This window comes from Sulfitobacter delicatus, assembly GCF_900102535.1.
In the GTDB taxonomy this organism is placed as follows: Bacteria; Pseudomonadota; Alphaproteobacteria; order Rhodobacterales; family Rhodobacteraceae; genus Sulfitobacter; species Sulfitobacter delicatus.
Genome location: NZ_FNBP01000008.1, coordinates 108,455 through 162,646, shown reverse-complemented (window position 1 = coordinate 162,646; position 54,192 = coordinate 108,455). Strand labels below are relative to the sequence as shown.

61 protein-coding genes, 1 pseudogene and 1 riboswitch (2 of these 63 only partly in view) are annotated in these 54,192 nt (G+C 58.6%); of the genes and pseudogenes, 34 read left to right on the top strand and 28 right to left on the bottom strand.

Translation table 11 applies throughout. The annotated features are described in order from the left end of the window. The 7 genes from phnG to phnN form a co-directional block, all read left to right on the top strand. A protein-coding gene (gene phnG, locus BLS57_RS14235; RefSeq protein WP_093743385.1) for a phosphonate C-P lyase system protein PhnG crosses the window boundary here: on the top strand, positions 1–248 show its 3' portion. 211 nt of this gene lie to the left of the window's left edge; only the last 248 of its 459 coding nucleotides appear in the window; the start codon falls outside the window, past its left edge; the stop codon is at positions 246–248. Then, on the top strand, positions 248–808 hold the full coding sequence (gene phnH / locus BLS57_RS14230; protein WP_093743384.1) for a phosphonate C-P lyase system protein PhnH: 561 nt from the start codon (positions 248–250) through the stop codon (positions 806–808). The genes phnG and phnH overlap by 1 nt, the downstream gene beginning before the upstream one ends. After that, positions 808–1,908 carry a carbon-phosphorus lyase complex subunit gene (locus BLS57_RS14225; RefSeq protein ID WP_093743383.1) on the top strand — a complete coding sequence of 367 codons (1,101 nt, stop codon included), beginning with the start codon at positions 808–810 and terminating at the stop codon, positions 1,906–1,908. The genes phnH and BLS57_RS14225 overlap by 1 nt, the downstream gene beginning before the upstream one ends. A gap of 49 nt (positions 1,909–1,957) precedes the next feature. Beyond that, a complete protein-coding gene (locus BLS57_RS14220; RefSeq protein WP_093743396.1) occupies positions 1,958–2,827 on the top strand; it encodes an alpha-D-ribose 1-methylphosphonate 5-phosphate C-P-lyase PhnJ in 870 nt (289 codons plus the stop codon). Further along, on the top strand, positions 2,824–3,594 hold the full coding sequence (gene phnK, locus BLS57_RS14215; RefSeq protein WP_093743382.1) for a phosphonate C-P lyase system protein PhnK: 771 nt from the start codon (positions 2,824–2,826) through the stop codon (positions 3,592–3,594). The genes BLS57_RS14220 and phnK overlap by 4 nt, the downstream gene beginning before the upstream one ends. Positions 3,595–3,665: 71 nt before the next feature. Then, positions 3,666–4,349, top strand: a complete 684-nt coding sequence (gene phnL / locus BLS57_RS14210) for a phosphonate C-P lyase system protein PhnL (protein ID WP_093743381.1) — start codon at positions 3,666–3,668, stop codon at positions 4,347–4,349. Beyond that, positions 4,346–4,894 (top strand): phosphonate metabolism protein/1,5-bisphosphokinase (PRPP-forming) PhnN, encoded by a 549-nt coding sequence (phnN, locus tag BLS57_RS14205; RefSeq protein WP_093743380.1) that lies wholly within the window; start codon positions 4,346–4,348, stop codon positions 4,892–4,894. Before phnL ends, phnN begins: the two co-directional genes overlap by 4 nt. Here the strand turns inward: phnN and BLS57_RS14200 are convergent. Further along, positions 4,870–5,547: a DUF1045 domain-containing protein gene (locus BLS57_RS14200; protein WP_093743379.1), complete on the bottom strand. Its 678-nt coding sequence runs from the start codon at positions 5,545–5,547 to the stop codon at positions 4,870–4,872. The genes phnN and BLS57_RS14200 overlap by 25 nt on opposite strands. Before the next feature lie 46 nt (positions 5,548–5,593). Here BLS57_RS14200 and BLS57_RS14195 point away from each other — a divergent pair, with 46 nt between their 5' ends. Next, on the top strand, positions 5,594–6,742 hold the full coding sequence (locus BLS57_RS14195) for an alpha-D-ribose 1-methylphosphonate 5-triphosphate diphosphatase (RefSeq protein WP_093743378.1): 1,149 nt from the start codon (positions 5,594–5,596) through the stop codon (positions 6,740–6,742). Between the two features lie 160 nt (positions 6,743–6,902). Here the strand turns inward: BLS57_RS14195 and arsJ are convergent, their stop codons facing one another. Genes arsJ through BLS57_RS14180 form a run of 3 tightly spaced genes read right to left on the bottom strand, consistent with a single transcriptional unit; the run spans position 6,903 to position 10,014 of the window. Next, positions 6,903–8,177 carry an organoarsenical effux MFS transporter ArsJ gene (gene arsJ / locus BLS57_RS14190; RefSeq protein ID WP_093743377.1) on the bottom strand — a complete coding sequence of 425 codons (1,275 nt, stop codon included), beginning with the start codon at positions 8,175–8,177 and terminating at the stop codon, positions 6,903–6,905. After that, entirely contained in the window at positions 8,174–9,172 is a 999-nt protein-coding gene (locus BLS57_RS14185; protein WP_093743376.1) for an ArsJ-associated glyceraldehyde-3-phosphate dehydrogenase, read from the bottom strand. The genes arsJ and BLS57_RS14185 overlap by 4 nt, the downstream gene beginning before the upstream one ends. Next, the gene (locus tag BLS57_RS14180) at positions 9,169–10,014 is read right to left on the bottom strand and encodes an arsenate reductase/protein-tyrosine-phosphatase family protein (protein WP_093743375.1); all 846 of its coding nucleotides are present in this window, start codon (positions 10,012–10,014) and stop codon (positions 9,169–9,171) included. Before BLS57_RS14180 ends, BLS57_RS14185 begins: the two co-directional genes overlap by 4 nt. 491 nt (positions 10,015–10,505) lie before the next feature. Continuing rightward, positions 10,506–10,697: riboswitch (cobalamin riboswitch) on the top strand. Positions 10,698–10,803: 106 nt separating this feature from the next. Here BLS57_RS14180 and nrdH point away from each other — a divergent pair. The 4 genes from nrdH to nrdF are packed head-to-tail and all read left to right on the top strand — an operon-like array spanning position 10,804 to position 14,564. After that, complete coding sequence (nrdH, locus tag BLS57_RS14175; protein ID WP_093743374.1) at positions 10,804–11,025, top strand: glutaredoxin-like protein NrdH; 222 nt, start codon at positions 10,804–10,806, stop codon at positions 11,023–11,025. A gap of 13 nt (positions 11,026–11,038) precedes the next feature. Continuing rightward, positions 11,039–11,464 (top strand): class Ib ribonucleoside-diphosphate reductase assembly flavoprotein NrdI, encoded by a 426-nt coding sequence (gene nrdI, locus BLS57_RS14170; RefSeq protein ID WP_093743373.1) that lies wholly within the window; start codon positions 11,039–11,041, stop codon positions 11,462–11,464. After that, positions 11,446–13,578, top strand: coding sequence for a class 1b ribonucleoside-diphosphate reductase subunit alpha (gene nrdE / locus BLS57_RS14165; RefSeq protein WP_093743372.1), 2,133 nt, complete (start codon positions 11,446–11,448; stop codon positions 13,576–13,578). Before nrdI ends, nrdE begins: the two co-directional genes overlap by 19 nt. A gap of 8 nt (positions 13,579–13,586) precedes the next feature. Next, positions 13,587–14,564 carry a class 1b ribonucleoside-diphosphate reductase subunit beta gene (nrdF, locus tag BLS57_RS14160; RefSeq protein WP_093743371.1) on the top strand — a complete coding sequence of 326 codons (978 nt, stop codon included), beginning with the start codon at positions 13,587–13,589 and terminating at the stop codon, positions 14,562–14,564. 166 nt (positions 14,565–14,730) lie between these two features. Here nrdF and BLS57_RS14155 read toward each other — a convergent pair. Further along, a pseudogene (locus BLS57_RS14155) lies at positions 14,731–15,267 on the bottom strand (MetQ/NlpA family ABC transporter substrate-binding protein); the annotation flags it as partial. 305 nt (positions 15,268–15,572) lie between these two features. Here BLS57_RS14155 and BLS57_RS14150 point away from each other — a divergent pair. Both BLS57_RS14150 and BLS57_RS14145 read left to right on the top strand, forming a co-directional pair. Next, a complete protein-coding gene (locus BLS57_RS14150; RefSeq protein WP_093743370.1) occupies positions 15,573–15,926 on the top strand; it encodes a VOC family protein in 354 nt (117 codons plus the stop codon). Between the two features lie 328 nt (positions 15,927–16,254). Beyond that, a complete protein-coding gene (locus tag BLS57_RS14145) occupies positions 16,255–17,889 on the top strand; it encodes a tetratricopeptide repeat protein (RefSeq protein WP_093743369.1) in 1,635 nt (544 codons plus the stop codon). Positions 17,890–18,107: 218 nt separating this feature from the next. Here the strand turns inward: BLS57_RS14145 and BLS57_RS14140 are convergent, their stop codons facing one another. Beyond that, the gene (locus BLS57_RS14140) at positions 18,108–18,941 is read right to left on the bottom strand and encodes a methyltransferase domain-containing protein (protein ID WP_244153695.1); all 834 of its coding nucleotides are present in this window, start codon (positions 18,939–18,941) and stop codon (positions 18,108–18,110) included. Between the two features lie 14 nt (positions 18,942–18,955). Beyond that, positions 18,956–19,762, bottom strand: a complete 807-nt coding sequence (locus BLS57_RS14135; RefSeq protein WP_093743367.1) for a class I SAM-dependent methyltransferase — start codon at positions 19,760–19,762, stop codon at positions 18,956–18,958. Positions 19,763–19,830: 68 nt separating this feature from the next. On the opposite strand from BLS57_RS14135, the gene BLS57_RS14130 reads away from it, so the two are divergent. Beyond that, entirely contained in the window at positions 19,831–20,226 is a 396-nt protein-coding gene (locus BLS57_RS14130; protein WP_093743366.1) for a RidA family protein, read from the top strand. A 70-nt stretch (positions 20,227–20,296) separates the two neighbouring features. Here the strand turns inward: BLS57_RS14130 and BLS57_RS14125 are convergent, their stop codons facing one another. Continuing rightward, positions 20,297–20,845, bottom strand: a complete 549-nt coding sequence (locus BLS57_RS14125) for a hypothetical protein (protein WP_093743365.1) — start codon at positions 20,843–20,845, stop codon at positions 20,297–20,299. Positions 20,846–20,923: 78 nt separating this feature from the next. On the opposite strand from BLS57_RS14125, the gene BLS57_RS14120 reads away from it, so the two are divergent. Beyond that, on the top strand, positions 20,924–21,517 hold the full coding sequence (locus BLS57_RS14120) for a Crp/Fnr family transcriptional regulator (RefSeq protein WP_093743364.1): 594 nt from the start codon (positions 20,924–20,926) through the stop codon (positions 21,515–21,517). A 305-nt stretch (positions 21,518–21,822) separates the two neighbouring features. On the opposite strand, the gene BLS57_RS14115 is transcribed toward BLS57_RS14120, so the two are convergent. From BLS57_RS14115 to BLS57_RS14105, 3 genes are read right to left on the bottom strand one after another with little or no spacing between them, the layout of a single operon-like run. Further along, positions 21,823–22,698, bottom strand: coding sequence for an alpha/beta hydrolase (locus BLS57_RS14115; protein WP_167356438.1), 876 nt, complete (start codon positions 22,696–22,698; stop codon positions 21,823–21,825). Positions 22,699–22,736: 38 nt separating this feature from the next. Next, positions 22,737–23,180 (bottom strand): VOC family protein, encoded by a 444-nt coding sequence (locus tag BLS57_RS14110; RefSeq protein ID WP_244153694.1) that lies wholly within the window; start codon positions 23,178–23,180, stop codon positions 22,737–22,739. Positions 23,181–23,228: 48 nt separating this feature from the next. Beyond that, the gene (locus tag BLS57_RS14105; RefSeq protein ID WP_093743362.1) at positions 23,229–24,209 is read right to left on the bottom strand and encodes an NAD(P)-dependent alcohol dehydrogenase; all 981 of its coding nucleotides are present in this window, start codon (positions 24,207–24,209) and stop codon (positions 23,229–23,231) included. A 105-nt stretch (positions 24,210–24,314) separates the two neighbouring features. Here BLS57_RS14105 and BLS57_RS14100 point away from each other — a divergent pair, with 105 nt between their 5' ends. Beyond that, positions 24,315–25,196, top strand: a complete 882-nt coding sequence (locus BLS57_RS14100) for a LysR family transcriptional regulator (protein ID WP_093743361.1) — start codon at positions 24,315–24,317, stop codon at positions 25,194–25,196. Positions 25,197–26,360: 1,164 nt separating this feature from the next. Here BLS57_RS14100 and BLS57_RS14090 read toward each other — a convergent pair. From BLS57_RS14090 to BLS57_RS19620, 4 genes are all read right to left on the bottom strand, one after another. Then, complete coding sequence (locus BLS57_RS14090) at positions 26,361–26,774, bottom strand: hypothetical protein (protein ID WP_139186649.1); 414 nt, start codon at positions 26,772–26,774, stop codon at positions 26,361–26,363. Positions 26,775–26,997: 223 nt separating this feature from the next. After that, entirely contained in the window at positions 26,998–28,092 is a 1,095-nt protein-coding gene (locus BLS57_RS14085) for a tyrosine-type recombinase/integrase (RefSeq protein WP_139186648.1), read from the bottom strand. Positions 28,093–28,312: 220 nt separating this feature from the next. Continuing rightward, a complete protein-coding gene (locus BLS57_RS14080; RefSeq protein ID WP_093743358.1) occupies positions 28,313–28,639 on the bottom strand; it encodes a hypothetical protein in 327 nt (108 codons plus the stop codon). 72 nt (positions 28,640–28,711) lie between these two features. Further along, positions 28,712–29,278, bottom strand: coding sequence for a hypothetical protein (locus tag BLS57_RS19620; protein WP_139186647.1), 567 nt, complete (start codon positions 29,276–29,278; stop codon positions 28,712–28,714). A gap of 375 nt (positions 29,279–29,653) precedes the next feature. Here BLS57_RS19620 and BLS57_RS14070 point away from each other — a divergent pair, with 375 nt between their 5' ends. Then, positions 29,654–31,672: an ATP-dependent nuclease gene (locus BLS57_RS14070; protein WP_093743356.1), complete on the top strand. Its 2,019-nt coding sequence runs from the start codon at positions 29,654–29,656 to the stop codon at positions 31,670–31,672. Between the two features lie 279 nt (positions 31,673–31,951). Here the strand turns inward: BLS57_RS14070 and BLS57_RS14065 are convergent, their stop codons facing one another. Both BLS57_RS14065 and BLS57_RS14060 read right to left on the bottom strand, forming a co-directional pair. Beyond that, complete coding sequence (locus BLS57_RS14065) at positions 31,952–32,257, bottom strand: hypothetical protein (RefSeq protein ID WP_093743355.1); 306 nt, start codon at positions 32,255–32,257, stop codon at positions 31,952–31,954. Positions 32,258–32,324: 67 nt separating this feature from the next. Beyond that, positions 32,325–32,657 carry a helix-turn-helix domain-containing protein gene (locus tag BLS57_RS14060; RefSeq protein WP_208597574.1) on the bottom strand — a complete coding sequence of 111 codons (333 nt, stop codon included), beginning with the start codon at positions 32,655–32,657 and terminating at the stop codon, positions 32,325–32,327. Positions 32,658–33,173: 516 nt separating this feature from the next. Here BLS57_RS14060 and BLS57_RS14055 point away from each other — a divergent pair. Both BLS57_RS14055 and BLS57_RS14050 read left to right on the top strand, forming a co-directional pair. Further along, complete coding sequence (locus BLS57_RS14055) at positions 33,174–34,274, top strand: tyrosine-type recombinase/integrase (protein ID WP_093743353.1); 1,101 nt, start codon at positions 33,174–33,176, stop codon at positions 34,272–34,274. 530 nt (positions 34,275–34,804) lie between these two features. After that, entirely contained in the window at positions 34,805–35,101 is a 297-nt protein-coding gene (locus tag BLS57_RS14050) for a hypothetical protein (RefSeq protein WP_093743352.1), read from the top strand. 86 nt (positions 35,102–35,187) lie between these two features. On the opposite strand, the gene ychF is transcribed toward BLS57_RS14050, so the two are convergent. Both ychF and BLS57_RS14040 read right to left on the bottom strand, forming a co-directional pair. Beyond that, on the bottom strand, positions 35,188–36,285 hold the full coding sequence (gene ychF / locus BLS57_RS14045; RefSeq protein WP_093743351.1) for a redox-regulated ATPase YchF: 1,098 nt from the start codon (positions 36,283–36,285) through the stop codon (positions 35,188–35,190). A 59-nt stretch (positions 36,286–36,344) separates the two neighbouring features. Beyond that, complete coding sequence (locus BLS57_RS14040; RefSeq protein WP_093743350.1) at positions 36,345–36,560, bottom strand: hypothetical protein; 216 nt, start codon at positions 36,558–36,560, stop codon at positions 36,345–36,347. Between the two features lie 47 nt (positions 36,561–36,607). Here BLS57_RS14040 and trpA point away from each other — a divergent pair, with 47 nt between their 5' ends. From trpA to BLS57_RS14000, 8 genes are all read left to right on the top strand, one after another. Continuing rightward, positions 36,608–37,399, top strand: coding sequence for a tryptophan synthase subunit alpha (trpA, locus tag BLS57_RS14035; protein WP_093743349.1), 792 nt, complete (start codon positions 36,608–36,610; stop codon positions 37,397–37,399). Between the two features lie 159 nt (positions 37,400–37,558). Further along, positions 37,559–38,749, top strand: a complete 1,191-nt coding sequence (locus BLS57_RS14030; protein WP_093743348.1) for an alpha-hydroxy acid oxidase — start codon at positions 37,559–37,561, stop codon at positions 38,747–38,749. Beyond that, positions 38,743–39,363 (top strand): hypothetical protein, encoded by a 621-nt coding sequence (locus BLS57_RS14025; RefSeq protein ID WP_093743347.1) that lies wholly within the window; start codon positions 38,743–38,745, stop codon positions 39,361–39,363. Before BLS57_RS14030 ends, BLS57_RS14025 begins: the two co-directional genes overlap by 7 nt. 112 nt (positions 39,364–39,475) lie before the next feature. Then, positions 39,476–40,132 (top strand): 50S ribosomal protein L25/general stress protein Ctc, encoded by a 657-nt coding sequence (locus BLS57_RS14020; protein WP_093743346.1) that lies wholly within the window; start codon positions 39,476–39,478, stop codon positions 40,130–40,132. Between the two features lie 182 nt (positions 40,133–40,314). Next, complete coding sequence (gene pth, locus BLS57_RS14015; protein ID WP_093743345.1) at positions 40,315–41,025, top strand: aminoacyl-tRNA hydrolase; 711 nt, start codon at positions 40,315–40,317, stop codon at positions 41,023–41,025. 72 nt (positions 41,026–41,097) lie between these two features. Beyond that, entirely contained in the window at positions 41,098–42,273 is a 1,176-nt protein-coding gene (locus tag BLS57_RS14010) for a serine hydrolase domain-containing protein (RefSeq protein WP_093743344.1), read from the top strand. Between the two features lie 14 nt (positions 42,274–42,287). Continuing rightward, positions 42,288–42,671: a DUF2237 family protein gene (locus BLS57_RS14005; protein ID WP_093743343.1), complete on the top strand. Its 384-nt coding sequence runs from the start codon at positions 42,288–42,290 to the stop codon at positions 42,669–42,671. Between the two features lie 3 nt (positions 42,672–42,674). Further along, positions 42,675–43,244 carry a DUF4893 domain-containing protein gene (locus BLS57_RS14000; protein WP_093743342.1) on the top strand — a complete coding sequence of 190 codons (570 nt, stop codon included), beginning with the start codon at positions 42,675–42,677 and terminating at the stop codon, positions 43,242–43,244. A 4-nt stretch (positions 43,245–43,248) separates the two neighbouring features. Here BLS57_RS14000 and BLS57_RS13995 read toward each other — a convergent pair whose 3' ends face one another. The 6 genes from BLS57_RS13995 to BLS57_RS13970 form a co-directional block, all read right to left on the bottom strand. Then, positions 43,249–43,776, bottom strand: a complete 528-nt coding sequence (locus BLS57_RS13995; protein WP_093743341.1) for a helix-turn-helix transcriptional regulator — start codon at positions 43,774–43,776, stop codon at positions 43,249–43,251. Between the two features lie 140 nt (positions 43,777–43,916). After that, positions 43,917–44,189, bottom strand: a complete 273-nt coding sequence (locus BLS57_RS13990; RefSeq protein ID WP_093743340.1) for a tryptophan synthase subunit beta — start codon at positions 44,187–44,189, stop codon at positions 43,917–43,919. A 46-nt stretch (positions 44,190–44,235) separates the two neighbouring features. Next, complete coding sequence (locus BLS57_RS13985; RefSeq protein WP_093743339.1) at positions 44,236–44,487, bottom strand: hypothetical protein; 252 nt, start codon at positions 44,485–44,487, stop codon at positions 44,236–44,238. Between the two features lie 43 nt (positions 44,488–44,530). Next, on the bottom strand, positions 44,531–44,797 hold the full coding sequence (locus tag BLS57_RS13980; protein ID WP_093743338.1) for a tryptophan synthase subunit beta: 267 nt from the start codon (positions 44,795–44,797) through the stop codon (positions 44,531–44,533). Between the two features lie 457 nt (positions 44,798–45,254). Continuing rightward, positions 45,255–46,487, bottom strand: a complete 1,233-nt coding sequence (gene trpB, locus BLS57_RS13975) for a tryptophan synthase subunit beta (protein ID WP_093743337.1) — start codon at positions 46,485–46,487, stop codon at positions 45,255–45,257. 96 nt (positions 46,488–46,583) lie between these two features. Next, positions 46,584–48,515, bottom strand: a complete 1,932-nt coding sequence (locus BLS57_RS13970) for an AsmA family protein (protein WP_093743336.1) — start codon at positions 48,513–48,515, stop codon at positions 46,584–46,586. Between the two features lie 61 nt (positions 48,516–48,576). Here BLS57_RS13970 and rimO point away from each other — a divergent pair, with 61 nt between their 5' ends. Continuing rightward, positions 48,577–49,950 carry a 30S ribosomal protein S12 methylthiotransferase RimO gene (gene rimO, locus BLS57_RS13965; protein WP_093743335.1) on the top strand — a complete coding sequence of 458 codons (1,374 nt, stop codon included), beginning with the start codon at positions 48,577–48,579 and terminating at the stop codon, positions 49,948–49,950. A gap of 66 nt (positions 49,951–50,016) precedes the next feature. On the opposite strand, the gene BLS57_RS13960 is transcribed toward rimO, so the two are convergent. Next, positions 50,017–50,511 (bottom strand): lactoylglutathione lyase family protein, encoded by a 495-nt coding sequence (locus BLS57_RS13960; RefSeq protein ID WP_093743334.1) that lies wholly within the window; start codon positions 50,509–50,511, stop codon positions 50,017–50,019. A 94-nt stretch (positions 50,512–50,605) separates the two neighbouring features. Here BLS57_RS13960 and BLS57_RS13955 point away from each other — a divergent pair, with 94 nt between their 5' ends. From BLS57_RS13955 to trhA, 3 genes are all read left to right on the top strand, one after another. After that, the gene (locus BLS57_RS13955; protein ID WP_093743333.1) at positions 50,606–51,502 is read left to right on the top strand and encodes a LysR family transcriptional regulator; all 897 of its coding nucleotides are present in this window, start codon (positions 50,606–50,608) and stop codon (positions 51,500–51,502) included. A 133-nt stretch (positions 51,503–51,635) separates the two neighbouring features. Further along, positions 51,636–52,016, top strand: coding sequence for a hypothetical protein (locus tag BLS57_RS13950; RefSeq protein ID WP_093743332.1), 381 nt, complete (start codon positions 51,636–51,638; stop codon positions 52,014–52,016). A gap of 61 nt (positions 52,017–52,077) precedes the next feature. Then, entirely contained in the window at positions 52,078–52,698 is a 621-nt protein-coding gene (trhA, locus tag BLS57_RS13945) for a PAQR family membrane homeostasis protein TrhA (protein ID WP_093743331.1), read from the top strand. On the opposite strand, the gene BLS57_RS13940 is transcribed toward trhA, so the two are convergent. Together BLS57_RS13940 and BLS57_RS13935 are read right to left on the bottom strand one after the other, a co-directional pair. Then, on the bottom strand, positions 52,695–53,051 hold the full coding sequence (locus BLS57_RS13940; protein WP_093743330.1) for a YigZ family protein: 357 nt from the start codon (positions 53,049–53,051) through the stop codon (positions 52,695–52,697). The two genes, trhA and BLS57_RS13940, sit on opposite strands and share 4 nt — an antisense overlap. 4 nt (positions 53,052–53,055) lie before the next feature. Beyond that, positions 53,056–53,766, bottom strand: a complete 711-nt coding sequence (locus BLS57_RS13935) for a M48 family metallopeptidase (protein WP_425274351.1) — start codon at positions 53,764–53,766, stop codon at positions 53,056–53,058. A 122-nt stretch (positions 53,767–53,888) separates the two neighbouring features. Between BLS57_RS13935 and BLS57_RS13930 the strand changes: the two genes are divergently transcribed. Next, a complete protein-coding gene (locus tag BLS57_RS13930) occupies positions 53,889–54,119 on the top strand; it encodes a hypothetical protein (RefSeq protein ID WP_093743328.1) in 231 nt (76 codons plus the stop codon). An 11-nt stretch (positions 54,120–54,130) separates the two neighbouring features. Continuing rightward, positions 54,131–54,192 carry the beginning of a branched-chain amino acid aminotransferase gene (locus BLS57_RS13925; protein ID WP_093743327.1) on the top strand. 817 nt of this gene lie beyond the right edge of the window, so only the first 62 of its 879 coding nucleotides appear in the window; it begins with the start codon at positions 54,131–54,133; its stop codon lies off the right edge, out of view.

The window sequence follows — 54,192 nt, the reverse complement described above, 5'->3', positions numbered from 1 at the left end:
TCACGCGCTGTTCGGTTCGGCTCGCGAATGGCCCTGATGGCCACGCCTATGTGCAGGGACGCAGCCGCACAAAGGCGCTGCAGGCCGCCTTGGTTGATGCCCTAATGCAGAGCGGTGCTGCAGATGCGGTTCGCGCCAAACTTCTTAGCCCTCTTGCGGAGATCGAGGCCAAACGCCGCGCCAGCCGCGCTGCCAAGGCCGCCGCCACAAAGGTCGACTTCTTCACCATGGTCCGGGGAGAAGACTGATGCAGAGACCATCGCTTACCGGCGGGTTTCGCGACGCGCCCAAAGACGCCGCATTTGCCTTTCGGGCAGTGATGAACACTATGGCCAAACCAGGTGAGATCAACAGTGTCACCGGCGCCGAACCGCCCGCGGGCCTTTCCATCGCCGCAGGGGTTGTTCTGCTGACGCTCTGCGACCCCGAGACGCCGGTCTACCTTGCGCCGCGCTTTGACCTGCCCGAGGTGCGCGACTGGATTACCTTCCACACCGGCGCGCCTTTCGTTGCGGCCAGCGCGGCGCACTTCGCCTTGGGAACATGGGGGGAACTGCCGCTTGGCGACTTCCCCGTCGGCAGCGCGGCCTATCCGGACCGCTCTGCCACGCTGATCGTCGAGGTGGATGATCTACGAAGCGAAGGTGCAACCCTCTCCGGCCCCGGCATCAAGGACAGCGCGGCGCTGTCGCTGCCCGACCGCGCGGCCATCCAACAGAACGCGGCGCTCTTCCCGCGCGGTTTGGATTTCATTTTTACCTGCGGCGACCGTTTGGCAGCGCTGCCCCGAAGCACAAAGGTGTCCTGATGTATGTAGCGGTGAAAGGCGGAGAGAGGGCGATTGACAACGCCCATGCGTGGCTCGCCGAAGAGCGGCGCGGCGACGCGCGCGTGCCGGAACTGAGCGTCGCGCAAATTCGCGAGCAGATGACATTAGCGGTGAACCGGGTGATGGCCGAAGGCTCGCTTTATGATCCGGACCTCGCCGCACTTGCGATCAAACAGGCACGTGGCGATCTGATTGAAGCCGTGTTCCTGATCCGCGCCTATCGCACCACCCTGCCGCGGTTCGGAGCCTCTCGCCCAATGGATACCGCGGCAATGGCCTGCGACCGTCGCGTCTCGGCCACCTTCAAGGACGCCCCGGGCGGCCAGGTGCTGGGGCCGACATTCGACTACACCCACCGCTTGCTGGACTTCAAGCTCGCCGCCGATGGCGAGGTCCCCTTCGCCCCCGAATTGGCCGATGCGGAGCCATCCAAAGACACGCCGCACATCATGGAGTTCCTCGACCGCGAAGGGCTGATGCAGCGCGACACGGACGGCCGAACCCCGCCGCGCGATCTGACCCGCGAGCCGCTGGAACTGCCCGCCACCCGCGATCTGCGCTTGCAAGCGCTGACCCGAGGCGACGAGGGCTTCGTGCTTGGCATGGCTTATTCCACGCAACGTGGCTATGCGCGCAACCATGCCTTCGTCGCGGAACTGCGCATCGGCAAAGTGGCGGTCGAGATGGACATTCCCGAACTGGGCTTCGCCGTTGAGATTGGCGAGGTCGAGCTAACCGAATGCGAAACAGTGAACCAGTTCGCGGGCTCCAAGACCGAGCCCCCGCAGTTTACCCGGGGCTATGGGTTGGTCTTCGGCATGTCAGAGCGCAAAGCGATTTCCATGGCTCTGGTCGATCGGGCCCTCCGCTGGGAGGAATTGGGCGAAGACAACCTCGGCGCGCCTGCACAGGATGCGGAATTCGTTCTGTATCATGCGGATAACATTCAGGCGACAGGATTCTTAGAACATATCAAGCTCCCCCACTACGTCGACTTTCAATCGGAACTCGAACTGATCCGCAAGCTACGCCGTGAAGCGACGGCGGACCGTGGCGCGCACCGCGCGGCGGCGGAATGAGGCTGCCATGACTCAGATCGAACAGGACAAGAATGCACCGGATACCGTCATGAGCGACTACAACTTTGCCTATCTGGACGAACAGACCAAGCGAATGATCCGCCGTGCCATCCTCAAGAGCTTGGCAATCCCGGGTTACCAGGTGCCCTTTGCCAGCCGCGAAATGCCAATGCCCTATGGCTGGGGCACCGGCGGAGTGCAGGTCTCTGCCGCCGTGCTGACGCCGGATGATACACTCAAGGTGATTGATCAGGGGGCGGACGACACGACCAACGCCGTCTCGATCCGTCGCTTCTTTGAAAAGACCGCCGGTGTCGCTGTGACCGAAGCCACTGCAGAGGCCAGCATTATCCAGACCCGGCACCGCATTCCCGAAGCGGAGCTGCGCGAAGATCAGGTGCTGGTCTATCAGGTGCCGATCCCCGAACCACTACGGTTTCTCGAGCCTTCCGAAGTCGAGACCCGAAAGATGCACGAGCTGGAGGAGTACGGGCTAATGCATGTGAAACTCTACGAAGACATCGCCCAGCACGGTGCGATCGCCACGGCCTACGCCTATCCGGTCAAGGTCGAGGGCCGCTATGTCATGGACCCCTCGCCGATCCCCAAATTCGACAATCCAAAACTGGAAATGGCCGCGATCCAACTTTTCGGCGCGGGCCGCGAGCAGCGCATCTATGCGCTGCCGCCCTATACGCAGGTCGTCTCTTTGGATTTCGAGGATTACCCCTTTGAAGCCAGCAAAGCGGATCACCTCTGCGGCCTTTGCGGGGCCGAGGACAGCTATCTTGACGAGTTGATCGTCGATGATGAAGGCGGGCGTTTGTTCATGTGTTCGGACACGGACTATTGCGTTGCGCGCCAAGCCGCCGGGCATCGCGGCTCGGATGCGGCTCCAACTTTGGAGGGCGTGGCATGACTCCCCTGCTACAGGTCGAAGACATCGCGAAGTACTACGGCACCCGGATCGGCTGCACCGGCGTTAGCTTTGACCTCTACCCAGGCGAGGTCATGGGGATCGTGGGGGAGAGCGGGTCGGGCAAATCTACGCTACTTAACACGCTGGCGGGACACCTGACGCCGGATCGCGGGGCGGTGCGGTTCGACACGCGCGCCGATGGGCTGCGCGACACGGTCACGATGAGCGAGCCGGAACGCCGAATGCTATCGCGGACAGATTGGGCCTTCGTCCACCAGCATGCCCGCGACGGGCTGCGCATGAATGTGAGCGCGGGCGGCAATGTGGGGGAGCGGCTGATGGCCGTGGGGGCGCGGCATTACGGCAAGATCCGCGCCACCGCCAGCGATTGGTTGGGACGTGTCGAGATCAATGAAGACCGGATCGATGACCGTCCGGCGTCCTTCTCTGGCGGGATGCAGCAGCGCTTGCAAATTGCCCGTAACCTCGTGACGGGTCCGCGGCTGGTCTTCATGGACGAACCCACCGGCGGGCTCGACGTGAGCGTGCAGGCGCGGCTCTTGGATCTGCTGCGCAATCTGGTGCGCGAGATGGGGCTGAGCGCCATCATCGTGACCCATGATCTGGCCGTGGTGCGGCTATTGGCGGATCGGCTGATGGTGATGAAGGACGGCCATGTGGTGGAATCGGGCCTGACGGATCAAGTGCTGGACGATCCCCAACATGGCTACACGCAGCTTCTCGTCTCAAGCGTGCTTCAGGTCTAACTGCGGAGCTCTCAGCTCAGCAGCCCGAGAAAACAACCAGATTCAATAACAGGTTTAACAAGGCTGAACCCATGATACGCGTGGAAAATGTGAGCAAATCCTTCACCCTGCACAATCAGGGTGCGGTGGTGATCCCAGTCATGAGCGGCGGAGAGTTGAGCGTCGCGAAGGGCGAATGCGTGGCCCTGACCGGGGCCTCCGGAGCGGGGAAGTCCACCTTGATGCGGATGATCTATGGCAATTATCTGACCGCCGCGGGCCGGATCATGGTGGGCGATCTGGACGTCGCTCGCGCTTCCCCCCGCGAGATATTGATGCTGCGCCGCCATGTGCTGGGCTATGTCAGTCAATTTCTGCGCGTCGTACCCCGTGTGGCGACACTGGATGTCGTTGCCGAACCGTTGCGTGCGGTGGGCCGCAGCGAGGCAGAAGCCCGCGACCGGGCCCGCGAATTGTTGGCGCAACTCAATATCCCCGAACGCCTTTGGCAGCTAAGCCCGACAACTTTTTCCGGCGGCGAACAGCAGCGGGTCAATATCGCCCGCGGCTTCGCACATCCCTACCCTGTTCTGTTGCTGGATGAGCCGACGGCAAGCCTCGATGCCACAAACCGCGCAACCGTGCTGGCGCTGATCGAAGAAGCTAAAGCGCGCGGGACGGCAATTGTGGGGATTTTCCACGACGAAGCTGCCCGCGAGCAGATTTGCGATCGCGAAGTGGACGTGACCCGCTTCACCCCCGGAATGGCCGCATGAGCGGGCGCTTCATCGCAGTCGTTGGTCCATCGGGCGTCGGGAAGGATAGTCTAATGGAAAAGCTCGCCAAGGCGCGGCCCGAGCTGTTCCTTGTCAGACGCGCTATCACCCGGCCCGGGGACTCGGGTGGTGAAGAATTCGACGGCGTCAGCGAAAGCGCGTTTCTGCGATTGGAAGCAGAGGGTGCCTTTGCGTTGAGTTGGGCCGCGCATGGGTTGCGCTATGGCATCCCGATCGCGGTGGAGATGGCCCTCTCGGAGGGGCGCGACGTGCTGGCGAACCTCTCCCGCGGCGTGCTGCCACAAGCGAAACGGCGGTTCGAACGGTTCGAGGTGCTGGCGCTCACCGCCGCCCCAGAGGTGCTCGCCGCACGATTGCGACAGCGTGGACGAGAGACCGAAGAGGAAATCTCCGCGCGCCTGAGCCGGGCCGACCAGGCCCTCCCCGGTCAGATCCTGGCAACTGAAATCGACAATTCCGGCCCGCTTACGCAGACCGTGGCGCTGGCGCTGGCGGCACTCTATCCCGAAAGTGTGGCGCGGTGAACCTCGTGAAACATACCGTCCTCGGCCTGCCCCACCAGCGTCAGGCTGTCCAACACGAAGGGTTGCGGCAGATACGGATTGAAATAGGTCACGAGCGCCGCGTTGACTCGCGCCTGTTCGGACTTGGGCAATTTGCCGGTCAGGGTGATGTGAAAGCGAAACGCATCCATCACATAAGGATAGCCCCATCGTTCAAGGTTCGCTTCCTGCGCCGGGGTCAGATTGGCCCGGCGGCGGCGTGCCAGATCGGCGTCCGACGGAGGCGCGCGAAAGGCATCGAGGTTTGCCACCACTTTGGCCGCCATTGTATCGAGCGCATTGCTGTCTCCCTCTGCGGTCAATGCGAGAAACCTGCCCAGCCGGGAGAGTGTCAGTCCCTTCAACGTGACCGGGGCAATCTGCGCGCAGAGCGCCGTGAACGCGAAGACAAGATCTTCGGCAGAGGTACCGTCAGCCAAGCTGAAGGGCGGCTTGATCGTCGCGTGAAGACCATATTTTCGCGGCGTTTCGGTGACGCCGCCGACGTCCAGCCCGGCCACCTGCGGATGCGCTACGCGCTGTCCGCGTGCCACATCCCAGCCGAGCCAAGCGGCTCCGACCTCGGCCAGACTTCCCTGCGGGGTAAAGTAGATCGCGTAGCGGTCGAACTTCATTCACTTCTCCTTGCATCCCTGGATGCGCAACAAGCGTGACGTTCTCATGACAAAAGAAACCATTCTGGCCAATGCGAAACTGATCCTTTCCGATGGCGTTATCACAGGCAGCCTGCTGCTACGTGACGGGGTAATCGCCGATATCGCGGAAGGTGCGACAGTCCCGAAAGGGGAGATCGATTGCGCGGGCAATTACCTTGCCCCAGGCTTGGTTGAACTGCACACCGACAACCTTGAGCGCCACATGAAACCCCGGCCCATGGTCGACTGGCCCCACCGCGCGGCGATCATCGCGCATGATCGGGAATTGGCTGGCACCGGGATCACAACGGTTTTTGACGCGATCCGGGTGGGTTCGATCGTTTCGGACGACGGGCGCAAGCGCTATGGCAAATACGCCCGCAACATGGCCGACGAAATCCTTATGATGCGCGACAGCGGCGCCTTGGCGATCAGTCACCATATCCATTTGCGTGCCGAGATCTGCTCCGAGACGCTGGAGGAAGAGATGGCCGAGTTCGGTCCCGACGACAAAGTCGGCATCGTCAGCCTGATGGATCACACTCCGGGCCAACGACAGTTCCGTGACATGCAGAAGTTTGAGGAATACGTCTGCGGCAAGAACGGTCTGCCGCGGGAAGGTTTCGGAGAATACGTAACGTTCCTGCATGGCTTGCAGCAGCGACTTGGAGCAAGACATGAAGCCTCAGCGGTGGCTGCAGCCGCGCGCTATGGCGCCGTTCTGGCCAGTCATGACGACACCACGGCCACGCAAGTTGCCACCAGCCATGGCCATGGCGTGCGTCTTGCCGAATTCCCCACGACCCGCGAGGCCGCTGAGGCGTGTCACAACCAAGATATCGCCACGATCATGGGTGCGCCCAACCTCGTGCGTGGCGGGTCGCATTCTGGCAACGTAGCGGCCAAAGAGCTTGCAGAGCTTGATTTGCTGGACATCCTGTCATCGGATTATGTGCCAGCCTCTCTGCTTCTGGGTGCAGTGCGGTTGGGTAACCTATGGGGCAGCATGGCACGGGGTCTGGCCACCGTTACCCGTACGCCAGCCCATCATGTCGGCCTGACCGACCGCGGTGAAATCGCGATTGGGTCGCGTGCCGACCTGATTGAATTTCAGGTAATGAATGACGCTCCGATCTTGCGGTCAGTCTTCGCCATGGGCAATCGCGTCGCGTAAGCGTGTTTGCCATTTCCCTACCTTGCAACCGCCGTTTTTCAGCTGGCACGAGCCGCGGCCAAATTGCACAGTCGACCCCGTCGCGCGGACATTGACCGAATGGCAGAACAGAGTTTCGCTTCAGCCATCCTCAAGATCCGCTTCGGAACTCAAAAATTGCTTAGGCTGTAGAACCCCGAAGATCAGCGCGCAGGAACCCGGCCGCAAAAGCCGAGCAGGCGACCATGAACGTCGCCGCTCCAAGCATCAGCGACAGCCCCCCGAGCTGATAGGTCAGGCCAGACAGCACTGTCCCCAGAAGCCGCCCTCCCGCGTTTGCCATGTAGTAAAACCCGACATCCATGGTGACCCGCTCCGCTTCCGTGAAGGCGAGGATAAGGTAGGAATGGAGCGCCGAATTGATCGCGAAGATTGCGCCAAAGACGAGCAAGCCTCCTACCAACACGGCGGTAAGCCAGGTTTGAGGGCCATCAGATGCCAAGGCCGCGGTCGTCAGGATCGCCGGAACTGCCGCAAGGGCCCAGGCCCAACCCTTCGCGGCAAGCACCAAGTCACTCTCTGGCCGGGAGGACGCGTTCAGAATGCGCGGGGCGGCGGCCTGTACAAGACCGTAGAGGATCACCCAGACCGCCATGAACGTCCCGATCATGAAAAAGGCCGCTCGGTTCCCGGACACGGTTCCGTCAGACAACACCGCGTAGAAATAGATCGGAATACCAACCACGAACCAGACGTCGCGTGCCCCGAACAGAAACACCCGCGCCGCCGACAGCCAGTTCACGTTCGAAGACTTGGAGAAGACTTCCGAGAATTTCGCCCCCTTGCGGCCCTTCGGCAGACCCGCGGGCATTGCGAACAACACGGCCATCAGGATGACAGCCAGGATCGCTGCCATTCCAAGAACGGCCCAGACAAATCCGAGCGTTGCCAGCAGCGCAGCCCCCAGCAGGAAGCCAAGGCCTTTCACCGCGTTCTTCGAACCGGTGAGCACCGCAACCCAGCGAAACAACCCGCCATTTTCGGAGGGAGCCAATATTTTTACCGCCGACTTCGAAGACATTTTCGCCAGATCCTTGGCCACGCCGCTGGCACCTTGAACCACCATAACATAGGCCACGGAAGCGCCAATGACCCACGTCGGATCGAGCTGTGCCAAGGCAAGCAGTGCCAAAACCTGAAGCCCGAGACCGGCATAGAGCGTTGAGGTCAACCCGAAGCGAGCCGCGATCCACCCGGCGCAGAGGTTGGTCACCATGCCTGCAACTTCATAGAGCACGAAGAGATAGGCGAGCTGCACCGGGCTGAACCCCAGTGTGTGAAAGTGCAGCAAGACCAACATTCTAAGCGCGCCGTCCGTCAGCATGAAGGCCCAATAGGCCGCTGTGACAGCTATATAGGCCGACAGCCCCTCAGGCCGCGTGGGGGTATCGGTCACAGGGATGCTCCGACCATCAGCGCCACATCGACAAGACGATGCGCGTAGCCCATCTCGTTGTCGTACCAGGCATAGATTTTCACCTGTGTGTCGTTGATGACCATTGTCGACGGTGCATCCACGATGCTGGAGCGTTCATCATTGGTATAGTCGGTCGAGACGAGCGGTCGTTCTTCGTAGCCCAAGATACCCTTCAATTCGCCCTCAGCCGCTGACTTGAAGAGGGCGTTGACCTCTTCGGCTGTGGTTCCGCGCGCCACCTCGAAGACGCAATCGGTCAGAGAGGCATTCAACAGCGGGACCCGGACTGCGTGCCCGTTCAGCCGCCCTGTCAGCTCCGGATAGATGAGCGTGATCGCAGTGGCACTGCCCGTCGTCGTCGGGATCAGTGAGTTCAGGGCCGAGCGTGCGCGACGGAGATCCTTTGCGGGGCCGTCGACAATGGTTTGCGTATTTGTCACATCATGGATCGTCGTTATCGAACCGTGTTTGATGCCGAGATTCTCGTGGATGACCTTTACGACCGGCGCAAGGCAGTTGGTTGTGCAGCTTGCCGCTGTCACGATCCGATGTTTGCCCGGCTCGTAGATGTGATGGTTCACACCGTAGACGATATTGGCGGCATCTGCGTCCTTCACGGGGGCCGAGACGACCACCTTCGCCACACCCGCTGCGAAGTAGGGCGCGAGCTTTGCCTCGGACTTGAAGACCCCGGTGCAGTCGATCACCACATCCACGCCGTCCAATGGCAGGTCTTCAATGTTTTTTGTTCCGATGAACGGAAGCCGCGTGCCATCAACAGTCACGCTGTCCGCATCATGTGAAAATTCGGCTTTCCAGCGCCCATGCACAGTGTCGAACTCCAAAAGATGGGCGTGCATCTCCGGATCGCCCACGGCGTCGTTGATCCAGGCGATCTCGGCCCCGTTTTCCAGCAATGGCTTCAGGGCAAGTTTGCCGATCCGGCCGAGGCCGTTGAGGGCGTATGTGGTCACGCGGAGGCTCCTTCATTCGTTTGTGCGATGGTGTCGACGGCCTTCTGCAACCCGATCCGGTCGAGAGACGAGATAGGCAGGGCTGTGAAAGCTTTGATGCGGTTCAAGAGCGCGCCGTAGCTCTGCTGAAAGGCCAAGCTCTTTTCGGCGTCAGAGCCCGTGGCTTTGACAGGGTCCGGCATGCCCCAATGCGCACTGACGGCTTGGCCAGGCCATGCGGGGCATTCTTCATTGGCCGCCTGATTGCAGACAGTGAAGACGAAGTCGAACGCGGGCGCCCCCTCGCCCTGAAAGACCGACAGGTTCTTTGTCTCCAGAACTGACGTATCATGCCCTTTCTGCTCCAGAACTTCGAGCGCGAAGGGATTGAGCTCAGATCTTGGTTTGGTGCCTGCGGAGTAGGCCACGAACCTGGCTCCTGCTTCCATGCGCAGGATCGACTCTGCAAATATCGAGCGCGCGGAATTGCCGGTGCAGATGAAGAGGACATTGTACTTGCGATCCGTCATGGGACTGTCTCCGTCGAAGCCAATAGCGGCAAAGGGGGAACAGAGGTCCGGGCGACCGCGACAGCAGTCGCGCAGCAGGTAGTCGAAGGTCTCGCGGGCTGCATTCATGTCAATCGCATAGCGCAGCGAGGTTCCGACACGCTCCTGAGTGACTAAGCGCGCCTGCATGAGTGCCTTTACGTAGGTCGAAAGCGTGTTCGGCTTGAGGTCGAGCGTCAGCGCCAGCTCGGTCGCCGGAACACGGTCCGGATACCGGCGCATGAGCAGCCGGAACACGGCCAAGCGTTGCGGATGGCCGAGGGTCGAGAGGCGATGTGGGATCTCTTGTTCCATTATTCATGTATTATTGAATTTTAACACTGAGTGCAAGACATGTTTTAGGCGCCCCAGACGTGTGCTCGGTGCATCGCAAAATCGGATTGCTTAGGGTCCCGGCTCGGCGGTCATCGCTGCAAACGTCAAATTCCGCTTGGGCCGCTCCTGCCGAGTCAGCTACGCTGCAACTGCGAAGAGCTCCGGCCCTCGTGCGTTCAAGCTGGACTCTTTGCCCCTTTCGCTGCTTTAGAATGTTCGAAATAGCTGCCGAACGTCCGCTTTCTATTAGAACAGGACTATCCTGTTCAGCTGCGGCGAAGGTCTGCTCTCCGCCCTTACTCCCATAGTGCAGCTAAAGTCCTTTTTCCGCCCTACTTTAGGTGAGCCCTCCGCAATGCGCGGATTGATCAGTCGTGTTCACCTTGACCGCAAGCTCTACCACAGCGGTTATTGCGTTTCTACGCAACCCCACCGCGATACTATATATTGACATTCGGTTAGTATTAAAATCTATATGATGTTGCTTTGGTGTCTGCAAGTCGCATCGCAGACGAATAGGGAAGCTGGTGAAATTCCGGCGCTGCCCCCGCAACTGTAAGCGGCAAGCCGAGGCCCGAAACCACTGGTGCAGATGCACTGGGAAGGCGGGCCAAGGCGTTTGAGCCGCAAGTCAGGAGACCTGCCAAAGCCTTATAAACGACGACCGCGGGCGGAGGGCCTGGGCGCGCGATACTCGGCGCCGCCTATTTGCGCCGAATGGTCTCGTGTCCCTGTTCCGACAATCGCCAGAACATAGGGACGACCGACATGACCATCACCGTTTACTCCAAACCGGCTTGCGTTCAATGCACCGCCACCACCCGCGCATTGGATGCCCGCGGGCTGCACTATGACCTTGTCGATCTGACACAGGACGCCGCCGCGATGGATCGGGTGCAAACCTTGGGCTACCGCCAAGCGCCCGTCGTGGTGGCCGGAGACGCCCACTGGGCCGGGTTCCGCCCCGATATGATCAACCGTTTGTCCTGACCGGGCGCGCGAGATGCAGCTTGTCTATTTCTCCGGCGGGTCGGGCAACACGGCGCGTATGATTGCGCGGCTGGGTCTGCCCGCCACGCGGTTGCCGCTTCGCAGCAGCACTGACCAGCCGCAGGTCACAGCGCCCTTCGTTCTGGTCTGCCCCACCTATGCCGACGGCATGGGCCGTCACGCGGTGCCCAAACAGGTGATCCGCTTTCTGAACCTGCCTGCAAGCCGCGCCCTGCTGCGCGGGGTCATCGCTGGTGGCAACCGCAACTTCGGCGCAACCTTTGCCCGCGCCGGAGAGGTCATCGCCGCCAAATGCGCGGTGCCCCTGCTCTACCGTTTCGAACTGGCCGGCACTGACACCGACCTCCTCAACATCCGTTCCGGCCTCGCCCGGTTCACCGCCGCTCAAAAGGACATACCATGCTTGATGACAGCCTAAGCGCCGATCTCGATTACCACGCGTTGAACGCGATGCTAAACCTCTATGACGACGCGGGGCGCATCCAGTTCGAAGCCGACCGGATGGCGGCGCGGCAATATTTCTTGCAGCATGTGAACCGCAATACGGTGTTCTTTCATTCGCTGGACGAAAAGCTGCGCTACCTTGTGGATGAGGGCTATTACGAGGCGCAGGTGCTTGCGCAATATGAGCGCAGCGACCTTCACGCGATATGGGACGCCGCCTTTGCGCTGAAGTTCCGCTTCCCAAGCTTTCTGGGGGCCTTCAAATATTACACCTCCTACACGCTGAAAACCCGCGACGGGCAGCGCTATCTCGAACGCTACGAGGACCGGGTGGTGATGAACGCGCTGGCCCTTGCGCGGGGCGATGCTGCACTGGCCATGCAGTTGATGCACGAGATTATTGAAGGGCGGTTTCAGCCTGCGACTCCGACCTTCTTGAATGCTGGCAAGAAAGCCCGTGGAGAGTTCGTGTCCTGTTTCTTGCTGCGCCTCGAAGACAATATGGAAAGCATCGGGCGCGGCATCAACTCGGCCCTGCAACTGTCCAAACGCGGCGGCGGCGTGGCCTTGATGCTCACCAACATTCGCGAACATGGCGCGCCGATTAAGGGGATTGAGAACCAGTCCTCGGGCGTGATCCCGGTGATGAAGCTGCTGGAGGATTCCTTCAGCTACGCCAACCAACTGGGGGCGCGACAGGGCGCGGGGGCGGTCTACCTGAACGCGCACCACCCCGACATTCTGCGCTTTCTCGACACCAAGCGCGAGAACGCGGATGAGAAGATCCGGATCAAAACGCTGTCGCTCGGCGTCGTCATTCCCGATGTGACCTTTGAGTTGGCCAAGAAAAACGAGGACATGTACCTATTTTCGCCGCATGACGTGGAACAGGTCTATGGCTGCGCCTTCTCAGACATCTCCGTCACCGAAAAATACGCCGAGATGGTCGATGACCCGCGCATCCGCAAATCCAAGATCAACGCCCGCGCCTTCTTCCAGACCCTTGCGGAAATCCAGTTCGAAAGCGGCTACCCCTATATCATGTTCGAAGACACGGTGAACGCGGCCAACCCCATCGCGGGGCGCATCGCCATGTCGAACCTTTGCTCTGAAATCCTACAGGTGAACGAGGCATCGCAGTTCAACGACGACCTGAGCTATGCCCAGATGGGCAGCGACATTTCCTGCAACCTTGGCAGTATGAACATCGCCCGCAGCATGGATGGCGGTGACCTTGCCGGGACGGTTGAGACGGCGATCCGTGCGCTCAATGCCGTGTCTGAGATGTCGGCCATCGACTCGGTCCCGTCGATCCGCAAGGGCAATGACGAAGGCCATGCGATTGGCTTGGGCCAGATGAACCTGCACGGCTACCTTGCCCGCGAACGCATCCACTACGGCAGTGCCGCGGGGGTCGACTTTACCAATATCTACTTCTGCACAGTGCTGTTCCACGCGCTCACCGCGTCCAACGCTTTGGCACAGGAGCGGAAGCAGACGTTCAAAGGTTTCGCGCAATCAACTTACGCCGACGGGAGTTTCTTTGAGAAATACGTCACCCGCGACTGGCTGCCTGAGACGGACCGCGTGCAAGACCTCTTTGCTCAAGCGGGCATCGACCTGCCGACGCGCGAAGACTGGGCGGCGCTGCGCGAAAAAGTCATGCAAAGCGGGCTGTATAACCGCAACCTGCAAGCCGTGCCACCGACGGGGTCGATCAGCTATATAAACTATGCGACCTCCTCAATACACCCGATCACGGCCAAGGTCGAGATCCGCAAAGAGGGCAAGATCGGCCGGGTCTACTACCCTGCGCCCTATATGACGAACGACAATCTCGCCTTCTACCGCGATGCCTATGAGATTGGCCCCGAAGCGATCATCGACACGTATGCCGCGGCGACCCAACATGTCGACCAGGGGCTGTCACTGACCCTGTTCTTCCACGCCGACGCCACCACGCGCGACATCAACCGCGCCCAGATCTACGCCTGGAAGAAGGGCATCAAGACCATCTACTACATTCGCCTGCGCCAAGAGGCCCTTTCGGGGACCGAAGTGCAGGGCTGTGTTTCCTGCTCATTGTGAGGCCCTTTATGAAAGATTTCATCTCCCCCCGCCCCGTCCCCCGCGCCGTCAATTGGAACCGGATTGAGGACGAGATTGACCTCGACGTCTGGAACCGCCTCACGGTGAACTTCTGGCTGCCCGAGAAGGTGCCGCTGTCCAATGACGTGCAAAGCTGGTCGCAGCTGACGGACGAAGAGCGGCAATTGACCATCCGCGTTTTCACCGGGCTGACCCTGCTCGACACGATCCAAAACGGCATCGGCGCGCCCGCGTTGATGGCCGACGCGATCACCCCGCATGAAGAAGCGGTGCTGAGCAACGTGGCCTTTATGGAAGCGGTCCATGCGCGGAGCTATTCCTCAGTGTTCTCGACCCTCTGCCACACGTCAGAGGTGGACGAAGCCTTTCGCTGGTCGGCGGAGAATGAGCATCTGCAAGCCAAGTCCCGGCTGATCCTTGATGAATACGACGCCCGCGCCAACCCGCTGAAAAAGAAGATCGCCAGCGTATTTTTGGAGAGCTTTTTGTTCTATTCGGGCTTTTATCTGCCCATGCATTGGTCCAGCCGGGCGCGGCTGACCAACACTGCCGATCTGATCCGCCTGATCATCCGCGATGAGGCCATTCACGGCTATTACATCGGCTACAAATTCCAGCGCGGCTATGAACGGCTGCCAGAGGCAGAGCGCGCCGAGCTAAAGGACTTCGCCTTTGCCCTACTCTTTGACCTTTACGATATTGAAGCGCGCTATGCCGAGCAGCTTTATGACGGACTGGGGCTGACTGAAGATGTGAAGAACTTCCTGCATTACAACGCCAACAAGGCGCTGCAGAACCTCGGCTTTGAGGCGCTGTTCCCCGATGACGCCTGCAAGGTGAACCCGGCGATCATGGCCGCCCTGTCGCCCAACTCGGATGAGAACCACGACTTTTTCTCAGGCTCGGGATCGTCCTATGTCATCGGCAAAGCCGTCGCGACGGAGGATGAAGACTGGAATTTCTGACCTTATAGCAGGCGCTTTCACCGCGTCTGCCAGGCACAAGCGCCGGCACCCCGCGAACCGTTAGTATCTCTGCGTAGTTGGCGCGAACCTATTCCCAAACCTCGCCCGTCAAAGGGTTCAGCCCAGACCTGCCTATGGCCTGACAGTGTCTGGGCTGTTTGTTAGATTACCAAGAGGTAATAACAGTGCCTTGGTAGCTCTCGTCGATAAAGGCTTTCACCTCGTCAGAGTGATAGGCTTTCAGCAATGTCTCGACCCAAGCGGCCTCTTCGTCGCCTTTACGCACAACGATCACGTTCACTTAGGGGTTCTCAGCGCTTTCCATCGCGATGGACTCCTCTTTTGGGTTCAATCCTGAGGCAATCGCGTAGTTGGTGTTGATAAGCGCAGCGGTAAGGTCTGCCAGCGAACGGGGCAGTTGTGCTGCGTCCAACTCCTTGAACGACACGTCTTTCGGGTTCTCGGTGATATCCAACACATTCGGAGTAAGGCGAGCTGCGGGGTCGACCTTGATCAGGCCCAGCTCTTGCAGCACCAGAAGCGCCCGGCCGCCATTGGTCGGGTCATTCGGGATGCCAAAGGTGGCTCCCTCTCCCAGCGCGGCAATATCATTGACCTTGTCGGAATAAACGCCCATCGGTGTGGTGATTGAGTTGCCGACGACGGTCAGGGCAAAACCACGGTCTTTCATCTGCGCTTCCATGGGAGCTTCCAGACGGGTCCTTGATAGCGAACCAATCCACATCTACATCCGCCGTTGAAACACTCCGCCATAGCTATCCCTCCGACTGAGAAGTCGTAGTATAAGAGCTGCGCAATGTCAGCTACGTCCGCAGTGCGAACCTTGGCGTGTTGGGCCGCAAACGTCCGGAGTGGCCCACTTCTACGGATGCTGCGGGGCGAACGAAGGGCTGCTTTAGCGGAGCGCAATAAGCGCGACGGCTACTATTGGATTTTCATCGTAACTGCCGCACTTTACGGAAGATTGACAGTTTGAAAGGTGAGCAGATGACTGTGCTGCGTATTGTCGCGAACATCGCGGCAGAGGCTCCGAGCGAAGTGCAAAAGTTCTATACTGACCTGTTCGGACTCGGAGTTCTGATGGATTTCGGGTGGATCGTTACACTCGGTTCTGAGAAACGTGCGGCCACTCAGGTCAGTCTTATGAGCGAAGGCGGCTCAGGGGCGCCGGTTCCCGACCTGTCCATTGAAGTCGATGACGTGGACGCGGTTCATGATCGAGCGAGGGCGATGGACTGCGAAATCAGCTATGACTTGACAGATGAGCCGTGGGGAGTGCGTCGGTTCTTTGTCGCCGATCCTACCGGCAAGGTTCTGAACGTGCTCTCGCATAAGCGGTGAAACGGCGGGATGCCGGATGCGGTAAACGGACATTCAGTCTACATGGCTATGGGTCAGCTTCGTCCGCGTAGCAGCCCTCTATCCAGAGCGCGGCGAAAGTCCGGTTCCCGCCCGAACCGTCGGAGCACCGCGAACGGCCCTTAGCTGCCTTCCAAGCACGCTTTCAACTCTGCTACGCAGCTCCCTGTAGCGGACATTGGAGCAGGTGCGCGGCATTCCGAGAAAACCGAGCTCCGCGAAGGCGAACAAACCAGCCGTTCGCCGCTGCAGATTTCCGTGGCGACGAGGGGCCGTGCTACTTTGATCCAGCTTCAAGGGAACTTTACCGATGTCTGAATACTTTGATCTGGGAGTTTATAGTCGCCCTGCCAGCGGCCTACCGAGCGCCCAGCTATGGTTCGACCGGGGTTTGGTTTGGCTGTTTGCCTATAACCACGAAGAAGCCATTGTTTGTTTCGAGAAAGCGCTTCAGGCAGACCCGACCTGTGCTTTGGCCCATTGGGGTATCGCTTATGCCATTGGCCCAAATTACAACAAGGCTTGGGAGGTGTTCACGCCCGAAGAAAAAGCCCCGGCGTTAGCGCGGGCGCATGTTGCACTCAAGGCGGGCCTCGCACTGCAAGGGGCGAAACCGGCAGAGCGCGCGCTGGTTCAGGCGTTGGCAGCACGCTATCCAACTGATCCCGAGGTTGAAGACTACCAGCCCTTTAACGACGGGTTTGCTGCTGCAATGAGGCCTGTCTATAAGGCGCACCCCCGCGATCTTGATATCACTTTCGTCTATGCCGAAGCGCTCATGAACCGAACACCTTGGCAGCTATGGGATACTGCGAGAGGCATTCCAAACCCAAACGCATCAACGCCTGAGGCGATAACGGTCTTGGAGCGTGCATTTGACCAGATCACGGGGGCCTGGGAACATCCCGGGCTGCTTCATATGTATATCCACCTGATGGAGATGTCGCCGCACCCTGAGCGTGCCTTGCGTCACGGCGATCGGCTGGAGGATCTGGTGCCTGATGCCGGTCATCTGGTGCATATGGGCACGCATATTGACGTTCTGTGTGGAGATTATCAGAACGTGCTCTATCGAAATCTGGCTGCGGCCGATGTCGATGACCGGTTCAAAACCTACGCGGGGGCGGCGAACTTCTATGCGCTTTATCGTATCCACAATCTGCATTTCGCCTCTTACGGGGCAATGTTTCTGGGCCAAAAGGGCGCGGCGGTGAATGCGGCTACGCGCTTGCGCGAAGAGGTGCCTGACGAAGTGGTGCGGTCCTATCCCGACATTTTCGAGACTTTCGTCGCCGCCGCGCCGCATGTCTATATCCGTTTTGGTATGTGGTCTGAGATCCTTGAGCTCGAACAACCGCAAGACAAGGAGCTATACGTCACGACAGATGCGCTGATCCATTATGCCAAGGGGATCTCACTCGCCAATCTTGGCCGCCATGACGAGGCGCGCGCGGCCATGGCTGATTTCGCCGCTGCATATGATAAGGTTCCCGACACGCGGATGTTGTTCAACAACACCGCGCGGGACGTGCTTGCCGTGGGCGAAGCGATGATGAAAGGCGAGATTGCCTTTAAGGCAGGTCGTCAATTGGAAGGGCTCGATCATCTACGCAGGGCCGTCGAACTCGATGACAATCTGGAATACGAAGAGCCGTGGTCCTGGCCACAGCCCACGCGCCACGCCTTGGGGGCGCTGTTGCTGGAGGCTGGCGAATACGACGAAGCCGAGGCCGTCTATCGCGCCGATCTTGGCCTTGATGGACAGTTGCCGCGGCCAAGCCAACATCCACGCAACGTCTGGGCTTTGCATGGGCTGCATGAGTGTTTGATGCGCCGTGGAGAACAGGTCGAGTTGCCACATATTCGGCAATTGCTGGATCAAGCTGTTGCCCACGCCGACATCCCAATTCAGGCCAGTTGTCTGTGTCGAGCGAGCGTGGCTTAGGGAAGTCTTACGCAAATAGCAGGCACTCTTTGCTTGAGACCTCGCTCTTTTGCAGCTTTGCTCGCTGACTGGGACAACGGCGTGAACTGCGCCGGGTCTGGCGGAGACTGACTGATCTTAGTTACGCCGCCTTCCAAATTGCAGGACGAGCGCTGACGAGCCACGTCTCCAAAGGAGATATCATAGAACGCCCTAAGGTCGCAAAGAGCGCTGATCAGTTAAACGGCGTCGGCTGCGGTGATCACCGCCGGGATTGGGACGCGCCACCGGGGACCTGGTCCGTGTTTCTCGAGAACCTTTTCAATCACAGCGGCACGGATGGCCGCGGCATTTTTCGCGGGTTGCGGGCGCAACAACGCCCCGCCCCGTGCAGTGCCTTCCAAGAAGAAATCATAAGGCGCTCCGGGGTCTTCCACCTGCCATTCCGAAGCAACCAGGGATTGGCGACATCCGGCAAAGCCGGCCACTTCCAGCGCGGGATAGGCCAGCGCAGAGTCTGCATAGTCATTTGCACCCGGTCCCGGTGGCAGAGCTATCTCCGACGCGCCATGCTCTGCGATCGCGCCAAAAACATATCCCAGCGCAGTATCCACTTCGGGTCCGCACCAGACCGAAAAGGCGATCCGACCACCCGGACGCAGAACACGCCGCGCTTCTGCCAGAACTCTTGGCGGGTCCGGAACATGGGGCATACCGAAGCCGATCGTCACTGCGTCGAACGTGGCCTCGGCGAAAGGCAGGTCCATCGCATCGCCTTCGACGAAGCGGGCATCAGGCACTGTGGCGCGCGCCATGTCGAGCATCGCGAGCGAGAAATCGAGGCCTGTCACTTGCGCGCCCGCCTTCACCAGAACTGCGGCGACATTGCCGTGACCGCAGCACAGATCCAGCGCCTCCATGTCTTCAGTCGCCGTGACCGCCTGAGCCAGATACGGAGCGACCATGTCTGCCGCCTTCGCAAAAACCCGAGCATAGGACTGCGCGAGGTCCGCCTTTGCCCATTCACGCTTCTCCAATGCCGCGAATGTGTCCGTTTCCATAGATCTTGACATCTATCCCTCCTTCTTTAGCTATCCGCCGCCGGCCATTGCGCTTTCACCGCCCATGCTCTTGCAGGCATGGAAACTGCGCCAGTTTCCCCAAGCTTCGTGGCCAGGTAGTCTTTCAACCGCTGCCTTCGGTGACGGGATAGACTTTGGAGGTATGCTGGGGCCGGACCAGCCCCCAAGGTAAAGGGATGCCAAAAGGCGTCGAAATCCGCGAACCGAGTTTCCGCCTCGGTGGCCGAGACCGTCACCTTGGCACCAGCTTCGGCACAGAGCTTGGTCAATCCCTCCGGCTGGCAAAATGGAAACCGGGCGCTCTCATCCAGATTGGCCGCATTCGGATCGATCTCGGTAGCAGCTTTCCAGAACGCATCGATGAACCCCATGCCTCCACCGGGATAATCCCAGACGTAAAACGCTGCCATTCCTCCCGGGCGCAACACCCGGCGCATTTCGGCCAGGGCAATCTGCGTGTCAGGGATGAAGTTAAAAACCAGACCGGATGTCACCACATCTACAGAGGCGTCTGGGCAAGGCAGTGCGGTCGCATCGGCCACTTGAAAGACCGCTCGTTCATCCATGAATTCCCCCTTCGCATGCGCGACGAAATCATTGGATCGATCAGTGGAGAGGATGGAACTGGAGCTTGCTTGAGACAGGACGGCCGCAGTAAGAGCCCCGCTGCCGCATCCGATCTCGAGCCACGCGAGATTCGCGGGCGGGTCAACCCAATCAATGAACCTTGTCGCGATCTTGCGGCTCCAACGGCCCATGTAGTGCTCGTAACTCTTCCCGGCACTCCAGGCATCGAATTCCGTTTGTGTCATTATCACACCTCCGACCGTTTGGGGGTGCGATTCATGTTACATTCTGCGCATCCAAGGAGGAGCATAGCATGGATTTCGACCGAGAACTGATTTCGAATGGCAATCCGATGGAGGGCATCGTCGGGTTTTCTCGTGCCGTCCGGGTTGGCCCTTTTATCTCGATCGGTGGCACCGCCCCTGTCGACGCGGAGGGAAAGACTGTTGGATTAAGCGATATTGCCGCGCAGACCCGACAGTGCATCGAGGTGATCAAGGCCGCGCTGGAGCAAGCCGGATCAGGCCTGCATCATGTCGTCCGCACGCGTATCATTTTGACCGACATCGACAATTGGAAAGCCGCAATCGATGTGCGCAAGGAGTATTTCCGAGAAATCCGTCCAGTCGACACGATCATGGCTGTCGACCGCTTCGTGAACCCAGAATGGCTTATCGAGATCGAAGCCGATGCGGTGATCCATCAATGAAAGGGAGAGTAGAGGCGATCGAATGCCGCTTGAATGGCGGATCAGCGCGCCCGAAGAAGTCACTGCTCATTTAAGCGCAATCACCCGCCTTTGCCTGGCGCGACCAGAGGAGCCCGGTGAGAACCGCCAGGCTCACCGCCAAAGTTGTAGTGACCGATTTGAGAATTGTCGCCGCGCTTGTGGCATAGACAACGTAGTCCGCTAAGTCTGGCCAACTTAGAATGATCGCCACAATTCCGAGATTCTCGATATAGTCGAACAGCCCGCTGCCGACCGCAAGGAAAACACCGAGATGCATGAGCCTTCTGTTTGGCATGCGGCTCCCAAACCAAAGAATTGTGTTGCTTAGTGTCATCGCGAGCAAGACCGGATAAAGCATATCCAAAGGTATTTGATGTGAGAGATAGTATTCACGCCCATCAATGCCCAGAGCCTCGAGAAACGTGGCTGCATCTGAAGGACTGTAGCCGAACGGACGCATGTCGAAGGGCCGCTGTCCAGAAATGACTTCGAGGTGAGCGAGTGTGACGCTGACCATTACAAAATAAACGGTGGCGGCCAGTATCGCCGCAACAATTGCGATTTTTCCGACGCGCGCTGGAAGGTATCCGTTCTTCATTCTGTGGCCTCCTTGTTCTGAGCCACACATGCAATCAGACGAAGCCACCCGCATTATCATTTGATAAGGCTTGCCAAAATGGATCTGAAAACCTTTCTTGCACAGTCATCTGATTTGTCAGAGGAGGCCTGCGAGGACTTTGTGACCCATTGGAAGCAGAGGCGCTCCGACAAGGGCGCGCACGTTTGCCGCCAGGGACAACCCGAAACAGGAGAGTATGTCGTCCTGGCAGGGTGTTTGATGAGCAGTATTTGTGATGAAGAGGGCAAAGAGGTGTGTGTTGGCTTCTACGTTGGTCCCTGTGTCGTTACGCCAAACATCGCGCGAACGCAGGATGGCGTGTCGCTCGTTTCCATTACGGCTACGACCGATGCCTTATTGGCCAGAATCGACAGTAATTTGCTCATAGATCAGATGGTCGCATCTCAGCCCATTCGAGATTGGGCAAATACGATCCTACGAAATGCACTGAATGAGAAAGCACAGCGGGAGTGGTGCCTTGCAGCTCTTGGCGGGGCTGAACGGCTCGACTGGTTTCGCCGAGCTTTCTCGGGCTATGAGGCCATATTCACACATACATCCATCGCATCCTATTTGGGGATGACACCGGTTACGCTGAGCCGCCTGCGGGCTCGCGAAAAGGCAACCGCCAAGTCCAAACCGGCGGGTTGATGCGTTCGGACAAATTGTGGCTTTCGGACTACGGATAACATTCCACCTCAAGGGCCTAAAGCCGCCAAGCGGCAGTGCGACAGGCGCGGCCTACCGCAATCGCACCGCAGTAGGGAAATATGTTCGTCCGTCAGCATGATGCTGAAGAGGACCGCATTGCGCCGTTACATTGCAGCGCGAGCCGGGTCGGTCTCAGTTCCGCAGGAACTCGCAAGTCCGCATGACAGCATCTTGGTCTTCAATGATATCCAAATGACCGGTTTCAGGAAGGATTTCATAGGCACCGTTCTCGGTTACCGCCGACATTACCGGCTCGAACAATGTAGCGTCGAAGGCTTCATCATCGGCACCGCCAACAAGAGAAAGCGGGGCAACTCGGCGATATCAGCAAGGTAGTCATCGCGGGGGGCAAATGAGGCGTTTAAACGATAGCTATAGCCGGTCGTCGCCGTCGCACCTTGCGGACCGTCCAATACCTTTCGTGGAAACCGAAACTGAATAACCGTCAGTCCGTTCAACATCTCGAGGCCAATTTTGTTCAACATTGTCAGACCGATCATCCGGCGCACAAGAACATGGCTCCATCCCCCGGCGTCGTCGCGCATGGTCGGGGCGTCGTATTTCAGGAATGGGGAGAGCAGCACCGCCTTGCTGATCACGCTTCCATGATCCCCACCGGCAAACCGAACGACAAGCCCACCTCCGCTGGAATGGCCAATCATGTATACCGGCTGCTCGGGCCGCCTATAGGCCGCGATTAGATCCGCCAGATCGTCTTCGAACGCCCCGATGTAGCCGACATCACCTCGTATCGCGGGCGCTACGCCGTGCCCCCGCAGATCAGGCAAAAGAACCTCGGAGCCACAATGCCGCGACAGATAATCCGCGACCGGGATGTAAGCCGCACCATGCCAGCCCGATCCATGCAAAATGACGGCCAAGGGCGCGGTAGGAGCAGCAGTTGGGAAATGCCGCAAAGACAAGTCTGCTCCATCCCGAGCACGATAGGCTATCAATTCGCTTGTCGTGTTCTGCTGATCACCTTGGTCAGTGAGAGACGTGAATTCCAGCGTTTCGCCGGGGGCAATCGGGGTGGGCCACTGCGATAGAATAAGACCCACCGCGATCATCAGATAGGCTGAGACCGATAGAGTGGCGAAGACCACAATCTTCTTTAGCATTCTATGCACGTCGGGCCCCATGGATTGCCACCCCGCCACTATAAACGCGATTGCTTAGTCGCGGATAAAGCAGAACAGGTTTTCAAGAAAATAGCCGCCAGACCGATTTGGCCTGCTCGAGCCAGTTCAGTCGGACAGGCACAGCTTGTTGCCGTGGAGGTCTCTAACATAGGCAGAGAACTTCGGGCCACGCTGACCGGGAGCGCTTCGCATGTGCCGCCCAGTTCGAGCGCACGGCGGTGCATCCTTTCGACATCTTCCTTGCCGCCCACGCAGAAGCCGACCATCGAGCCATTGCCGATGGTCGCCGGCCTTTCGTCGAAAGGGCGCGAGACGGCGAAGGCAAAACCCTCGCCGAGCCAATAGGTCATGCGGTCCGAAGGTGCCATGCTGTGGAGACCTTCGCCTTCAAAAAGAGCATCATAGAAAGCTTTAGATGCGGGCATGTCGTTTGTCCCGACGACAAAGTAGTTCATTTTCATAATAGGAGTTCCGGTAAGATTTGGGGGCTAAATTGTTGTTCCCGTCTATCACACCACGACGACGTTGCCACGTTTGTGCCCGGTCTCGACGTAGGCATGGGCCTCTTTTAAATCGGCGAGTGGATATATTCGATCCATGACCGGCGCGAGGCGGCCTTGATCGATGAGGATTATAATCTCGGCCAGCATTGCACGCAAACGGTGTGGCTTTTCCAGACCCACGGCTGCGAACATCGCGCGTTTCCGGCCGATGAGACTGGACAACAGGACCGCGGGTAAGCGCCTCAGCGTCAGCACCGGGCACAGGTAACGTCCCGCCTCGGCCAGCGCAGGTTTGGCGGCAGAGAAGGACGTGACGCCTACCGTATCGAAAATCACATCGTATCCGGCGCCGCGAAGCAATGCCTCTTTGGTGGCGTAGTCTATCACGCAGGTGGCCCCGAGGGATGCCACGAGATCGGCGTTGCGGGCGCTACTGGTGGCCGTCACCTCTGCGCCCATGTCGGCGGCGATCTGCACCGCGGCGCTGCCGAGGCTTCCAGCCCCGCCGAGGATCAGCACACGGTCGCCGCTTCGGACGCGACCGAGGTTGCACAGGTAGTGCCATGACGTCAGCACGCCGTCGCACAGAACTGCCGCATCCTCATGCGAAAGGCTGTCGGGCTTAAGCATCAGAACCCCGCTCTCGTCAAGGCAGATATGGCTGGCATTTGCTCCGAAGCGCATCCCGGCCTCGCCGAAGACCATATCACCCGGTGCAAAGCGGCTGACCTTGTCGCCGATCGCGATTACCTCGCCTGACAGGCCAGTTCCGGACAGACCGTTCCGCGGACGCCGCAGGCCAAGGAAAGGACGGGCAAACAGTGGCTCACCCTTGCGCATCATGCCGTCGGCGCGTGTGACGGCAGAAGCTTCGATGCGGATCAGCACCTCTGACGGGCCAGGTTCGGCCAGTGGAAGCGTGACGGGGGTGAGGACGTCGGGGCGGCCATAGCGAGGAATGTGCCAAGCAGAGCGGGTCGCGGTCATGGGGTTCTCCTTGCTCCTTAGGTTTCCATCGGAATAAAGGTTTCAATTCGTTCCGCGCAGGGCCTATGATGCCCCACTGTGGTTCAAAAACGATCCGGATGACGCATGGACTGGAAATCCCTTCCCGCCTTCCTTGCCGTTGCGCGACACGGCTCGCTCAGGTCCGCGGCCGAGCAACTGGGCGGGACCCATGCAACCCTGCGCCGCCAAGTCGAGGCGCTTGAGGCACAGCTCGGCACGCAGCTCTTCCGGCGCAGCGCGGAAGGCCTGTCCTTGACCGCTGCCGGGCGGCGGCTGCTGCCGCAGGCGCTCGAAGCTGAGGCGGCATTGCTCAAGGGGTTCAATGCGGTGCAGGGGCTCGACCGCGAGGCCGCTGGGCGCATCCGGCTCTCGGCCGACCCTATGACAGCTCATTACCTGCTGGCGCCGGTGCTGGCCGAATTTGCCGCGCTCTATCCTGAGATCGAGATCGAGCTGCGGCTTGCCTATACGCTCGACTCGATCGCTCGGAATGAGACTGACGTCTCGATCCGCCACGCCGCCGCGATCGAGGACGACGCAGTGGGGCGCAAGCTCTTTCCACTGTCGATCGGCGTGATGGCATCGCGGGACTACATCGACCGGGCGCTACCTGCGGCAGACCGCAACGGGCGCGGTCTGAGTTGGATCGGTTACGGGGACGTGCCCGAGCTTGCCACCATGATCGCGGAATCCGCCTTTCCGGAGGCGAGCGTCCGCCACTCTGTGCCCGACCCAGAAATGCATCTGCACTTGGTCCGCGCGGGCGCGGGGATGACCTTCCTTGCGACCTGGGTCACGGCTGTCTTCCCCGAGATCCAACGCGTTCCCGGCACCGAGCTCGACCAGCGGCGTTCGACCTGGGTTCTCCTGCACAGCGATCTGCGCCGGGTGCGCCGGGTCCGGCTCTTCGTCGACTACCTTTGCAGCGCTCTCCAGGAACGACGCGCGGCATTTCTGGGTTTTTGATCCGATCGCCTTACCGCCGAGGCCGAGACACATGGTCAGACCTCTATCGGCCCTGAGCCGACCTTCACGGCGTCGTGATACGCTGCGGCGTGCTTCCCTGAAGAGGACATTGGAGTAAGAGACCAGCATTTTATCTATTTCAAGGTCCGATGTGCGGGACCCTCTTGGAATTCGCTGCGGGCGCATCATCCTTAGCTTCGATGACGCGGAATCCGCAAGGAATGGCGGTTTTTCCGACTCTCGTCGGGAAAACTCAGTTCATGCTTTAGTGAGATTAGTCTCTTGTAACCTCAATTTTTGTTGCGAGATATTTAGTTTTCCTGAGCTGATTGCACTGGTCTATCGTTGTCGCGGTTATTTTCTGTGTGCAACAGTGGAAAATCCCAACTGGTAGCTATTGATTCTCATCTTATAGACTGGAATTTTGATCGCCCTCATTCTTCTAATAAACTGTTTCCTATCCTCCTCCTCAACTCTCGCGCCAATATAAACGGCGGATACGGTCGATATTTTTCTATACTTTTGTTTACCTTGTGTTGGCGCGAATATCCGCCACTCTCTCTCTTGGGACCAGCGCAACGTCTTGTATGAGAGGGACAGCTTTGCTCTCTCCTCTGGTGTTTCTGAATTTCGCAGCCACGCCCACAAAAAGTGGTGATGGCTCCGCCATTTGTCTGATCTCCTTTTTGTGAAGTGCCAGTTCCCATTCAGGATTCCGAGCCAGCCATCGCGACGCTGCCTCTGCCAAGGACATCTGGAAATTGAAACGGGGTCGGTAACCTTTGATCAGTGGAAGACCAAACCCTCGGAACACTGCTGACACATTGCAGAGTTTGAACTCAATCGATCCCCGACTGCGCCCGATTTGCCCTTGCAGCACCCTGTTATGAGCCGCCTTATTGTAGGAGCGGTTGGACAATTCATCGCTAAGCATCGCAAAATAGGATGCGACTACTGCGTCATTTTCTGGATCGGACCAATCGCTTGAACTCATCCTGTTAAGTTAAGCAAGACAGCTATATTTGTCATGGTAAAACAACAAGCTGCAGGAAGGAATTCAAAGAGGTTTCTAAACGGGTCTTTTCTAAAATTAGATTGCCTACGACATGGATCCAAAAGGTGCGGATTTCCACGCACATTTCGGACCCAGGTCAGATAGAGGCCCTATGCCACCGCGTGGGTGGCCGCTTCCTGGGCAATAAAGGTAGAAATCTCATCGTCGTCAGCGATGGCGACGAGAAGCTTGAGAAGTTGATCTGCCAGAAGACAGATTTCTATGACACACGGATCATCGGGCTGAATGTCGACATACCAGAAATCTTCACTGTCGAAGTCCGCGGCGTCGTATTGAGTATAGAGCTTATGCAAGCCAACGAGTGAGAGCCTGTGTGACCGGGTCAGCATCTGTGCGTCACCAATCTCCGAGATAAGCCGGAGACATTTCCTGCACTCCCGGTCGCCGCCCAGCAAAGTCGAAACATTTACTGCGGCGGTGCCGTGTTGATGGAAAAACTGTCGACACGCTTTGAGGCGATCGTCCATCGTCTTATGATCGCGCTGGATGGTTTGAATATTCATGGTAGTCTCCTTTGTTGCTTGCGCCATTCGTGGCGGGGTCAAGCGCTCGGATCCCTCCTTTTCCAACCGAGCAGTAAATGGACCGACTTCTGTGAGCAGCGGAGAGTTTTCTTGTCAGTCCCAAGTATAAAAGAACGACGATTTTCGTGTTTCGCGCTCTCGACAGAAAGAGCGTGAAACAAGAAAATCGAAGTGACAAAAACTTCCAAAACGCAGTGGGGCATCAACCTGCACCCGACCCTTGGAAGTTCACGGATACAAGTTCGCCAAATCGAACCGGCGCACCCTGTTCCGGCCGAAAATCCCACCCATGGGCCAGCAATCTATTGGCAAGGTCAGCAGGGGCGATCTTTCGATACCGGTTGGCTGTGTCTGAACGCCCCCAGCCGCCTTGATCAAGCAGGGCAGCCCAGTCTTTTGTTTGCGCATAGAACCAGGTGGCCCAAGTGTGCCTCAAAGTGTAAGGGACGACGTCTGGGCCAAGCCCTGCCCCGTCGCGGACTTTTCCAAAAGCAACTGCCATCTGAGCACCACGGTTCGCGTGAATTTTGTACGGCTGGCCATTTGGAGCTGGGAATGCTGTTCCGGTCTCTGGAATTGGGCCGACCAAATTCACGGCTCGCTGGGGTAGGACAACAAACCTTGGGCGATAAACGGTCTTGGTGCCGTCCAACCACCATTGACGCGTTGTCGGATTCCAACCACTTGGATCCAAGGTCATGGTTTCACCCGGGCCTGCTCCGGTTCCGAGCATGAAACTAATCTTCCGAAGAGTTTCCAGATTTGGGTCCTTCAAACCCACAGTACCGGGGGCGCCGGCAGCTGCAAGGAGCCGTTCTGCCTCTTCGGGGGACAACCACCGGAGGCGTCGGACATCCGTCGATTTTTGGCGCCGTTTCCCTGCGATAAAGTTCTGGATAGCACGCACTGGGACACGGACTTGGCGGCGCAGGGTATCTGGCTTGGCCCCGGGGTGGAGATCATTTGCCGCTTTGGCGATCATTATTTCATCGATGTCATCGATCCACGTGTCGCTTCCGAAATATCGAACAAGCTTTGGCAGAAAGCGCGCCTCACCACCGCTCATTTCGTATAGTTCAGCGGCTTTCGCGAATGATATCTTATTGCTGGATTGGGATGGCTGAACTTCTTTCTTCCACGCCTCATTATAAATTTCATGCGCCATTCGTTCTGCCGTCGTGCGCAAGGCTTTTTCTTTGATCGGAAGGCGACGGCGGATGCGTCTGGCTCCCACACGGAAGTCGATAATCCAAACTGAGTCTTTCTGCTGCCAGATAGGTGTCCAAGGGTTTGCCAAGTAAACATTTCTCCAAATTGCTTTCCTTTGACCGGTTGGCTAAGGTCAGCGACTCTGCATCGGGACCTTTGGCCGAATTCTTCAACGACAAAGAAAATCAATGAAAAATCCGACGCCCGATCCAGAGTCGAGGCTCGTACCTGCCGAGGGTGACAGGCTTTGCTATCCGATCATCGAGAGTGGGGTTTTACGATGAGAGCATAATAGAATAGCCCCGCGACTACGGCTCGCACCTTGCCTTGTTCACAGCGGCATCAACTCGTGCATAAGCCTCCAAAACTTCATGACTGGATAGGCCGCTCATTGCTTCTTTAATCACGTAGGTGTCTGCGCCTGTGTCGTTGATAGTGTACCCTAATGCCTCAAATGCTTTTTTTGCAGCCGATGCCAACTTTTCGGCTGATCTTCCCATCGTCGTGATCTTAACTTGGGAAATCTGGTCCTCCCCGCAGCAGTAGTGGCGTGTGATACAAATGTGCACGTGACGCACCGAGTACCTGCAACGCAGCCACACAGTCACCTCACGCAGATCAGTCTTTATATCCATTGATAGTCTCCGTTCTCAGCCGAGATGAGCCGCGCTCGTTGACGAACGCGGTATGAAATGGGGGATCGGTCGTTAAAGGAACCGTGCAACCAGATCAGACACCTTCGCTCCGTGCCACCGGGTTGCATCCGAAGTGGGTGAATTCATCACGCGGGCGAGGATATCTAAGTGTTCGAAGGACTGGCTTCCGAGCCGGTCAACGATCGTCAGAAGAGCACCCTGTATTGCAGGCGCATCCGGATCAACTTTCCCGAACTCCATGTTCAGATCGAGAAATGCGTCGAGAGCAGAATGATCTTCGAGGGCTTCCAGCAAGGTGCACAAACTTGCACCTTCGTTGTGAAGGTGCTCCCTGACAGCATCGACAGCGTTGCCAAAAAGATCGTTGTTTGAGTTGTGGTTCGTCATATTTTTCATCCTTTGCTTGAGTGTATCCAAGAGTGGAGATGCCTGTTCTTCGGCTTCATTTCGGGGTTCATGCCTGAGGATTCTTCGTTTTTCTCCTGTGATTTCTTGAGCAAATGATGGTGCGTTTCGTCTCACGGTAACAACATTGGTCAATTCGAAATTTCGCGAAGAAAAAACTTTAGAATTTTTTTTCGCATGGGTTTTTCGAGGAACTGGGATATGTTTTTCCATCAATAAACATCGCGAGACTGAGTATGTAAGCAGCGGAACGACTTCGATCGCGGTTCTTGGAAGCAAGGAGAGGATGACTGTTCCCAAAAGACGCCGTCTGGCCCCCATAGTACGCACGCCTGCTATGCGTGCCGGGATCCATCATGAACCAGCCGCTGGTGAAAACCCGAAGCTTCCAGACCTCAGCCGAGTTCTGTATCAGCCTTGGCTTTTTCACCGGAGGCCACTTTGGTCAAAGCTTCAGGGGCGTTAACACTGTTTCGCTGAGCACTCATAGCCTCAGTTTTAGCGCTGGTTACACGCTTGAATGTGGTATGTTTCTAACCCACTATCATCGTAGGGTTGAGTTAAATTCATGTGTTAGGGAAATGAGCATTGCGTCTTTCAAAGGTTAGAATTCAAAATTACCGCAGCATTATTGATACCGAAGAGTTTGAGGTCGAAAACGGCAAGACTATCTTAGTCGGCCCCAACGAAGCTGGCAAAAGCGCGGTTTTACAGGCGCTACAGCAAATTAATCCACCAGCGGGCGTCAAACAATTTGACTCTTTGCGGGATTATCCGCGGCGAAATTTCAACGACATCACGACGGGCAAAGTTGATCCCTCCAACACTACGGTCGTGGAGGCCGAATTTTCCCTTGAGGATGACGGAGACATTGTCCCGAGTGAATGGGGTTGCTGCTCCTATACCTATGGCAGAAACTTGGATAACTCGGGTTGGCATAGACTAAACGGAGCGCCTTCGCGTCCGACCCTTGGCAGCATTCAAAAAGACCTGACAAGGCTGTGTGCTCATTTGGATGAGCAACAAGCAGCTACACCGGAAGGTGCAACCCCAACCGCTCGATTGAGCAATGAGTTGGCTGAGATCACTTCAAAGCTTTCCGAAGGTGTTTTCCTTACATCGGAACAGGCAAGTGAACTCAAAGCTTGGCTGACCAAAGCGACGCCAACCGTAGATGAAGACAACGAAAAAGAAGAAGATCGGCTTGACCGCCTAACGGATATAATTGACTTTGTTGAAAAGAGAAAAGAAATTCTTTCTGAGCTTTCCAGCCGAAGACCTTTATTTGTTTTGTTTAACAATTACTTCAGAGTTCGGCCGAACATCCATTTGCGCCATCTTGCCAGAAGATTGGAAACGGGCGTTCTGGATGACGACCAATATGACTACGGCAATTCATGTCTCCTGAAACTACTCGGATTCACGGCAAAAGAGCTTGCTGATTTGGGCGATGCGAACGAACCGCCAGCAGGCGATGCGGCCGCAATGCAAGCGTATCGAGACCAACTCGATAAGCGGCAATATCAATTGAATGCGGCAGAGGTCCGACTGACTGAAGAAATTCGTAAGGTCTGGGTTCCAGATAAGAGCAAGGGGGAAGCGGACAATCTTCGCCTAAAGGTGGATGGCCAATACCTCAAAGTTGTTGTCCAGGATGACCTCGGGGTGGAGATCGAGCTTGATCAACGCTCTGAGGGCTTTCAATGGCTGGTATCATTCTTCGTTGTCTTTTTTGCAGAAGCTCAAGACGAGCATGAAAATGCGATACTGTTGCTCGATGAACCAGGTGTAAGCCTACATGCACTGAAGCAAAAAGAGTTCCGCTCCACGATCTCGAGATTGTCGACAGATAATCAGACGATTTACACGACGCATTCACCGTTCTTGGTGGGACCCAACGAACTTGATTTGGTTCGCGTTGTTGAAATGAAGGATCGTAAGATCGGTACCAAAGTGCATACCTCTATCACAGCAAATGACCCAGCCGCCTTGCTTCCGCTACAAGAGGCTCTTGGATATGAACTTGCGCAAAGCTTGTTTACTCAGAAGAAGAATTTCATTCTGGAAGGACTGACTGACTATTGGTATCTGGAAAGTGTAAGTGGTTTGTTTGGAGCGGCCGGAGAGGCTGCTCTGGATCCGAAAATTGCACTTGTTCCCGCAAATACGGCTGGAAAAGTAGCCTACTTTGCCACCATCCTTCATGCACAAGATCTGAAGGTTGCAGCGTTATTGGATGCAGATTCAGCAGGAGACAATGCAGCAAAGCAAGAGGTGTTGGTCCACACGTTGGGAAGCAAGCGAATTCTACGGACCAGCGATTACATTACCTCTGAAGTCGCGAAATCTGAGATTGAGGACTTGCTCCGCGAAACGCTTGTTGCAGTTGGTGCCGGTGAGGGCTGGGATGTTACAGCCGAAGCTGCCACTCAGAAAACAAGACCTATTGTGGATGTATTTGCAGGTAAATTTGATGATTTCTCCAAGTATAAATTAGCAAAGGCATTCATTCGCTGGTCTCGGGATCACGGATTTGAGGAGCTGACCACAGGAGAAAAAGAAAACTGGGGAAAGCTAATCACCGCAATAAATTCAGCACTCAAGTAGAAGAAAAAATGATCCCCAGCCGAAATTTCGGCTGGGGATCATTTTGTGTCCTGTAAGTGAGCATGCGTCACGCAAGGGCCGTGCCGTTGTGGCAATGAACGCAGGAATTAAACAAGAATTACTGAAGTGGCGCGAGTTGCCAGATCGTGAGAGCGTTATCTCATTTCATGACAAACCCATAAGGTTGCAGTTGCGCATGGCGACGCAGCGCGCCAGCGCCAAGTGTATTATGTCAATCGGGACACCGGGTGATGCCTGAGGGATATCCTGCATCGACAATCAATATTTGCTGTAGTCGGCCTCGGATCCGAACTCATCCTGTAGCCGCTCCGCCAATTCGCCAAGATCCTCGGTGTCCAGATCGATGTCGATCTGCCGACTGAAATCGATGGCGCCACTATAGTCGAAGTTATCTATGAATTGCCCCTCCGACCTGAGATCGTGCAGAAGCGACGCATACGTACGCCACCCAAGGAATCTTGCGACGATTTCTGTTCGATGCGCGGCTTTGGCATGTGGGATAGACATCAGCGCTTGCCGCTTTAGGGCCTTGAGGCGGTCGAGTGTCAGAAGGAAGTCTATCATTCTGATTTCTTCGAAGCTTTACGCACGTGAGGAGGAATGTTGATCGCGACGGAGGGGCCGACGACAGTCATTTCCCGATGACCTTTTTCGCAATGTCGAAGAACGCATGATCCTGTGACCTTACTGCGACGGACATTCTTGCCTCACGCCCATTGCTCAAAAATGAGACACCGGCCTTTTCCAGAGCACTTAGCATCATTTCGATACTTTCGCGGCGAATGGGCGCGCCGCGATCCTGAATTCCCAATTCCTTCAGTGCCTCTTTTCGGATCTTCTCGGCCTTACTTTCTATTCTCTTGACTGTCCGAGACGAAACTCCGGACTTCCCTGCCAGGTCTTCCTGAGACCAATGAAGCGCATTTCTGCCCGCCTTCAGGAGGCCGATAGCCTCACGGCTCATCGAGATCTCACCCTTCCTTAGTACTCTTGCCATTCTCTAACCTCCAATTAGCCGGTGCAGGCAGCCTCGCGATACGTGCACCACGCACGAGCGAAGCTCTCTGTTCGCTTGACAGCAGCGCTCGAATCAGTGCACTTTTAGTGAAGCAACTTTGACGTGAAGATACAAGCTTCGCGTCTCGGGAGCCGGTGCTGTCGAGCTCACTTATAAAGCTTGATGACACTGTCGCTCCCGGACCTCAGCGATCGGTTCGAGCAGATGCTCGAGGCAAACGGTTCAAAGGGTCAAAACAAATTCAGGGATTTTGGAGTTTGAAATGACCCTTTGCGAGAAGGAAAGCAACGACGTCGAACGCGCGCTCAGTAGAACTGAAGCGGCAGCGGCTTTGGGCATATCTGTGCGCTACTTCTTCGACATTAGGAAGAAATATGAGACGGACATCGCAGTCTGCGAGTGGCGTGGTCGTCGCCCCGTCTTCTATCGCGCTCACATCGAAAGTCTGAGGGAGGCAATGGCATGGACAACGAAGACCCCGAAGCGCCCAAGCCATGGACGCCAAAGTGGAAGAACAACGATTACGAAATCGACTTCTACGTCCGCAGAAGACGCATACGTAAGCGCCTTGGCATACGCGATGTAAATAAGTGCGAACTGGCATTTCGGCTGGCCGAAATGGAGTTCGACAAGGCTTGGGAGAAGGTTCTCAGCCCTGTGCCAACCTTCGCGGAGGCGGCCACCCTTTACATGAAACACACCGGCAACCGCCGATATCTTAAAAGGATCATTCGCTATTTTGGTGTATATACGCGGATCAACGAAATTGATCACCCGAGGATTCTACGCGCCGGAAATGAAATCGCGGAGTTGAGATTCAAAGAATCCGGGCGCCGCTGGGTACCTAATACGATCCACTGCCAGGTAACGGTCCCAATCGTCGCCGTGATCAACTTTATCAGCGGCAATCGAAGAGAACGGCGGAAGAAAAGTGTGCGCAGTAGGTATTTATCGCCTTCTCAGCTCGAAGCTCTGATCCAGGCCGCCATGGAGCCCAAAAAGGCGCATGTCAATGACAAGGACCTTCGTATCCTGAAGATCATTGTCTTCATGTTTGCAACGGGCTGCGGGCCAGGAGAAACATTTGCAGTCAGGGCCGATGATTTCAACTGGACAACAAACGAGGTCTGGATTCCTGCCGCCGAGGATGGCGCCGGCAAGACAATTTCCCGGGCGCGATGGGTGTACCTTCCGGACCGGGCCATTGAGTTGATCGGCGAGTTGCCGAAAACCGGGCGCGCGTTTCTTTCTTCGCGTGGGAATCCCTTCGAACTGAGAGACCATGGCGGCGGGCAGATTGCCAAGCAATTTCGAAAGCTCTGCAACGCGGCCCTGCTACCCAAGGACGTGGTCTGTTACACACTTCGACACACGTGGGCGACTTCTCACTCAGCACAAGTCGGAAACCATGACCTACTTCTTGATCGGGGTGGTTGGGCGAAGGCCGATACAGCTCGCGATTATCGGAAAGCCCACCCAGCTGACCTCGGCGAACAGCTGTACGCCTATGGCTGGGACTTTGGGAAAGATCCGGCCAACACGCAAAATTTTACGAAGAAGTAGTAGGAAAATCAGAATGTTGTACGAAACATCCGCTCCCTTAGCAGGGGAGCGCCTTCGACCACTCGGCCACGTCTCCGCGGACCCGTTTAGAGAGGGTTCGCTTGGGAAACAAGGTCAAAATGGCTCAATTATTGGCAATCTGAAAAATTTCGAAACGGAAAGGTTCTGACTGGTTTCGAGGACATCATCAGCCGAGCTTTGTCGCCCCCCTCAGATGCCAGTTCTCGACTATCCGGGGGCAAGACGCCCCACAAAAAGTACGAGCGAAATTCGTCTAAATCCGCTTACCGCAGGCCGCTGTAGCAACTCACACGGCAGCGTGATGCCTTCGTGAGCCAACCCTTAAAAAGAACTATGCAACTGTTTTTGCTACACAAAGTCAGCCCATTACGAATTTCCGATCACCCCAAGAAGCCCAATTCAAACTCCATCGCCCGCAGGCCGGAAACTTCTGGAAGCAGAGCGCCGTTACTACTCCACAACGAAGACATCGCAATGACGCGACAGACTAGAAACCAAAGGAACTGACAATGAAACTGATTATGACAACTGCCGCCGCCGCCCTGATCTCTACTGCTGCTTTTGCGGACAACTCGACCCGCTACAACGACATCTTTCTCGACACCTCGGCTGGTGCTGAAGAAGTCTATGGCAACAACGATCGCATGCGGGATGCCGACCGCTCGACCAAAGCAAACGATATCTTCCTGAACACGGGCGACGTGACAAAGAACGACGACACCGTGATGAGCACACGCAACGTGCTGCGCAGCCCCGGTGAAGGCTATGTCTATGGCGGCTATGGCGCTGGCAACGACAGCCGCTAATAGCGCTTCTCACTACAGAAAAACCCGGCAGCGACAGCTGTCGGGCTTTTTCGTTGTTATCTGGGAAGGCGCGCGGCCTTCCCGATTTAGGTATTAAAGAGGAAGTGCAACACGTCGCCGTCTTTGACGATATAGCTCTTCCCTTCAGCCCGCATTTTACCCGCTTCTTTGGCGGGTCCTTCTCCACCAAGGCTCACGAAATCATCAAAAGCGATGGTTTCCGCCCGGATGAACCCCTTCTCGAAATCACCGTGGATCACGCCTGCCGCCTTGGGCGCTGAGGTGCCGGTCTTAATGGTCCAGGCGCGCGCTTCTTTGGGGCCGACGGTGAAATAGGTCTCAAGGTGCAGCAGCTCGTAGCCTGCACGGATCAGACGGTCGAGACCGGCTTCTTTCAGGCCCATCTCTTCCAGGAACATCTCGGCCTCTTCGGCCTCCAACTGGCTGATCTCTTCTTCGATCTGCGCAGATATGACGACATGAGAGTTACCCTGCGCCGCGGCCATCTCGGCCACTTTGGCAGAATGCGCGTTGCCTTCAGCCGCCTCGGCCTCGCCGACGTTGCAGACATAGAGCACCGGCTTCGTGGTCAGCAGTTGCAACATCCGCCATGCTTTGGAGTCGTCTTCGTCCACCTCGACCACACGCGCCGGGTTGCCCGCTTCAAGCGCCTCAAGCGCTTTGCGCATCAGGCGTTCCTGTTGCACCGCTTCTTTGTCGCCGCCGCGCACTTTGCGCACGATGTTTTGCAGGCGTTTTTCGATGCTCTCGATGTCGGCCAGCATCAATTCGGTGTCGATGGTCTCGGCATCCGCCACCGGATCAACGCGGCCTTCGACATGGGTCACATCGCCGTCTTCAAAGCAGCGCAGCACATGGGCGATGGCGTCGACCTCGCGGATGTTGGCCAAGAACTGGTTGCCCAAGCCTTCCCCCTTGGACGCGCCTTTTACAAGACCGGCGATGTCGACAAATGTCATGCGCGTGGGGATGATGCTTTTCGACTTGGCGATCTCGGCCAATGTGTCGAGCCGCGCGTCGGGCACGGCCACTTCGCCCACATTGGGCTCGATGGTGCAGAACGGAAAATTCGCCGCCTGAGCCGCCGCGGTGCGGGTCAGCGCGTTGAAAAGGGTCGATTTGCCGACGTTCGGCAGACCAACGATGCCCATTTTGAAACCCATGACGATACCCCTTTAAAAGCTGCGCGTGTGTTAGGGGTAGTGGGCGCAAAGCGCAAGGCTCAGCGCGCGCGTCGGTCCTGATGCGCCTGATAGATCAGGATCCAGGCCAGCAGAATGAACATCGGATGCGTCAGCCCGCCTGAGAAAATGATCGCGGGCACCCAGATCAGGAACACCACGATGGACAGGATGGGCCGTCCGATCAGCAGGATCGACAGCGGCGGCAACAGGCAGGGAATTTTGCCACCCCTGCCCCGCGGTGGATTGATTTTCATCGCCACATTCGGCATTGCCGAGGAAAGCACCAACAGAGGCAAGCCACATGACCCGTATCGACGCCAAATTCGAAGACCTCCGCGCCCGTGGCAAAAAGGCGTTTGTGTCCTATGTGATGGCCGGCGATCCTGACTATGACCGCTCGCTTGAGATCGTGCGCGGCCTGCCCGCCGCCGGGGTAGATATTATCGAATTGGGCCTGCCCTTCACCGATCCGATGGCCGATGGCCCGACGATCCAGCTCGCCGGGCAACGCGCCCTTGAGGCCGGCATGACGCTGGCCCGCACTCTGGAAATGGTCCGCGCTTTTCGGGCCGAAGATGACACGACCCCGATCGTGCTGATGGGCTATTACAATCCGATTTATTCGATGGGCGTCGAAAAGTTTCTGGCCGAGGCCAAAGATGCAGGCATCGACGGACTGATTGTGGTCGACCTGCCGCCCGAAGAAGACATCGAGTTGTGCCTGCCCGCGCAGGACGCCGGGCTGAACTTCATCCGCCTTGCCACCCCCACCACTGACGACAAGCGCCTGCCCCGCGTGGTGCAGAACACCTCGGGCTTTGTCTATTATGTTTCGATCACCGGGATCACCGGCTCGGCAGAGGCGAATGCCACAGATGTCAGCCCAGAGGTCGCCCGCATTCAGAAAGCCAGCGGCTTGCCGGTCATTGTGGGCTTTGGCGTGAATACGCCTGAGAAGGCCCGCGCCATTGCGGAAGTTGCTGACGGCGTGGTCATCGGCTCGGCCATCGTTAACCGCATTGCGAATGGCGACAGTGCAGAGGATGTACTGGCTTTCGTGAAATCGCTGGCCGATGGGGCACATTCAGCCTGACGCTGGTTTTCCCTCTCTCCTACAAAGCTCCGCCCGGTGGCACACCGGGCATCGCCTTCCCTCCCCCCGGAGGGCGATGCCCTCAGCACCCGCCCTTCCCAATTGCCAAGCCCCGCCCCAGTTGCTACCAAAAGTTAACTCCTTCAGCACAGGTGGCCCATGCCCGTCATCACCAGCATCGACGATCTAAAACGCATCTACAAACGCCGCGTCCCGCAGATGTTCTACGACTACGCGGAATCGGGCAGCTGGACCGAGCAGACCTTCCGCGAGAATTGCAGCGACTTTGACCAAATCCGCCTGCGCCAGCGCGTGGCGGTGGACATGTCTGGACGCAGCACGGCCACGCAGATGATTGGCGAAGATGTCGCCATGCCCGTTGCCCTTGCCCCCGTCGGGCTGACGGGGATGCAATGCGCGGATGGGGAGATTAAGGCGGCCCGCGCGGCAGAGGCCTTTGGCGTGCCCTTCACGTTGTCCACCATGTCGATCAACTCGATCGAAGACGTGGCCGAGGCGACGACCAAACCCTTTTGGTTCCAACTTTATACCATGCGCGATCAGGACTACGTCAGCCGTCTGATCCAACGCGCCAAGGATGCGAACTGCTCGGCGCTGGTAATTACGCTTGATCTGCAAATCCTCGGACAGCGCCACAAAGACCTGAAAAACGGCCTCTCTGCCCCGCCGAAACTGACCGCAAAAACCATCGCCAACCTTGCCACCAAATGGGGCTGGGGGATCGAAATGCTGAGCGCCAAACGGCGGCATTTCGGCAATATCGTCGGCCATGTCCACGGCGTGACCGACAACGCCGATCTGGGCGCTTGGACGGCTGAGCAATTCGACCCCTCGCTCGACTGGGACAAGATTGCCAAGATCAAAGAGCAGTGGGGCGGCAAGGTGATCCTCAAGGGTATTTTGGACGCCGAGGATGCACGCATGGCGCTGAAAGTGGGCGCCGATGCAATCATCGTGAGCAACCACGGCGGACGGCAGTTGGATGGAGCGCTGAGCTCGATCCGCATGCTGCCAGAAATCCTCGAAGCCGTCGGCGACCAGATCGAAGTCCATCTGGACGGCGGCATCCGGTCCGGCCAGGACGTGCTCAAAGCCATGGCCATGGGCGCCAAAGGCACCTACATCGGCCGCGCCTTTATCTACGGTCTGGGCGCGATGGGCCAGCAGGGGGTCACCCGCGCGCTGGAAGTGATCCATCGCGAGTTGGACCTGACCATGGCGCTCTGCGGGGAAACCTCGGTTTCGCGTCTGGGCCGCCACAACCTGCTGATCCCCCGGCATTTCGCCGGCGACTGGCAACCCCAGCCCGGTGCCGCGCCCGCATGCTGATCTTCCTCAGCCGCGAACTAGCCTTTCTCGCCACGCCCAAGACCGGGACCACCGCCGTTGAGATGGCGCTGAAACCGCATGCGGAAATCGTCTTTGCGCGCAATCGCAAACACATCACCGCACAGCGCTATATGAACCGGGTGCGGCCCTTTCTGACGCAAACCTTCTCTGCTGCGCCTGAACCCCTCGCAGTGATGCGCAACCCGGTGGACCAGATCCGCAGTTGGTATCGCTACCGGAGCCAGCCGCGCCTTGATGGGCATCGGCTCAGCACCAAAACGCTGACCTTTGATCAATTTGCACTCGAAGTGATCTCCGACGATCCGCCCCCGCGCGCACAGATCGGCAGCCAGTTCACCTTCCTGACGTCCGACCATGGCGCGCTGCTGATCCAGCATCTCTTTGCCTATGAGCGACAGTTGGCCTTCCGTGATTTCCTGTCCGACAGGCTCCGCCAAGACATCAACCTGAAGCCCAAGAACGTCTCCCCTGACGTGCCAGCGCCCCTGTCGCTCGAGGTCGAGGCCCAGTTGCGCGCCACCCGCGCCGATGAGTTCGCGCTCTATGATCGCCTTATGGAAGCAGACGGCTATCTGGTAACCCCGCAGGAATAGCGCGAAACAGGTCCTTTTGCCCTTTCCAGCCCGGCAAAACCCGTCTATACGCGCGGCTTCACGCGGGAATACAGCCTTGGAGGATTCCCGCCCTAATCAATTGGAGACTAAAATGGCCGGAGAGATTCCTGATCTTGAAGCCCAGGTACGTACGGGGACAGGCAAGGGCGCCGCTCGTCAAGCACGCCGCGATGGCATGGTTCCTGGAATTGTATTTGGTGGTGACAACGAGCCGCTGCCGATCAACATCCCATTCAACAAGCTGCTGACCAAGCTGCGCGCAGGCCGCTTCAAAGCGACCCTGTTCAACCTTAAGGTTGAAGGCCACGACGACGTGCGTGTGATCTGCCGCGACGTGCAGCGCCACGTTGTGAAGGACCTGCCCACGCACGTCGACCTGATGCGCTTGAAGCGGACCACCAAGATCAACCTGTTCATCAACGTCGAAGTGAAAGGCGAAGAAGAATGCCCCGGCCTGAAAAAGGGTGGCGTGCTCACTCTGGTCCGTCCGGAAGTTGAACTGGTCGTGACCGCTGCCGACATCCCCGAGTATGTCACCGTGGACATTTCCGGTCTTGAGATCGGCGACAGCGCAACCATCAGCCGCGTCGACCTGCCCGAAGGCGCCAAGCCCACAATCGACCGCGACTTTGTTGTGGCGACTGTTTCGGCTCCTGCTGGCCTTGCTGCGTCGGACGACGACGAAGACGAGACCGCAGCTGACGAAGTGCCGACCACCGAAATGGGTCCGCCCGACGGCGAAGAATAAGCAATAGCCGCAAGGCATTGCTGGAACGGGGTCGCATCACGCGGCCCCGTTTTGCGTTTGAGGACCATCCCGATTTCTTTCAAAGAAATCGGCACGGAATTTTTAAAAAATTCCGGCACCCGCACGCCATTTCATCCCCCCGCGCTGCTTGCTAAACTGCACCAAACCACAGGAGACACCCCATGAAACTGATCGTCGGCCTTGGCAATCCGGGCGGCAAATATGCCCGCAACCGTCACAACATCGGCTTTATGGCGCTAGACCGGATCGCGGAGGATCACGGCTTTGCCCCGTGGAAAGGCAAGTTTCAGGGCAGTGTCAGCGAGGGGCGTTTTGGCTCGGACCGCGCGGTTTTGCTGAAACCTGAGACCTTTATGAACAACTCCGGCCAATCGGTGCAGGCCGCGATGAAGTTTTACAAGATCGACCCTGTGGACGTGATTGTGTTCCACGATGAGTTGGACCTCGCTCCCGGCAAGGTGAAGTGCAAGACTGGTGGTGGCCATGCAGGCCACAACGGGCTGCGCTCAATCCACGCGCATATCGGTGCCGACTATGAGCGCGTGCGCATGGGCATTGGCCACCCCGGCCATAAGGACGCCGTGGCAGGCTATGTGCTGCGCGACTTCCCTAAGGCGGACGACGGTTGGCTGGACGATGTGCTACGCGGCATCTCGGACGGCGCTGCCGATCTGGTGCGTGGTGATACAGGGCGCTTTATGAACGCCGTGGGGCTGCGGGTGTCGCCGCCGCGGTCGGGGACGGGCAGTAAAGGGCCGAAACCGTCAGAGGCAAAGAAACCCGCTGCGGAAAAACCGCAAGCGTCGCCCGAACCCGAAGCCCCAACCGAGGCGCTGTCGCCGCTGCAAAAGCTAATGGACCGCTTCCGCTAACGGCTAACGCAATGTCGCGCTGGCCCCTGCCGTGCCGCCGTGGTTCACTGTCCTGAACATGGGGGGGAAATCATGCGTACATTCGGAAAATGGCTGGGCCGCATCTTGCTGGCGCTTCTGGTGGCGGCGGTCATCATCGGACTTTGGAAACGCGAAGAGATCGAACGGCTTCTTGCCGTCAACTCACTGTTCTCCGAAGAAAAGATCGTCCACAACTTCAGCCATATGGACGGTGCCTTCCTCTCCACCCCGGTGCCACGGGGCGACGGGCTCACCACGGAACTACCTTACGGCCCTGAAACGGAATTGCCCCCAGAAGTCGACACGTGGATCGACGCGCGCGACGTGACCGCGCTGGTGGTGCTCAAGGACGGTGCCATCGTCTATGAGAATTATTTCCGAGGCACCGGACCAGAAGACCGCCGCATCAGCTGGTCGGTCGCGAAAAGCTATCTCTCGGCATTGGTCGGCATTCTGCTCGAAGAAGGCGAAATCGCCTCGCTCGACGATCCGGTGACCAAATACGCCCCCGCCCTGCGTGGCAGCGCCTATGACGGGGCCAGCCTGCGCAATGTGCTGCATATGGCCAGCGGCGTGACCTTTGACGAAGACTATCTAGACTACGATTCAGACATCAACCGCATGGGCCGGGTCGTGGCGCTTGGCGGCAAGCTCGATGACTTCACGGCCGGGATTTCGGACAGTTTCGTCGCGCCGGGCGCGCAGTGGCAGTATGTCTCGATCGACACCCATGTCATCGGCATGGTGGTGCGCGGGGCGACGGGGCGCAACATTCCGGACCTGCTCAGCGAAAAGATCATCGCGCCGCTGGGGCTGGAACACGCGCCCTATTACATCACCGATGGGGCGGGCACGGCCTTTGTCCTCGGCGGGTTGAACATGACCACACGCGACTACGCCCGCTTTGGCCAAATGTTCGCGCAGGGCGGTGAATGGAACGGCAAACAAATCGTGCCCGAAGATTGGGTCGCGGCCTCAACCAAGCCCACCGCCCCAACAGCCGAGGGCAAAATCGGCTACGGCTATCAATGGTGGGTGCCCGTCGGCGCCGCGGAGGGCGAATATATGGCGCGTGGAATCTACGGCCAATACATCTATATTGATACCGCGAAGGGCGTGGTGATCGCCACCAACGCCGCCGACCGCAAGTTCCGCGAAGCTGGGGTCTCGGACCAGAACATCGAGATTTTCCGCAAGATCGCGGCCTCGGTCTCGGACAGCGAATGACAGCAGGAGAGCCTATGACACCTGACAGCAGCATCAATGTCCTGAACCAGCCGCTGACGCTCTGCGGGACCGATCCTGTCACCGGCTTTTTCCGTGATGGCCATTGCAATACCTGCGCCGAGGATCAGGGCAGCCACACCGTCTGTGCGGTGATGACGGCAGAGTTTCTCGCCTATTCCAAATATGTCGGCAATGACCTCAGCACCCCGCGCCCGGAGTTCGGTTTTGCCGGGCTCAAACCGGGCGACCCGTGGTGCCTCTGCGCCGGGCGGTTCCTACAGGCGGCGGACGAGGGCTGTGCGCCGCAGGTGCATCTCGCTGCCACCCATCTGCGGGCGTTGGACATCGTGCCGCTCGAGGTTCTGCGCGCCCTTGCCGTTGATGCGGCAAAGGGCTGATCCATGCGCTTGGCCTTGCTGCTTCTCGCCCTGCCTGTCGCAGCATTTGCCGGCAGTCTGCGTCCCGCCGATGAGGCGCGGCTCGACAATTTTGATGCAGCTTTCGGCGATGCGATGATGCAGGCCCTTTCAGGCGGCGCACCACAAGACGTCGCAGCCCTCACCCGCGCACTGTCGGGCCAGCCGCAGATTGCCTTCGCTGCCGATCTCCCCGGCGAATGGTCTTGCCGGACGATCAAACTGGGGGGCATCAGCCCGCTTGTGGTCTATAGCCCGTTCAAATGCCGCTTCACCGCGACGGACCGGGGCTTTGCCTTTGAAAAGCTCACCGGATCGCAACTGACCCGCGGCGAGATCACCCTGCGCGAAGGCCAAGCGGTCTATACCGGCGTGGGCTATGTGCGAGGCGAAACCCCGCCAGACTACGGCAATCTGCCCGAAGACTTCACGTCGGGCGGCAAGGTACAAAGTGACGTCGCCGTCTTTCAACGGATCAGCCCGACGCGCGCGCGGCTCTTGTTCCCCGCCCCTGCTGTCGAAAGCGACTTTGATATCTTGGAACTGACCCGCTAGCCGATTAGGCCGCTTGCGTCAGTTGCGGCTTCGGCCCGGGCATCAACGCGTCGTCCATCAGGTCTTCGATAAACAGGCTGAGAAGCTGCGCACGGCCCGCGACGCCCGCCTTGCGGTAGATCGCATTGGTCTGGGCTTTGATCGTGCCTTCGGAGGTGCCGCGCATCTCGGCAATGGCGCGGGTGTTCAGACCTTTGATCAGAAAAACCGCGACGTCCCGCTCGGCGGGGGTCAGATGCCAATCGCGGAAATGCTCTTCGAGCACGTCGGCGAATTGCACCGTACAATGCCGCAACGCTGTCTCGGCACGCTCCGCCCTTTGCAGGCTCATACGCAAGGCCATCCAGCCCAGCACGACGCCAAGGATCAGGCCCACAACCTGCACACCATTATTCGGCCCAAGATCGGTCAGAGGTGTCCCAAAGAGGGTCAGCCCCTGCCCCTCAAGCGCGAAAAGCAGTACGAAATAGAGAGTGGCATTGAATTGAAGAGCGGCGATCACCCAAAGGGCAATTTTCTTTTTATTGTTCATGGCGCTACCTTGGCTTGCAATGAAGCGTATCTAGCCATGCCAATTCAAAGCGCAAGGGATTGCGGCTATGCGCAGCGATCAACCCTTGGTGATTTGGCGCCCGCCCCTTGGGGCGAGCGCTGTTGCGGCCTGTGTCAGGCTTAACGGGGGAAGGCACCGTCATCGAGGTTTTCGTCTTGGGTCGGGAAGACGGTGATGACTTGGTTTTCGTCTACATCGGTGCGGAACTGGCCGCGCAGGAAGACGTCGCGCTCAAGCTTCAGATCCTGATCGTTCAGGCTGCGGCTGGAATAGATGGCTTCATTGGCGGCTTTGTCGTTGTAGCCGATCTGATGACCTTCCATGCCCTGTGCAAAAGCGGCGGAACCGGCGGTGGCGAGGATCAGGGCGGTGGTTACGAGTGTCTTTTTCATGTCGTGTCCTTTCGGGGGAGAAAGTTGTGAGGGAGGTTGGCCGCGCTTAACGCTGGAAACGGCCGTCTTCTTGCGCGTCCGCAGTGGTTGCGAAGACAGTCACGGTCGCTTCAGCCGAAGGCTCGGCGCGCAGGTTGTCGAGGTTCAGCGCATCGGATGTCGCGTTGCGGGTGGAATAGGCAGCCTCGGAAACGGGGTCTGCGTTGTAGCCGACCTGCTGGCCTTCCATGCCTTGGGCGAATGCCGCGGAGCCAACAGTGGCGAGGATCAGGGCTGTGGTTGCGAATGTCTTTTTCATGTCGTGTCCTTTGGGGAGTGAGTTGGGAGAGCCGTCGCCGCGATTAGCGGGGGAAACGGTTTACAGATTTGTCGGCCTGAGCGGCGGGGAAGACGGTGATTGTGACGTCGGATGTGTCTTCGGCGCGCAGGGTGCCTTCGTTGAAGATTTCGAGCGTCTGCGCGTCTACCGCTTCGCTGCGGCTGGAGTAGGAAACACCGTTATCGGGTTTGTCGTTATAGCCGATCTGCTGGCCTTCCATGCCCTGCGCGAATGCTGCGGAAGTGGCGGTGGCGAGGATCAGGGCGGTTGCTGTCAGTGTCTTTTTCATGTCGTGTCCTTTGCGTTGGGCTGGCCCGGTATCGGGGTGGCCCGTTGTTAAGTTGTGGCGGCGCTGGTCAGTGACGCGGCGTCGTCGGGATGACAGGGAAAAGGGCATTCGGAAGGGAATTGGCTATCCGTCCCGGGTTTAAATCCGCCGATCTAAACCCTTGTCCGACCGGCATAAACCTTGGTTTAGGAGGCTTTCGGGACGCCGAAAACGGAGTTGAGCTGCCTTTGCGTCAAGCCTGTATGAGCGAAACGCATGTTTTCTGTCCGGCGCGTCAGCCGAAGGATGGATCCTGCGGAAAACGACCCTAGGAAAACTTTTTTCCAGTCTTTCTCTTGAACTACTTTTCAATTTGCTCAAACGGCGGTCACACCCTGCGAAGAGCGCCCGCAAAAATGCAAAAAGGGCCCACGCTTTCGCACAGGCCCCTCCGGGTCGCTTAAATTATGAGCCGGATTTAGGCGAATTCGCCCATGTCAAAGTCCAGCGCACGGGCGACAGTAAAGATATCCTTGTCGCCACGGCCACACATGTTCATCACCAGCAGGTGATCCTTGGGCAGCTCAGGCGCGATCTTCAGCACATGTGCGAGCGCGTGGCTCGGTTCCAGCGCCGGAATGATGCCTTCGAGCGCACAGCAAAGCTGGAACGCCTCCAGCGCCTCGCGGTCAGTGATCGAGACATATTTAGCGCGGCCAATGTCATGTAGCCAGGAATGCTCTGGGCCGATGCCCGGATAGTCGAGCCCCGCCGAGATCGAGAAGCCTTCCAAGATCTGCCCATCATCGTCCTGCAACAGATAGGTGCGGTTACCGTGCAGCACGCCGGGGCGACCACCGGTCAGCGACGCGCAGTGTTCCATCTTCTCATCCACACCTTTACCGCCCGCTTCAACACCGATGATGTTGACCGACTTGTCGTCAAGGAAGGGGTAGAACAGACCCATGGCGTTGGACCCGCCTCCAATGGCAGCGATCAGCGTGTCGGGCAGACGGCCTTCGGCCTCTTGCATCTGCTCGCGGACTTCCTTGCCGATGATGGCCTGAAAATCACGGACCATCGCCGGATAGGGATGCGGCCCGGCCACGGTGCCGATGCAATAGAAAGTGTCGCGCACGTTGGTCACCCAGTCGCGCAGCGCGTCGTTCATCGCGTCTTTCAGCGTGCCGCGACCCGAAGTCACCGGCACCACCTCAGCACCCAGCAGGCGCATGCGGAAGACGTTGGGCGCCTGACGCTCTACGTCATGCGCGCCCATATAGACGACGCATTTCAGGCCGAACTTGGCACAGACCGTCGCCGTGGCGACCCCATGCTGCCCCGCGCCGGTTTCCGCGATGATGCGCTTTTTGCCCATGCGCCGCGCCAGAATGATCTGGCCCAGCACGTTGTTGATCTTATGCGCGCCGGTGTGATTCAACTCGTCGCGCTTCATGTAAACCTTGGCCCCGCCCAGATGCTCGGTCAGCCGCTCGGCGTGATAAAGCGGGCTGGGGCGGCCCACGTAATGGGTCCACAGATCATGCATCTCGGCCCAGAAACTGTCGTCGGTCTTGGCCTTCTCATACTGCTCTTCCAATTCAAGAATGAGCGGCATCAGCGTTTCCGAGACGAACCGTCCGCCGAAGTCGCCAAAACGGCCCTGTTCGTCGGGGCCGGTCATGAAACTGTTGAAAAGATCGTTGGCCATTGCGCCTCTCCTAGACTGTCGCGCCAGCCTTACCGCAGCCCGCCCGCCTGCGCCACCATGAGTTTTATGGGGGCAGCGGACGGGCGGCGTGCCGCGCTAGTCGAAGAGCTTCAAGAGTTCGCGTTTCAGCGCGTTCTCCAACTCGTCTTTCACAAGGTCTTCAAGGTCGCGGGTGTCTTCGGGCGCAATGTCTAATTCCTCCTGCACCTTGCGGCGCACGACATCCTCAGCGCGTTTCTTCTCCTCGCTGAAGTTCAGATCAATCGCCGCCCGCAAGTCCGCTTTGACCTTCGGGTCGGCCCAAGGTCCGGTGATCCGCACCGGCACCGCCAGCCCCCCGCGCGACGCATTGACGCGCAGCGCCTTGGGCGTGACCGTATAATCGATGCTCCGCGCCCCCAGATCGACACGCCCCTCTCCGGTGGCGTTGAAGTTCGGCAAGAGCATCAGCAGGTCATCGTTGCGCAACACGCCATCCGCGATGTCGAAGCTGGCCTCAACGGAATCGAACACCGTGCTGCCGCCTTTGGCATCGACCGAGCCTAGCAGCGCGTCCAGATCGATCCCCGCAATCGTGCCGCGCCCCATCGCCAGCGTGCCGCTGCCACTCAAAGAGCGCATGATCGCCGCCACCGACTGCCCACTGCCGAGAAAGGACAGCGCTGCATCGCCATCCCCGGTAAACCGCGTCACCCCGGCGGCGTCTTCCAACAGGTTGCGCATCTGCACCCCTTGCGCCCGCAGCTTACCGCCCACCGACAGGCCGCTGCGGTTGTTCATCACAAATTCGCCTGCGATCTTGCCGCCATAGGCCGCCATGTCTTGCAGATCAAAAACCATGCGCGAATTGTCATTGCGCAGCACCGTCCTTGTGGGGCCCGCCTTGAGGTCACCGAGCGTAATCGAGTCCCCACTTAGTGCGATCTCGCCATCGAAGGCCGCGAGCCAACCTGCGTCGATCTCCTCGTCTGACCAGCCGTCAGCCGCAGCCTGCCGACGCTCAACAGCCGCGCCGCCCTCCGCTTCGCCCACGCCCGACAGGTCCAGCGCCCCGGCACGCAAGTTAGCATTGATCCGTGGCCTGCCATTCAGCGCCAGATCCGCCTGCCCGGTCACGCTGTTGCCGCCCAAATCCGCCACGATATCGCGCAGTGCCAAGCGCCTGTCGAGCGACAAGGTCAGCCCACTGCGCAGATCGACCGAGCGGCCCAGCCCAAGCGGCAGGTCCACCTCCCCCGCGCCGAGCGACGCTAAAAATGCGGCAGTGTCCGCGCTATTGATCTTCAAATCCCCAGCCAGCGCCCCCTTCAGCGATCCGCGCCCAGCGAAGGTGGCCTCCCCCCCGCGCGTCTCCAACTGCGCCCGCAAAGGCTGCACTTCACCCTCCAAGAACGCCGCGAAGCCCTCAATCCGCCCGGTCAGCGTCACCCGCTCGCCCGTCGGCGCCATGCTGGCAACAATATCCGCCGCCCCGCCCTGCTCAGGCCAGTCGAGCGCGAGGTCGACACCTTCATAGGTCACCAGATCGGCCCCTTCGGAGTCGTAGATCAACGTGGCATTCTCCACCTCAAGCTTCTGAATGCTCAACGGACGCTTGTGCTGCGACGGCGCTGCCTCCGTCTCGATCTGTGCCCCGCTGGCGCTGTCGGTGAACTGCCAACTCGCCCGCCCATCGCGGCGCTGCTCCAACCGGATCACCGGGCTCTGCGCCGCGATATTGGTGATGCGGATCTCACCGCGCAGCAAGGCACCCGCATCCACCCCAATCGCCGCATTCGCCGCCGTCAGCATCGCGCCCTTATCGGTCCAATCTGCATTGCCGACCTCAAGCCCGCCGGCGGTCACCCCCAGCACGGGCCAAAAGGTCACGCCCACGTCGCCGGTAATCGACACCTCGCGCCCGGTGACCCGGCTCAACTGATCGCTGGCAAGCCGCGCAATCCGCTCACCGGGCATCAACAGCAACGCACCCAGCACGATGACGACAATCAGCAACAGCACGCCGATCCCACGCATAATCCATCTCATGGCTCTCTCCTCCTGCCCGGCGGCTCTTTCCCCGCTCACTTGCTTGCCTTATAGCCACCCCATGAGCACAAACCCACCCAATCTGCGCCCTGACCTCGCCCCGCAAGCGAAGATCAGCGACCCCGCCCGCCCCGGCCAGCCGACCATCGGCATGGTCAGCCTTGGCTGCCCCAAAGCGCTGGTCGATTCCGAGCGCATCCTCACGCGTCTACGCGCCGAGGGCTATGGCGTCTCGCCAGACTACGCCGGCGCCGATGCGGTAATCGTGAACACCTGCGGGTTTCTCGACAGCGCCAAGGCCGAAAGCCTCGATGCGATCGGCGAAGCGCTGACGGAAAACGGCAAGGTCATCGTCACCGGCTGCCTCGGGGCCGAGCCGGACTACATCCGCGAACATCACCCCAAGATCCTCGCCGTGACCGGCCCGCATCAATATGAACAGGTGCTCGACGCGGTGCATGGTGCCGTGCCGCCCAGCCCCGATCCCTTCATTGACCTGCTCCCCGCGCAACAGGTCTCCCTCACCCCGCGCCACTACAGCTACCTCAAGATTTCCGAGGGCTGTAACCACAAGTGCAAATTCTGCATCATCCCCGACATGCGCGGCCGCCTGCAATCGCGCCCCGCCCATGCGGTGATGCGCGAAGCCGAGCGGCTGGTCGACAATGGCGTCAAGGAACTCTTGGTCATCAGCCAAGACACCTCCGCCTATGGCGTTGACATCAAACACGCCGAAGACCGCGGCCACCGCGCCCATATCACCGATCTGGCGCGTGACCTCGGCAGCTTGGGCGCATGGGTGCGGCTGCACTACGTCTACCCCTACCCCCATGTGCGCAAACTGATCCCGCTGATGGCCGAAGGTCTGGTGCTGCCTTACCTCGACATCCCCTTCCAGCACGCGCATCCGGATGTGCTAAAACGCATGGCCCGCCCGGCGGCCGCGTCAAAAACCCTCGACGAGATCGCCGCATGGCGCGACACCTGCCCCGACATCACCCTGCGCTCGACCTTTATCGTCGGCTACCCGGGCGAGACCGAGGCCGAATTCCAAACCCTGCTCGACTGGCTTGACGAAGCGCAACTCGACCGCGTCGGCTGCTTCCAATATGAAAACGTCGAAGGCGCGCGGTCCAACGCCCTGCCTGACCATGTGCCAGCAGAGGTCAAACAAGACCGCTGGGACCGCTTCATGGAAAAGGCCCAAGCCATCTCCGAGGCCAAACTCGCCGCAAAGCTCGGCCAGCAGATCGACGTGATCGTGGACGAGATCGACGCCGACGCCGCCACCTGCCGCACCAAAGCCGACGCGCCTGAAATCGACGGCAACCTCTTCATCGACGAAGATTTCCAAAACCTCAAAGTTGGCGACATCGTCAAAGTCGAAGTCGAAGAAGCCGGCGAATACGACCTATGGGGCCGCCAGCTCCCCTGACGCCCCCCTCTTTTTGGCCGAAAATACTTCAGGGGGTCCGGGGGGCTGGCCCCCCGGCGGCCCGCCTCACGCATAAGCACCCGCTGAATACGTCAACTCATAGCTGTGGCTATAAAGCTCAAACACAATACCAAACGGGTCTTCGACATAGACCATGCGGTAAGGCTTTTCACCCGGATAGTACTCCCGCACCGGCATCCGCTGCTTGCCGCCTGCCGCAATAATGCGCTCCGACAGCCCTTCAACATCCGGGTCCTGGATCGCGAAATGAAACGTCCCGTGGCGCTTGTGCTCTAGCTTCTCATCGGGTGCGTAATTGCCCGGAAACTCGAAAATCTCGATCCCGATGCCATCCGCCGTCGCCAAATGCGCGATGCGCAGTGAGCCCCAACCGGGGCCAAAGACGTCGGTGCACATGACGCCGATTGCCGTGTCGTTCTCCACCGCTTCCGTGGGCTGCATCACGACGTAAAACCCAAGCACCTCGGAATAGAACTTCACAGCGGCATCAAGGTCCGGCACCGAAAGGCCGATGTGGGAAAATGTACGGGGGGTGGTCATAGCTGTCTCCTTTTTTGCGTTGAAGCAGAGATAGACAGGCGCACCTCTCATGTGAAATTATCAAACCTCATCAGAATCATAACGGATCGTTCTAATGCTGAACGCGACTTGGCTCGAAACCTTCACCACACTCTGCGAGATGGGCCACTTCACCCGCACGGCGGAACGGCTGAACATGACCCAGCCCGGTGTCTCCCAACATCTGCGCAAGCTTGAGGACCAACTCGGCCAGCCCCTGATCGTCCGGCAAGGCAAAAAGTTCGTGCTCACCCCAGCAGGTGAAGCGCTGTTTGAAACCGGCCTTGCCCGCCGCCGCGAAGAAAACGACCTCCGCGAGCGGATCGCCACCGACCTTCCGGATCACGGCACGGTGCATATCGCCTGTTCCGGCAGTTTCGCCATGCTGCTCCACCCGCTTTTAATCGACTGGATGCAGAGCGCCCCCGCCCTCACCGTCCACCTCGAAGCCGCCCCGCAGCCGACGATCCGGACGGGCTTGCTCGACGGGCGCTTTGACCTAGGCGTGCTGAGTGAGGAGCCATCCCATGCCCGCCTTGAAGCGCGCCATTTGGGAGAAGAGGAACTTTGCCTCGTCCTGCCGGTTGAGGCCCCGGAGCGGATCACAAGCTTCGCTGCGCTCAATGCGCGGGGGTTCATCGCCCATCCGGACGGCTTTGCCTATGCCGACGATCTGCTGCAGGCGAACTTCCCCGGCGACTATCCGGGCGCAGACCGGTTGAAGCTGCGGGGATATATAAACCAGATCGGCCAAATTCCCGCTGCCGTGGCCCGAGGGGTTGGCTATACGTTGCTGCCGCGCAGTGGGGTGGAGACCTTTGCCGCAAAGGATCTGCTTCGTCAGGTCACCCTGCCGCAAAGACGCTGGCATGGGCTGTGGTTGGCACAGCGACGGGGCAGACCGTTGGCTGCCAGACTGGAACGCGCCGCAAAACTGATTGCTGAAGCCGCAGAACGTATTCGGACCGGCTGAACATAGCCGATATTGTGGAAAGCCAAACTACGAACACTACATATACCTCAAGCGAGAGGGATACCTAGCGTCAGACATTGAAAATGTTCCCTTTCTGTTCTATATATCGAAGACAGCAGCAAAGGAATGACAAATGTCTTTTCAGCCTCAGTTTCCCGGTATCTTTGACCCTGAAAAGGGCGCACGCCCTGCGCGCGGTAGCGATAGCGCCCAGCCCCGGCAGGCGGACCGCCGTATGCCCGCCACCGAAAAGCAAATGGCCTATGCCCGCAGCCTCGCGCGCAAGTCCGGTGATGATCTGCCCAAAGGCATCGAACATGATCGCGCAGCGCTGTCTTCTTGGATCGAGGCGCATAAACCGCGCGTGATCGACGGGCCATTTGCGGCCTACCCGTCCGCCAAACAGGTCGCCTTTGCCGAGCGGATTGCGCGGCTGAAGCGTCGCGACGTGCCGCAGGAGTGCTTTCGCGACAAAACCCTGATGTCCCGCTGGATCGATGGCAACAAACCGTGACCCGCTAAGTTTACGCAGGGTCAGTCATGGAAAGGTCATACTAGCCCGCTAGGTTTAGGGCATGGCTTACCCGACCTCGACAGCGGAAACTCTGGCAGACGGCACCGTTCATGTGCTGGGGCTGAGCTTTGCGATCCCGGCGAGCATCCTGCTGGTGATGCATGTTGCGGGGCAAGAAGGTACAATGACCGCAGCGGCGATTTATGCCGCCTGCGTTATCGCTTCTTTCACGGCCTCAGCAGTCTATCACCTGCTGCCCTTCGAGCGCAGCCGCGCCTTCCTTGGCCGTCTTGATCATGCGGCGATCTACTTCAAAATTGCAGGCACCTATACACCGCTGGTCATGGTGATCGGCTCGGGCTTTGCCTATGGCATCTTGGGCGTGGTCTGGGCGCTCGCAATGATTGGCGCGGTGGCAAAGCTGTGGTTCTGGCGCACAGATGCGCGCGGCTCACTGGCGCTTTACCTCGGTATGGGCTGGCTGTCGGTCCTGCTGATCTATCCGATGTGGCACAATCTGCCCGGCGCGGCGCTGGCCCTGGTGGCTGCGGGCGGGCTGATCTATTCGGCAGGCACAGTGGTCTATGCCCACCCCGGCATGCGCTATCAGAATGCGATCTGGCATGTTTTCGTGCTTATTGCGACGGCCTGCTTCTTTGCCGCCATTGCCCTGAGCCTTTAAGCGCCGACCTCATCGAGATAGGCACGCACGCAGGTCTGCACATGGCGGAAACGATCGCCGCCCAAGTGTTTCCCGCCATACCAGCGCGTCACGACAATCAGGTGATCCTCCAGCCCTTCCCGCTCCAACATGCGGACAATGACCATTCCTGCACCGGATTCGCCGTCGTCGCCCTTGAGCGGCCCGCCGTCTGACAACAACACCGCCCAAGTGTTATGCGTGGCCTTGGCATAGGCCTTATCGCGTTTGAGTGATTTGAGAGCGGCATCGACTTCGGTCCGGCTGCCCGCAGGACAGCCCGACACCGCATATTTCGACCCGCGGTCGTTCAGCACCTGTCCCAGTTTGCGCAAACCGTCAGAGCCCCGCTGCCGTGCGCCGCACCGTGTCGAGCCGTGCCGTATTGGGCGGGTGGGTTCCCAGAAAGCGGTCGCCCGGATCAGGAATGCGGGTAAAGAACTCCGCCCCGCGCAGCGGGTCATAGCCCGCCCGCGCGGTGATAATGGTACCAAGTGCGTCAGCTTCCAGTTCAAAATCTTTGGAATAGCGCCGCGCGCCCACCTCCGCGCCAAGCTCCTGCGCGGTGCGCACCGCATTGGCATCGCCACCGCTCAATGTTGCGATGCCAGCAAAGATTACCGCCCCCGCCATGGCATTTTGTTGCTGACGCCCGATATGTCCGGCGATGTGATGCGCGGCCTCATGGCCGAGCACGAAAGCCAGTTCGTCATCATTGCGCGCATCCGCGATCAGCCCGAGCGTAAAGGCCACGATGGGGCGGCCATTCTCATCCAAGGTCTGAAAGGCATTCGCAGGTTGGCCGGGTCTGTCATCCACGACGATTCTGAAGTCACAGTTCACCCCGGTGGTTCGGGCGCGGCATTCACGCTCTGCCACAGGCTCAATCGTCTGGACCACCTGCACAAAGCTCCGCGCCGCCGCATCCGCATTGCGCAGCGGAGAATTGGTTGTGCCAGAGGGGATCGGACCCGTTTGCACCGGCACCACTTCGCAGGCCGAGAGCAGGACAGCGGCGCCCAAAACGCCAAGGATATTCTTCACTCTCACGACGGATCCTTCACTCAGGTTTGCGACCTTTGGTGTATCATGCCGCCCCGCCGCTGCCACCCCCGTTCACGCGGCTTTGACGGCGGCCTTGCGCTTATCCGCACAAAGCCTAATGTGCCCTCATGTTTACCATCGAGCACGAATTCGACGCCACCGTCATCACCCTGATCGACGAATCCGACGCCCCCCTGCGCGAGGACGTCACCGTCTCTGCCTTTGCCGGGCAGATCACGATTGAGCAGTGGGATCCCCGCACGGATCGTGTGGCCAAGATCACCCTGTCGCCTGCGCAATTAAGCGATCTAACGGCGGCGCTGAACCTGCCCGAAGGCATCTACCGAAGCAACTCTTAAGGACCCGCGACATGGCCACCGGCACCGACATCAAGACCTATTTTAACGGCACGTGGCACGACGGCGATCTGCC

Excerpts from the sequence above, each read along its gene's own strand:
- phnH (WP_093743384.1), top strand. The coding sequence starts at position 248 with ATGCAGAGACCATCGCTTACCGGCGGGTTTCGCGACGCGCCCAAAGAC.
- BLS57_RS14225 (WP_093743383.1), top strand. The coding sequence starts at position 808 with ATGTATGTAGCGGTGAAAGGCGGAGAGAGGGCGATTGACAACGCCCAT.
- BLS57_RS14220 (WP_093743396.1), top strand. The coding sequence starts at position 1,958 with ATGAGCGACTACAACTTTGCCTATCTGGACGAACAGACCAAGCGAATG.
- phnK (WP_093743382.1), top strand. The coding sequence starts at position 2,824 with ATGACTCCCCTGCTACAGGTCGAAGACATCGCGAAGTACTACGGCACC.
- phnL (WP_093743381.1), top strand. The coding sequence starts at position 3,666 with ATGATACGCGTGGAAAATGTGAGCAAATCCTTCACCCTGCACAATCAG.
- phnN (WP_093743380.1), top strand. The coding sequence starts at position 4,346 with ATGAGCGGGCGCTTCATCGCAGTCGTTGGTCCATCGGGCGTCGGGAAG.
- BLS57_RS14200 (WP_093743379.1), bottom strand. The coding sequence starts at position 5,547 with ATGAAGTTCGACCGCTACGCGATCTACTTTACCCCGCAGGGAAGTCTG.
- BLS57_RS14195 (WP_093743378.1), top strand. The coding sequence starts at position 5,594 with ATGACAAAAGAAACCATTCTGGCCAATGCGAAACTGATCCTTTCCGAT.
- BLS57_RS14180 (WP_093743375.1), bottom strand. The coding sequence starts at position 10,014 with ATGGAACAAGAGATCCCACATCGCCTCTCGACCCTCGGCCATCCGCAA.
- nrdH (WP_093743374.1), top strand. The coding sequence starts at position 10,804 with ATGACCATCACCGTTTACTCCAAACCGGCTTGCGTTCAATGCACCGCC.
- nrdI (WP_093743373.1), top strand. The coding sequence starts at position 11,039 with ATGCAGCTTGTCTATTTCTCCGGCGGGTCGGGCAACACGGCGCGTATG.
- nrdE (WP_093743372.1), top strand. The coding sequence starts at position 11,446 with ATGCTTGATGACAGCCTAAGCGCCGATCTCGATTACCACGCGTTGAAC.
- nrdF (WP_093743371.1), top strand. The coding sequence starts at position 13,587 with ATGAAAGATTTCATCTCCCCCCGCCCCGTCCCCCGCGCCGTCAATTGG.
- BLS57_RS14150 (WP_093743370.1), top strand. The coding sequence starts at position 15,573 with ATGACTGTGCTGCGTATTGTCGCGAACATCGCGGCAGAGGCTCCGAGC.
- BLS57_RS14145 (WP_093743369.1), top strand. The coding sequence starts at position 16,255 with ATGTCTGAATACTTTGATCTGGGAGTTTATAGTCGCCCTGCCAGCGGC.
- BLS57_RS14140 (WP_244153695.1), bottom strand. The coding sequence starts at position 18,941 with ATGTCAAGATCTATGGAAACGGACACATTCGCGGCATTGGAGAAGCGT.
- BLS57_RS14135 (WP_093743367.1), bottom strand. The coding sequence starts at position 19,762 with ATGACACAAACGGAATTCGATGCCTGGAGTGCCGGGAAGAGTTACGAG.
- BLS57_RS14130 (WP_093743366.1), top strand. The coding sequence starts at position 19,831 with ATGGATTTCGACCGAGAACTGATTTCGAATGGCAATCCGATGGAGGGC.
- BLS57_RS14125 (WP_093743365.1), bottom strand. The coding sequence starts at position 20,845 with ATGAAGAACGGATACCTTCCAGCGCGCGTCGGAAAAATCGCAATTGTT.
- BLS57_RS14120 (WP_093743364.1), top strand. The coding sequence starts at position 20,924 with ATGGATCTGAAAACCTTTCTTGCACAGTCATCTGATTTGTCAGAGGAG.
- BLS57_RS14115 (WP_167356438.1), bottom strand. The coding sequence starts at position 22,698 with ATGCTAAAGAAGATTGTGGTCTTCGCCACTCTATCGGTCTCAGCCTAT.
- BLS57_RS14110 (WP_244153694.1), bottom strand. The coding sequence starts at position 23,180 with ATGAAAATGAACTACTTTGTCGTCGGGACAAACGACATGCCCGCATCT.
- BLS57_RS14105 (WP_093743362.1), bottom strand. The coding sequence starts at position 24,209 with ATGACCGCGACCCGCTCTGCTTGGCACATTCCTCGCTATGGCCGCCCC.
- BLS57_RS14100 (WP_093743361.1), top strand. The coding sequence starts at position 24,315 with ATGGACTGGAAATCCCTTCCCGCCTTCCTTGCCGTTGCGCGACACGGC.
- BLS57_RS14090 (WP_139186649.1), bottom strand. The coding sequence starts at position 26,774 with ATGAATATTCAAACCATCCAGCGCGATCATAAGACGATGGACGATCGC.
- BLS57_RS14080 (WP_093743358.1), bottom strand. The coding sequence starts at position 28,639 with ATGGATATAAAGACTGATCTGCGTGAGGTGACTGTGTGGCTGCGTTGC.
- BLS57_RS19620 (WP_139186647.1), bottom strand. The coding sequence starts at position 29,278 with ATGGAAAAACATATCCCAGTTCCTCGAAAAACCCATGCGAAAAAAAAT.
- BLS57_RS14065 (WP_093743355.1), bottom strand. The coding sequence starts at position 32,257 with ATGATAGACTTCCTTCTGACACTCGACCGCCTCAAGGCCCTAAAGCGG.
- BLS57_RS14060 (WP_208597574.1), bottom strand. The coding sequence starts at position 32,657 with ATGAGCCGTGAGGCTATCGGCCTCCTGAAGGCGGGCAGAAATGCGCTT.
- BLS57_RS14055 (WP_093743353.1), top strand. The coding sequence starts at position 33,174 with ATGGACAACGAAGACCCCGAAGCGCCCAAGCCATGGACGCCAAAGTGG.
- BLS57_RS14050 (WP_093743352.1), top strand. The coding sequence starts at position 34,805 with ATGAAACTGATTATGACAACTGCCGCCGCCGCCCTGATCTCTACTGCT.
- ychF (WP_093743351.1), bottom strand. The coding sequence starts at position 36,285 with ATGGGTTTCAAAATGGGCATCGTTGGTCTGCCGAACGTCGGCAAATCG.
- BLS57_RS14040 (WP_093743350.1), bottom strand. The coding sequence starts at position 36,560 with ATGAAAATCAATCCACCGCGGGGCAGGGGTGGCAAAATTCCCTGCCTG.
- trpA (WP_093743349.1), top strand. The coding sequence starts at position 36,608 with ATGACCCGTATCGACGCCAAATTCGAAGACCTCCGCGCCCGTGGCAAA.
- BLS57_RS14030 (WP_093743348.1), top strand. The coding sequence starts at position 37,559 with ATGCCCGTCATCACCAGCATCGACGATCTAAAACGCATCTACAAACGC.
- BLS57_RS14025 (WP_093743347.1), top strand. The coding sequence starts at position 38,743 with ATGCTGATCTTCCTCAGCCGCGAACTAGCCTTTCTCGCCACGCCCAAG.
- BLS57_RS14020 (WP_093743346.1), top strand. The coding sequence starts at position 39,476 with ATGGCCGGAGAGATTCCTGATCTTGAAGCCCAGGTACGTACGGGGACA.
- pth (WP_093743345.1), top strand. The coding sequence starts at position 40,315 with ATGAAACTGATCGTCGGCCTTGGCAATCCGGGCGGCAAATATGCCCGC.
- BLS57_RS14010 (WP_093743344.1), top strand. The coding sequence starts at position 41,098 with ATGCGTACATTCGGAAAATGGCTGGGCCGCATCTTGCTGGCGCTTCTG.
- BLS57_RS14005 (WP_093743343.1), top strand. The coding sequence starts at position 42,288 with ATGACACCTGACAGCAGCATCAATGTCCTGAACCAGCCGCTGACGCTC.
- BLS57_RS14000 (WP_093743342.1), top strand. The coding sequence starts at position 42,675 with ATGCGCTTGGCCTTGCTGCTTCTCGCCCTGCCTGTCGCAGCATTTGCC.
- BLS57_RS13995 (WP_093743341.1), bottom strand. The coding sequence starts at position 43,776 with ATGAACAATAAAAAGAAAATTGCCCTTTGGGTGATCGCCGCTCTTCAA.
- BLS57_RS13990 (WP_093743340.1), bottom strand. The coding sequence starts at position 44,189 with ATGAAAAAGACACTCGTAACCACCGCCCTGATCCTCGCCACCGCCGGT.
- BLS57_RS13985 (WP_093743339.1), bottom strand. The coding sequence starts at position 44,487 with ATGAAAAAGACATTCGCAACCACAGCCCTGATCCTCGCCACTGTTGGC.
- BLS57_RS13980 (WP_093743338.1), bottom strand. The coding sequence starts at position 44,797 with ATGAAAAAGACACTGACAGCAACCGCCCTGATCCTCGCCACCGCCACT.
- trpB (WP_093743337.1), bottom strand. The coding sequence starts at position 46,487 with ATGGCCAACGATCTTTTCAACAGTTTCATGACCGGCCCCGACGAACAG.
- BLS57_RS13970 (WP_093743336.1), bottom strand. The coding sequence starts at position 48,515 with ATGAGATGGATTATGCGTGGGATCGGCGTGCTGTTGCTGATTGTCGTC.
- rimO (WP_093743335.1), top strand. The coding sequence starts at position 48,577 with ATGAGCACAAACCCACCCAATCTGCGCCCTGACCTCGCCCCGCAAGCG.
- BLS57_RS13960 (WP_093743334.1), bottom strand. The coding sequence starts at position 50,511 with ATGACCACCCCCCGTACATTTTCCCACATCGGCCTTTCGGTGCCGGAC.
- BLS57_RS13955 (WP_093743333.1), top strand. The coding sequence starts at position 50,606 with ATGCTGAACGCGACTTGGCTCGAAACCTTCACCACACTCTGCGAGATG.
- BLS57_RS13950 (WP_093743332.1), top strand. The coding sequence starts at position 51,636 with ATGTCTTTTCAGCCTCAGTTTCCCGGTATCTTTGACCCTGAAAAGGGC.
- trhA (WP_093743331.1), top strand. The coding sequence starts at position 52,078 with ATGGCTTACCCGACCTCGACAGCGGAAACTCTGGCAGACGGCACCGTT.
- BLS57_RS13930 (WP_093743328.1), top strand. The coding sequence starts at position 53,889 with ATGTTTACCATCGAGCACGAATTCGACGCCACCGTCATCACCCTGATC.